The following is a 56,211-nucleotide window of genomic DNA, read 5'->3' as shown; positions in this document are numbered from 1 at the left end:
TTGTGCCGGCATAGGGGTCGAATCGGCCGTAGAACGTCTCGCCCTTTGCCGCCATATCCTTGAGCAGCGCGGTCGGCGCGAAGTGTGGTCCGTAAGAGGCGGCTAACCTCTCGCAGAGCGCCACGAAATTTTTCACGCCCATGCCATCGATGTATGACAGTACGCCGCCGGTGTAGGGCGCAAAGCCGAAGCCGAGGATGGAGCCGACATCGGCCTCACGCGGATCGGTTACGATGCCCTCTTCCATGGTGCGCGCGGCCTCGAGCGCGATGGTGGCGAGGAAGCGCTGTTTCAGCACCTCGACATCGATCTCGTCGGCCTTCTTCTGCGGATAGAAGGTCTTCAGCTCCGGCCAGAGCGACTTCTTCGCGGGCTTGGCCGGATAGTCGTAGAAGCCCTTGCCGTTCTTGCGGCCGCGGCGGTCGAGTTCGTCGACCATCTTGTTGATCAGCGCCAAATGCCTCGGATCGACGGCTGCTTCGCCGAGATCGGCGACGGTCGCCTTCAGGATCTTCTGGCTGAGATCGATCGCCACCTCGTCGTTGAGCGACAGCGGGCCAACCGGCATGCCGGCCATCTTGGCGGCGTTTTCGATCATTGCCGGCGGCACGCCTTCGATCAGCATGTCGTAGGCTTCGTGGATGTAGCGGAAGACGCAGCGGTTGACGAAGAAGCCGCGCGTGTCGTTGACCACGATCGGCGTCTTCCTGATGGCGGCGACGTAGTCCAGTGCTACGGCCAGCGCCTTGTCGCCGGTCTCCTTGCCGAGGATGACTTCTGTCAGCATCATCTTTTCGACCGGCGAGAAGAAGTGCACGCCGATGAAATCGACCGGCCGCTTCGAGTTCTTCGCGAGGCCAGAGATCGGCAGGGTCGAGGTGTTGGAGGCGAAGATCGCGCCTTCGGGCAGCACGGCTTCGACAGCCTCGATCACGGCCTTCTTGACGTCGCGATCCTCGAACACCGCCTCGATGACGAGGTTGACGTCCGCGAGGTCGGCATAATCCGCCGACGGCGTGATGCGCGCCAGAAGCGCCGCGCCCTCGTCCTGCGTCAGGCGGCCCTTACCGACTGAGTCCTTCACTAGGCCCTCGGAGACCGACTTGCCTTTGCTTGCGGCTTCGATGTCGCGATCAACAAGGGTGACGGGAATGCCGGCGGCGGCGGTCACGTAGGCGATCGACGCCCCCATGAAACCGGCGCCGACGACACCCACCTTCTTCAGCTCCGTCTTTGCGATGCCGGCGGGGCGGCGGGCCCCTTTGCCAAGCTCCTGCATGGAGATGAAGAGGGAACGGATCATCGAGAATGCTTCGGTGGTCTGCAGCACCTGCGTGAAATAGCGCTGCTCGATCTTGAGCGCCGTATCGAAGGGAACCTGCAGGCCCTCATAGACGGATTTCAGGATCGCGAGCGCGCCAGGATAGTTGCCCGCGGTTTCGCGGCGCAGGATCGCGGGTGCTGCCGGCCAGAGCTGGGCTGCCGCCGGCGTCCAGATGCCACCGCCGGGGGCCTTGAAGCCCTTTTCATCCCAGGGAGCGATCGGCTTCAGGCCGTCCTTGATCATCTGCTTGGCTGCTGAAATCAGCTGATCCGGCTCGACCACCTGGTGGATCAGGTTCATCGCCTTGGCGCGCGAAGCCGTTAGCGACTGGCCGGTCGTCATCATCTGCAGGGCGGATTGTGCATCCGCCAGACGCGCGACACGCTGCGTGCCGCCGGCGCCCGGGAAGATGCCGACCTTGACCTCGGGAAGCGCGATCTTGACCGACTTGGCATTGGAGGCGACGCGGCCGTGGCAGGCGAGCGACATCTCCAGCGCGCCGCCCATGCAGGTACCATTGATGGCCGAGACCCAGGGTTTGCCACAGGTTTCCAGCTTGCGGAACAGGCCGGTCATGCGACCGACGAGATCGAAGAGTTTTTGCGCGGCGGTCGACGGGTCCTTGACCTTCTCCTCGTTGTAGAAGGTGAACATGGCCTTGATCATCGAGAGATCAGCGCCGCCGGAGAAGCTCGACTTGCCCGAGGTGATGACCACGCCCTTGACGGCGCTATCGGCCACCGTCTGGTCGATGATCGCATTCAGTTCGTCCATCACCTCGGAGGTGAAGACGTTCATCGACTTGCCGGGCATATCCCAGGTGACAAGCGCGATGCCATCGGCGTCGGTCTCGACGGTGAAATTGGTGTAGGTGGTCATGATGGGATTCCTCTTCCCGTGGAATTCTCTGTTGTGCCAGACCGCCCCCTCACCCGGCCTCCGCTACGCTCGGCCACCCTCTCCCCGAGGGGAGAGGAGGATCGTCCACGTTGCGGCTCCTTCCCTTCTCCCCCACGGGGAGAAGGTGGCCCGAAGGGTCGGATGAGGGGGCTACACCCTCTCGATCACAGTCGCGGTGCCCATGCCGGCGCCGATGCAGAGCGTGACCAGCGCGGTGTTGAGATCGCGGCGTTCCAGCTCGTCCAGCACAGTGCCGAGGATCATCGCGCCGGTGGCGCCGAGCGGGTGGCCCATGGCGATCGCGCCGCCGTTGACGTTGATCTTGTCGTGGTCGATGTCGAAGGCCTGCATGTAGCGCAGCACGACGGCGGCGAAGGCTTCGTTGAGCTCGAAGAGATCGATATCGGCGAGCGCCATGCCCGAACGCTTCAAGAGCTTTTCGGTGACGTCGACGGGGCCGGTCAGCATCAGGGCCGGGTCGGAGCCGATATTGGCGAAGGCCTTGATACGGCCGCGCGGTTTCAGCCCCATGCTCTCGCCGCCGGCCTTCGAGCCGAGCAGCACAGCGGCGGCGCCATCGACGATGCCCGACGAATTGCCGGCGTGGTGGACATAGTTGATCCGCTCGATCTCCGGATGCGCCTGGATGCCGACAGCCTCGAAGCCGCCCATCTCGCCGGGCATCTGGAAGGATGGATTGAGCGAGGCCAGCGCCTGCATGTCGGTGCCGGGGCGCATGTGCTCGTCGCGGTCGAGGATCACGAGGCCGTTCTGGTCCTTCACCGGGATGACGGAGTTCTTGAAGTAACCCTTCTCCCAGGAATTGGCGGCGCGCTTCTGGCTTTCGACGGCATAGGCGTCGACGTCGTCGCGGCTGAAGCCGTATTTGGTGGCGATGAGATCGGCTGAGACGCCCTGCGGCATAAAATAAGCCGGGAAGTTGACCGACGGGTCCATGAACCACGCGCCGCCCGACATGCCGAGACCGACGCGCGACATGCTCTCGACGCCACCGGCGATGACGATGTCATCGGCGCCCTGCGCGATCTTGGCGGCGGCGAAATTGACGGCGTCGAGGCCGGACGCGCAAAAACGGGAGATCTGCATGCCCGGCGCCTTGATGGAATAGCCCGCCTCGAAGGCGGCACCGCGCGGAATGACCGCGCCCGCTTCCATGACAGGATCGACGCAGCCCATGATGATGTCATCGACCGTTTCGGTATTCAGCCCATTGCGGTCGCGCAGCGCTTCCAGCGTTTTCGCCGCAAGGCGCACCGACGGCACCTCGTGCAGCGAGCCATCCTTCTTGCCGCGGCCGCGCGGCGTGCGGACGTGATCGTAAATGAAAACTTCGGTCATCCTGTCTCGTCTCCCTGGCGGCTGTTGGCCGCGAACCTCAAAACGCCTCGGCGCTCAATGCCATCATCGTTTCCGCTCCGGTCTCGATGCGCGCCTTGCGCAGCGTCGTTTCCGGCATGATCCGCTCCATGAAGAAGCGGGCGGTGATCAGCTTGTTGCGCAGGAAAGCCTCGCGATCTGTCTCTCCCGCGGCCAGTCCGTCGTTTGCGGCCTTGGCCATTTTCGCCCACATATAGCCGAGAATGACGAGGCCGAAGAGATGCATGTAGTCGGTCGAGCCGGCGCCGGCATTGTCGGGCTTTGCCATCGCATGCTGCATGAACCACATGGTCGACGCCTGCACGTCGTTCAAGCCCTTCTTAAGGTTCTTGGTGAAGAAGGACATCTGCTCGTCGCTGCGGTTTTCCTCGCAGAAATCGCCGATCTCCTTGAACAGCGCCATGACCGCGCGGCCGCCATTCTGGCCGAGCTTGCGGCCGACGAGATCGAGCGCCTGGATGCCGTTTGCACCCTCGTAGATCATGGCGATACGGGCATCGCGGACATACTGGCTCATGCCCTGCTCTTCGATATAGCCGTGACCGCCGAAGACCTGCTGGGCCATGACCGCATGGTCGAAGCCCTTGTCGGTCATCACGCCCTTCAGGATCGGGGTGACGAGACCGAGAATATCGTCGGCGGTCTGCCGTTCCTTCTCATCCGTCGCGCGGTGGGCGATGTCAGATTTCAGCGCGGTCCATAGCAGGAAGGCGCGGCCGGCTTCGTTAAACGAGCGGATGGTCATCAGCGCGCGGCGGACATCGGGATGAACGATGATCGGATCGGCCTTTTTCTCCGGCGCTTTCGCGCCAGAGAGCGCCCGACCCTGGATGCGCTCGCGGGCATATTCGGCGGCATTCTGATAGGCGATCTCGGCGATCGCCAGCCCCTGCAGGCCGACGCTGAGGCGAGCCTCGTTCATCATCACGAACATGGCAGCCAAGCCCTTGTTCTCGGCGCCGATCAGGAAGCCGGTTGCCTCGTCGTAGTTCATGACGCAGGTAGCATTGCCATGGATGCCCATCTTGTGCTCGAGCGCGCCGCAGGAGACGCCATTGCGCTCTCCGGCCGCACCATCGGCACCGACCATGAACTTGGGCACGATGAAGAGCGATATGCCCTTGGTGCCCTCGGGCGCACCCTCGATGCGGGCGAGAACGAGGTGGACGATGTTGCCGGACATGTCGTGTTCGCCGGCGGAAATGAAGATCTTCTGGCCGGAGATCTTGTAGCTGCCATCGGCCTGCGGGACCGCCTTGGTGCGCAGCAGCCCGAGATCGGTGCCGCAATGCGGCTCGGTCAGGTTCATGGTGCCGGACCATTCGCCGGAGACCATCTTCGGCAGATAGGTCTGCTTCTGCTCATCGGAGCCGTGGACAATAATGGCGGCGATGGCGCCCTGGGTCAGACCCGGATACATCATCAGCGACATGTTGGCGGCCGACGTGTATTCGCCGACAGCGGCGTGCAGCGTGTAGGGAAGCCCCTGGCCACCAAACTCCTCCGGCACGGCAAGACCCGTCCAGCCGCCCTCGCAATAGGCGTCATAGGCCTGCTTGAAGCCCTTCGGCGTTTTAACCGAGCCGCCTTCCTTGCGCGTGCAGCCTTCCTGGTCGCCGGAATAGTTCAGCGGGAAAAGCACTTCCTCAGCCACCTTGGCGGATTCGCCGAGGATCGCCTCGATCATGTCGGGCGTGGCGTCGGCGAAGCCTGGCAGGTTGTTGTAGCGCTCCAGACCCAGCACATCGTTCAGCACGAAAAGCGTGTCGGTTACCGGGGCCTTGTAGACTGGCATCGTTCGAATTCCTCCAATTCGTCAGCCGGGCGGACCGGCCTATGCAACTGTCTTACAAAATATTGACGTTTGCGTAAACGTCAAATTTTATTGCATCGCAAATTTGTGAGCCGGGAGGGCCGCCACAAGAGGCCTGTGCGCCACGGGAACCGCCGCAGGAACACACTGTAAGGGTGCTATCTTTCGCACACAGCTGTGTGTACATGTCTAAAATCTGATCCAAACGGATGCCGCATGACCTCCACCGCCGCTTTCTTCCGCTCCAGCCTGATCATGCTTGCCGTGGGTGTCCTCATCCTGCTCGGCATCGTCGGCTCGTCGCTCTGGCTTGTCCAGGCGAACCGCGAATATTCCGACGAGACGGCATCGCTGCGCCGCGTGCGCAGCGCCATCGTCGGCGTTCTGACAACCGTGCAGGACGCGGAGACAGGCCAGCGCGGCTATCTGCTCGCAAACGACATCGTTTACCTCGCGCCCTATACATCAGCGCTGGAGAACCTGCCGAAGCGCCGCCAGACCTTGGCCGATAACGTCAAATCACTGCCGAGCTATGCGATGCAGCTCGACGCGCTGAACGAAGCGATCGACGGCAAGATGAACGAGCTCGCCAAGACAGTTGCGTTGACGAACGAAGGCAAGACGGCGGAAGCGGTGGCGATCGTTCGCGACGATGCCGGCCTCGTCTACATGGACAAGATCCGCGCGATCATCGGCGACTTCCTTGACCTGACCGACAACCGCCTGCGGGTTATCGTGGAGAAGCAGCTTTCAGCGGCCAATACCCTGCAGCTGGTGACGATCGGAGGCGCGGTCGCCATTCTGGTGGTTCTGGGTGGCGCGATCCTGATCATCGTGCAGCACGTGCGCGACCTGTCGCTCGCCACCAAGGAAGTGGAACTCTTGAACGTCGGGCTCGAGGCCCGCGTCGACGAGCGCACCGAGGACCTGATGCGCGCCAACCAGGAAATCCAGCGCTTCGCCTATATCGTCACCCACGATCTGAGGGCACCGCTGGTCAACATCATGGGCTTCCTCAGCGAGCTCGACACGGCGATGAAGTCGGTCTCGACCTATGTGCTCGCCGATAACAAGACGCTGAGCGAGCAGGATATCCAGGATGCGCGGCTGGCGGTCGAGGAAGACTTGCCGGAAGCGCTCGGTTTCATCCGCTCGTCCACCCGCAAGATGGATGCGCTGATCAACGCGATCCTGAAGATTTCGCGTGACGGGCGCCGCAAGCTGCAGCCTGAGAGAATTGACCTGAAGGCGATGATCGACACCGTCGCCGCCAACGTTCACCATCAGCTGGTGGAGACGGGCGGGACGACGGAAACCCGCGTTCGCATCGGCAACATCGTCAACGACCGCTTCTCGCTGGACCAGATCTTCGGCAACCTGTTCGACAATGCGGTGAAGTATCAAATGCCGGGACGGCCGCTTAAAATCGATGTGGACGCCTATCCCGACGGGCCCGGGCGTGTCAGGATCGACGTGAAGGACAATGGTCGCGGCATCGCCAGCAACGACCTCGAACGGGTTTTCGAGCTGTTTCGCCGGGCCGGCGATCAGGATCAGCGCGGCGAAGGTATCGGCCTTGCGCATGTGCGTTCGTTAATCCGAAATTTGGGCGGAGACATTACGGTCACATCCGAACTCGGGAAGGGCAGCACGTTCATTCTGACGCTGCCCGCGGACCTCACCAAAATCGTACGGAGTATGGAACTATGAAAGCGACCGGTCAGGAAGTCACGATCGTGATGATCGAGGATGACGAGGGCCATGCCCGTCTCATCGAAAAGAACGTGCGCCGCGCCGGCGTCAACAACGAGATCGTGCCGTTCACGCTCGGCAAGGGCGCGCTCGACTATATTCTCGGACCGGATCGCGACGGGCTGGTCAGCAAGGATCGCTATCTGCTGATCCTGCTCGATCTCAACCTGCCTGACATGTCCGGCCTCGACATTCTGGAAAAGATCAAGACCAACGAATACACGCGCCGCATGCCCGTCGTCGTCCTGACCACGACCGACGACGAGCGCGAGATCCAGAAGTGCTACGATCTGGGCGCCAACGTCTATATTACCAAGCCGGTGGACTATGACGGCTTCTCCACCGCGATCCGCAATCTCGGTCTGTTCTTCTCCGTCATCCAAGTCCCCTAACGAGTAGCCAAAATCTGTGCGCATCCTTTATGTCGATGATGATCCGGCCCTAGCCCGCCTCGCAACGCGGGTGCTTGCGCGCAGTGATTTCACGGTCGTCCATGCTCCGTCCATCGAGATCGGGCTTGAGCTTTTCGCGGCCGAGACCTTCGAGGCCGTGGTTCTCGACCACTATTTCGAGAACCAGACGGGCCTGAATTTTCTCGAGGCGATCGCCGAGATCGGCAAGCCGACGCCGGTGCTCTACGTCACCGGATCGAGCGACGCCGACGTCGCCATCCGGGCGCTGAAGGGCGGAGCGGCGGATTACGTCGTGAAGACGGCGACGGATGACTTCTTTCCGCTGCTGATCAGCGCGCTCAACCAGGCGATGGAGAACTCGCGGCTGCGCAGCGAAAAGGAAGAGGCCGACCGGCAGCTCGTCGTTGCCAAGGAACGCGCCGAACTGCTGCTGGCGGAGATGAACCACCGCATCGCCAACAGTCTGTCGCTGGTTTCGGCGATGATCCGCATGCAGATGCAGATCGCCGGCAGCGAAGAGACGAAGACGGCGCTCAACGAGACGCAGAACCGCATCACGGCGATCGCCGGCGTGCACCGCAGCCTCTACACCTCGGAGATCATCGGTGAGGTCGAGCTCGACGTCTATCTCGGGCCGCTGCTGGCCGAACTGCATGGCAGCAGCACGATCGCCCGCGGCATCACGCTGAAATCGCAGCTATGTCGGATTTCGACCACGGCCGACAAGGCGGTCGCGCTGGGTGTGATCCTGATCGAGCTCGTCACCAACGCCACGAAATACGCGTATACGGCTGGCACCGGCGAGGTGCGCGTCGTGCTTGAAGCCACCGACGATGGCTTCGCGGTGCTTTCCGTCGAGGACGATGGGATCGGCTATGATCGCAGCGTCGGCCCGAAGGGAACTGGCCTCGGGACACGGCTGATCAATGCCATGGGCACGACGCTCGGCGCCGAGATCAGCTACGGGCGCGACGGTAAGGCGGCGGGCACCTATGTCGCCGTGCGCTGGCAGCAGTAAGACATTCCAATCTTGAAACAGCCTGCGGCCGGCCGTCATTGAGACGCGCCGCAGGTATCGTTTGCTTCCTGCCGAAGACGCGCTAAACTTCGTTGGCTAACCGACGAAAAAGCTTAGGAGGAGCGATTTCATGAGACGGATGTGGCCCGAAGAGTTCAACTTCGTTCTGGACAACGCAGAAGAAGTAACACTCGATCTTCCCGCGATAGAACATGAGGACGGCTCGCGCAGCGAGGCAATCAGCCGGCAGGCGTTGAAAGTCCGCATTCCGATGGAGGATTACGAGCGCATCTGGCCGCTGGCGGAAGCGCGCTATCGGCTCGACGGCAGAAACCTCGGCAAGGCGGTGACGCTGATCACCACCAATCCGCATTACCACGCCTGGCACCCCGCCGATGGCGGCTCGGTCGACAACGTGACCGAAGGCGGACGCCATTTCACCACCAAATATGTCGTCGTGCACTTCCTGCTCGACGATGTCAGGGAAACGGCGGCGGCCTGAGCCGCCACCCTTCTCCACTCGCGGCGATCAGGCCGCGTCCAGCGCCTGGGTCAGATCGGCAATGAGATCGTCTGGATGCTCAATGCCGATCGACAGGCGAATGGTGGAATCCAGAACGCCGATCCTTTGACGCACATCGGCGGGAACGCCGGAGTGCGTCATCGTCGCCGGATGGCTGGCGAGCGATTCCGTGCCGCCCAGGCTGACGGCGAGCTTGAAAATCTGCAGCGCGTTGAGGAACTTGAACGAGGCCGGCTGGCCGCCTTCGATATCGAAGGAGAAGGTCGATCCGGCACCAGTGCACTGCGCGGCAAAGGTGCGGCCGAGCGGCGATGACGGCTCGTGATACGGAAGATAGTGGATCTTCTTGACCTTCGGATGCGCGCGCAGGAAGTCGGCCACCGCGAGTGCGTTGTTGTTGGCGCGCTCCATGCGGATTTGCAGCGTTTCGAGCGAGCGGCCGAGCATCCAGCAGGAGTGCGGATCGAGCTGCGTGCCGATCGCGCCTCTCAGTGCCTTGACCTGCTTCATCACTGCCTTGCTGCCCAACGCCGCGCCTGCGATCAGGTCGGAGTGGCCACCCACATATTTGGTCAGCGAATAGAGCGAGATATCGGCGCCGTGTTCGATCGGGCGCTGGAACACCGGGCCGAGCAGCGTGTTGTCGCAGGCGACGATCGGCGTGTGGCCCTGCTTTCGACCGATCTCATCGGCAATCCGGCGCATCATCGCGACATCGACGAGGCTGTTGGTCGGGTTCGCCGGCGTTTCCACCAGGATCATAGACACGCGGCCCTTGGCCATCGCCTGTTCGGCTGCGGCGCGCACCGAGTTCTCGTCGACACCATCGGCAAAGCCGACGGCCGCGACGCCGAGATTGAGGAAGGTCTTGGCAAGCAGGGTTTCGGTGCCGCCATAAAGCGGCTGCGAGTGCAGGACCGCATCCCCCGGTCGCACGAAGGCGAGCAGCGTCGTGGCGATGGCGGACATACCGGACGAGAACAGCGCGCAGCTTTCCGTGCGCTCGTAGACGGCGAGGCGGTCCTCGACGATCTCGCTGTTCGGATGATTGAAGCGCGAATAGACGAGGCCGGCGCCCTGCCCTGCCGGCGGCTCGCGACGGCCGGAGACATAATCGAAGAAATCGCGGCCATCCTCGGCGGACTTGAACACGAAGGTGGAGGTCAGGAACACCGGCGGCTTGACCGCGCCCTCCGACAGTTCGGGATCGTAGCCATAGTTCAGCATCTGGGCTTCGGGATGCAGGGCGTGATTGCCGATATGGGTCTTGGAGGGATGCGGCGCGGTCATGGTCGTCTCCTGCTTCAAAGATGGATTGATGGCGGCAAATTATATCGAAATGCGCTTGATGTTATTGCTATTTGGAGCGCGGCTGCGATGTTGGAAGCAACATCATGCGAGAACGGGGGAGATTTCGTGCAGAAAGTTGCGGATGAGATGGACCGGCGGATTCTCAAAGAGCTGGCCGGCGACGCACGGCTTGCCAATAACGAACTCGCCGAACGCGTCGGCCTCTCCGCCTCCGCCTGCCTGCGTCGCCTGCGGCGGCTGGAGGAGGCCGAGATCATTCAGGGATATACGGCGCTGATCGATCCCGCCGTCAACGGCTGGACGATGACGGCGCTGGCCTCGATCCGCCTCAGCCGGCAGCACGAAGACGAGATCCAGATGTTCGAGAACGCCGTGCGCGAGTGGGACGAGGTGCTGGAATGTCATCTCGTCACCGGATCGCGCGACTACGTGCTGAAGGTGATGAGCTCCGGGCTCGACGATTACGAGCGCTTCATCAAGGAGAAGATCGCGCGGCTGAAATGCGTCGACACGATCGAGACGAGCTTCGTGATGAACACAATCAAGGCGCGCCGGATCTGACGTTTCGCGTCGCCCTGCCGCTCGGCAGGCACCTCGCGGCAGCAGCGTTATCCACTTGCGCCCGCTTGTACATTAGAAGGCCGATTTCGGCACGAAATCCGTCTCGACAGCCACAAAAGTTAAAAAATCGCCACACCGGTTAACGGGTTGTTTACCACGTTCCGTGAAAGGTGACGTTTGAGCATTGGTGTCCTGCATTCCTTCTTTCAAGTCTCGCGTTTTATGGGATGCGCGCCACACGTACAGCTTGAGGAAAGCCTAATTGACTATCCTCTCATGGACGATGCTCTCTGATCCGCATTCGTTGCGGCTCTGACGGAAAAGCCAATGATCCGCCCTGACGAGGGTGCGAACAGATAAGCGAGCAAGAAGATGAACGGATCGCGATCACATTCTCCCCGGCCTTCCGACAGGGCGTCGCTTGACGCGCTGAACCGTACGATCGAGGGATTGGAAGCACGGATCGAAGGCCTGATCGGCAGCGGAGTGCGCGAGCAGCGCAATCGCCAGCCGGCGCCCGAGCGCGAACCCGCCCCCGCCACCTACACGCCGCGCGCGCCCTACGCCGCCGCCGAGCCGCGTCCCGATCCGCTCGCCGAGATCCGCCAGCGCCAGCGCATGCTCGACGCCAGCCGCGAACGCGCCGCCCGTGAAACCACCACCTACGCACCCCGCGAACAGGCGACGGCCTATGCGGCCCAGCCGGCACCTGCACACACGCCAGCGCCGCAGCCGCGCGCGGCCGTTCAGCAGCCACAAGCTCCCGCCGCCAATCCGCGTGGGCCCGAAGACACGATGACGGAAATCGCCCAGGCGCTCGTCAGCCTGCGCCAGGATCTGAAGCGCGACATTTCCGAGGGCGTCGCCCGGGAAATGGACGCACTGCGCGGCGAACTGCGCGAGATCAAGGCAACCGCCGCCGATCGTCCCTTCGCCGAAGACATTCATGCCGACATGAGCCGGCTTGCCGACAGCATCAACCATCTTGCCGCTCGCTCCGAAACGTCGGAGGCCCACGGCCTGCGCGGCGAATTCGAAGACCTGCGCTCGCTGATGGACGGGCTGGCGCGCGAGGATTCGCTGCGCCACATGGACCAGCGCTGGGATGGCTTCGAAAACCAGCTGCACGCGCTCGACACATCCGGCCTGCAGGAAGAGCTGGTGGCGCTTGCCTACCGCCTCGACGACATCAAGCGCCATATCGGCGGCATGGGCGAGAGCCCGGCCGTCAAGGCGCTCGAAGACAAGCTCATCTCCATCGCAACGGCGATGGAGCAGTTCGGCAGCATGATCCAGCCGCATGACCGGGCGATGTCCGAGCAGTTCGCATCGATGGACAGCCGTCTCGACGAGATCAGCCGCGCGATCGCCGCGACCGGCCGCGCCGCGACATCGGGCGATCCCGCTGCCATGCACCGCCTTGAGGGACGGTTGAGCGGCCTTGCCGACCAGATCGAGCTGATGGGCCAGAGCGTCGCAAGCCGCGCCAATCCGGCCGATGGGCTTGCCGAACGTCTGGAAGCGCTGACGGCTCGCGTCGAGGAAGTCGCCAATGCCGAGGCGACGTCGCGCCTCGACGAACGGCTCGAACATCTGGCCTTCCTGCTCGAAAAGAGCCAGCGGGCCGCACCGCAGCCGGAGCTGACCGGCGCGCTCGCCGATATCTCGCGCAAGATCGACGCACTTGAGAATGGCGCCGTCAATGACGCCCTGGCGCAGCGCCTCGACTATCTCGCCCGCCGCATCGACGAGATGGAATTCCAGCCGCAGCAGGCGATGCAGACCCCGGTCGACGACGCCGCATTCCTCCGCATCGAAGACCGGCTGAGCGATATCGCGGCCCGTCTGGACGAGAGCTCGGCGGCACCGGCGACCGACGCCAACGCGCTGCGCAATCTGGAAGACCAGATCGCCAATCTTTCCGCGCTGATGAGCGAGCCGCGCCCGAGCACCGAGATCGCCATCGATTTCGACCGCCGCATGGGCGCGATCGAAGATTACATGGCGACCAGCGACGAATATATCGTTGAAGCCGCCCGCCAGGCCGCCGAAGCGGTCGTCGAGGCCTATTCGCGCAACGGCGCCCTGCAGGGCGGTGGTGCCGGCGTCGACATGTCGGCGCTCAATGCGCTCGCCGCCGATCTTCGCCATCTCGAGGATCTGAGCCGCAGCGGCGAGGAGCGCACGCACAAGACCTTCCAGGCGCTGCACGAGACGCTGGTGCACATCGCCGACCGGCTCGACGACATGGAAAGCCGCACGGCCCGTCCGCCGGCACGGATGCCGACCGCCGACGTCGATTTCAACGTCGATCCTTACGCAATGGCTGATGCCGGCGCCGAGGAAGCCGAGAAGCCCGCCGTGTTCGGCACGCGCGTACCGGAAGCGGTGCGCAAGGCCGAGCCCGCGCCTGAGCCGGCGGCACCGGCAATCGCCGCATCCGAAACCAGCGCCATTGCCATCGAGGCCGCCAGCAAGCCTGCCGCGGCCGCCGCAAAGGGAAGCCTGCTCGTCAGCCTCGGCAAGCGCCTGCTGCCGTCGAAGAAGGCCAAGACCGGCGAACGCGCCGTCATCGACCCGTCGCCATCGATCGATCCTGTCGACGTGATGCCGCCGGAAGCCGCCAACGAGCCACTGGAGCCGGGCTCCGGTGCGCCTGACGTCAAGAAGATCCTGGAGCGCGTGCGCGCCAGCCAGAATGCGGCCCGCACCAACCCGAAGCCCGCAAGCGATACGGATCGCGCCGACTATATCGCGGCTGCCCGCCGCGCGGCACAGGCTGCAGCGCTCGAAGTCGATCCCAGCGGCAAGGCCGGGGCGGTGAAGGGCGAGAAGAAGGCGAAGAGCAAGGATGCGGCCAAGGACTCAGGCAAGGGCAGCGCATTCTCGCGTTTCCGCCGTCCGATCCTGCTTGCCGTCGGCGCCGTGCTTCTGGCGATCATGGCATTTCCGCTGGCCCGCACGCTGACATCGGGCGCGCCCGCGCCGACCGCCGAAGTGGCAGCGATCACCGATGGGCAGAACGCAACGCTGCCCGCAGACAGCGAAACCGCGCCCGAAACGTCCGCACCCGTAGCTGCGGCGCCTGAGGCACCCGCTGTCTCGACGCCAGCCCCGCCCGTGACGGCCAATGTCGCACCTGCGCCAACCGAGCCTGCCGCACCCGAGCGGCTGACCGAAGCCGCACCGCTTGGCGGCAATGGCGCGCTCGCACCTTCGGGCGCACCGCAGGATACGTCCGCCTTCACCGCAAACAACACGGCTCCGGCGGCAACCGAGACGGCTCCGGCCGCAGCGGCACCCGAGATCGCCGTCCCTGACACGATCCAGCCGAAGTCGCTTGCGGATGCCGCGAAATCCGGCGATGCGCTGGCGCTGTTTGAAATCGGCGCGCGCTACAGCGATGGACGTGCCGGCGTGACAGCCGACCCGAACCAGGCGCTCAACTGGTACCAGATGGCGGCCGACAAGGGCTTTGCGCCGGCGCAGTACCGCCTCGGCAGCATGTATGAGAAGGGCACCGGCGTTGCTCGCGACGCCAACAAGGCCAAGCAGTTCTACGAACAGGCCGCCAACCAGGGCAACGCCAACGCGATGCACAATCTTGCCGTGCTCTACGCTTCCGGCGCGCTTGGACAGCAGGATTACTCGGCAGCGGCCAACTGGTTCACCAAGGCCGCCAACCTCGGGATCACCGACAGCCAGTTCAACCTGGCGATCCTCTGCGCCCGTGGCAACGGCGTGCCGCAGGACCTGACGGAATCCTACAAGTGGTTCGCGATCGCGGCCAAGGGCGGCGACAAGGACGCTTCGCAGAAGCGTGACGAAGTCGCCAACGCCATGAAGCCTGATCAGCTCGAAAAGGCCCGCGCCAAGGCGGATCTCTGGAAGGCCGAGCCGCTCGACAACAAGTCGAACGGCATCGAGGTTCCTGACGAATGGGCCGGTACCGCCACCAAAACTTCGAGCGTCGACATGAAGCGGGCGATCCGCAACATTCAGGCGATCCTGAACAATAACGGTTTCGACGCCGGTCAGCCGGATGGCGAACTGGGCACCAAGACGGTTGCCGCGATCAAGAGCTTCCAGAAGTCGATCGGCCAGGAGCCGAGCGGCAAGATCAACGACGCGACCGTCAAGGCGCTGCTGGAACGCAACAAGGCGCCATCGACCAAGGCCTGATCGAGCGAAGGCTCACAAAAATCCCCCGCAAACCGGCGTTTGCGGGGGATTTTTGTTTGATGAAGGCGGTGCTTGCTAGTGGCCTCGCCGGAAGCGCGCTCAGTCCGGCATGATCAGCGAGCGATGCGCGGCGACGCCGGCCATGACGCCTGCAGCCGACGCCATGGTCGCATTGGCCATCGCGACGGCGGCATCGCCTGCGGCATAGACGCCCTTGACCGTGGTCTGCTGAAAATTGTCGACGCGGATGAAGGGGCCGGTGGGACCGGCCTCCAGCGCGCAGCCGAGTTGTTCGGCAAGCGGGCTCGTCAGATGCGTCTTCGGCGCGACGAACAGGCCGCCAAGCGGTAGGACGCGGCCATCCTCGAGACGAACGGCTTCCAGGTCGGTCCCCTCTCCCAGCAATTCGACGACCGGGCTGCGGACAATCACGACGCCGCGCGCATCGAGCAAGGCCGCCTGCTCTGGATCGGGCTCCCATTGGCCTTGCGTAAAATAGGTGGTCGGTCCCCAATCCGGGATCATCTGCGCCTGATGCACCGACATCGGATTGCCGGCGAGCACGCCGAGCGGCCGGTCGGCGACTTCGTAGCCATGGCAATAGGGGCAATGGATCACCGTCTTGCCCCAGCGCTGCTGCAGCCCCTCGATATCGGGCAGCTCGTCGCGGACACCGGTGGCGAGTACGATGCGGGCGGCGCGCTGCGTGGTGCCGTCGGCGAGCGTGAGGGCGAAGAGGTCCCCTTCCCTGCCGATCTCGGTTGCCTCGCCCTGCAGCTGCGTCACCGTCTTGTAAAGGCCGAGCTGGCGGGATGCCTCGGCGATGATCGCCGCTGGCGCCTTGCCGTCCTGGCCGAGGAAGCCGTGAGAGGCTTCAGCGAAGCGGTTGCGCGGCTTGTGCCCATCGATCACCAGCACCTTCCGGCGCGCGCGGGCAAGCTGCATGGCAGCGGACTGGCCGGCGAAGCTGCCGCCGACAATGATCACATCGTAGGTCATGACGCTCTCCTATCTCTCGCATCTTCATATGTTACATAAGAGCTTGCCGTCAAGATACGTAACCTATCTTGTTACAGATGAGCTCTGACGCTAGATTGATCGCAACAGGAGTAAGCGAATGAGACGCGACAGCCGCCTTTCGCGCATGCTGCACGTGCTGATCCATATGGACCGGCACTACAAGCGCGCGACATCGGAAACGATATCGAAAATGCTCGGCACCAATGCAGTGGTCGTGAGGCGCACCATGGCGGGGCTGCGCGACTTTGGCTATGTCCGCTCCGAACAGGGGCATGGCGGCGGCTGGGAATTGGCGCGCGATCTCGACCAGATCACGCTCCTCGACATCTATGAGGCGATCGGCAAGCCACCTCTCTTTGCGATCGGCCCTTCGGTCGATCAGCCGGAGTGCCTCGTGGAACAGGCCGTCGATGCCAAGCTCGGCGACGCGCTGAAGGAGGCAGAGGCGCTTCTGCTGGAACGCTTCCGCACTGTCACCATCGCCGACATCGCCGCCGATTTCGACCGGCGCATGCCCGAAGGACAGTGCAACATCCACGGTAACATTCACGCGGAACAATCGGCATCCGGCTGAATTTACGCGAAAGGCACGGATCTTTTGCCGAAGCTGGCCGACAGCACTTGATCCATTGCCGACCGATCCTTTAAGCCTTGGCGACGCCGGGGAGAGGCTTCGCGCAGCGCAGGGATAATTGCATCATGGAAATATTCACATCCGCCGGCTTGCTGGCGCTTCTGCAGGTCATTGTCATCGACCTGGTTCTGGCCGGCGACAATGCCGTCGTTATCGGGCTCGCGGCGGCGGGTCTTGCCCCCGACCAGCGCAAGAAGGCCATTCTGGTTGGTATTCTCGCCGCCACCGTGCTGCGCATCGCGCTTGCCAGCGTCACCGTGCAATTGCTCGAGATCATCGGCCTGCTTCTGGCAGGTGGCATCCTGCTGCTATGGGTCTGCTGGAAGATGTGGCGGGAAATCCGCGCCAATAATGCCCAGGACGGCGAAGGCGAGCATGCCGAGGGCGCGCAGGTGCCGCGCAAGACCTTTTTCCAGGCTGCCACGCAGATCGTCATCGCCGACGTGTCGATGTCGCTCGACAACGTGCTTGCCGTGGCGGGCGCCGCCCGCGAGCATCCGACCGTGCTGGTCATCGGCCTGATCCTGTCGATCGCGATGATGGGTATCGCCGCGAATTTCATCGCGCGCCTGCTCAACCGCTATCACTGGATCGCCTATATCGGCCTGGCGATCATCGTCTATGTCGCCCTGCACATGATCTACCGCGGCGGCCTGGAAGTCTGGCCGCATGTCGCGGCCGCAACCGGCGGCTGACCTCGAACGGACGGCCCCATCAGGGGCCGTTGACCAGCTTCAGGATGAGCGCCTGCACATTGCCGCCGTCGCTCATCTCCACCCGGTCGAAATCGCGACCGCGCTGGCGCTGCCTGCCGGATATCTCGCCGAGCCTTTCTGTGAGATTGGCGCGGATCTTGCGGCAATCGGGATCGTCGGGCGCGGAAAAGCCGAGGCTCAGTGTCTCGATCTCATGCACCATGTCGATGATGGTGTCGCCATGCACCCGCTCATGCGTGCGGATCGCCTCGATGAAGCTGTTCCAGCTGGCCTGAACGGATGGCGATAGCTTGGCGGACGGTTTGGGCAGCGTGTAGATGATCGTCAGCTTCGGCTTGGCGACCGTCAGCTTGCAGGCATTATCCGGCTGCCGCTCGTATTTGCGCGTCCATGTCAGCTTGAACGTGGTGTGGGCGATCACCCTAGACTGGCCGCCGCCTTCGGGGCCGCGCTCGCCGATCGAGCCGTAGAGTTCGGCACCGGTCGTGCCCGATATGGCGTAGTTGCGCACCTCCTCAGTCGGCTTCCACTGCGCAAGCGCCGCGACCGGCATCGATGCGAGCAGCGCCCCCAGCGTCAACATTCGAATGGCTGATCCCACATCGTTCCCCGTGCTTTGTTCCGCGCGGCCAATCTAGGGAGCCGCCGACGACCGTTCAATCGCACTGCCGGGCGTTTGCCTGCTTCCGCAGGCGAGTGTGCCGTGATTGTCACAAAACCTGAAAAAAGCCTGATTAATCAGAATTCTTCGCGTATTGAGGAGACGCGGTGTCGCTGATCGAAAGCCTATCGCAACGATTTCAAGCTACGGTGTCTCATTCGCATAAAACGTGGGGAACGCAACGGCCCGTCGGGTCGTCCGCAAATCGGGGTCGGCTGTGACAATCTATCTGCCCATCGCAGAATTGTCGGTGAACATTTTCATCATCCTCGGCATGGGTGCGGCCGTCGGCTTCCTGTCCGGCATGTTCGGCGTGGGCGGCGGCTTTCTGATCACGCCACTCCTCATCTTCTACAACATTCCGCCCGTCGTCGCTGTCGCCACCGGCGCAAACCAGGTCGTCGCCTCGTCGATCTCGGGCGCGCTGACCCACTTCAGGCGCGGGACGCTGGACGTGAAGCTCGGTTCGGTGCTTCTGGCGGGTGGCCTCGCGGGTGCCACTGTCGGCATCTGGGTGTTTTCGCTGCTGCGCCGGCTTGGCCAGCTCGATCTGATCATCTCCCTGATGTACGTGCTTTTCCTCGGCACGGTCGGCGGTCTGATGCTGCTTGAAAGCGTCAACGCGATGCGGCGCGCATCGAAGAACATTCCGGCCGCACCACGCCGGCCAGGGCACCACCACTGGGTTCACCGCCTGCCGCTGAAGATGCGATTCAAGAAATCGAAGATCTTCCTCAGCGTCATCCCGATCGTGGCACTCGGCTTCGGCATCGGCATCCTGACGTCGGTCATGGGCGTCGGCGGCGGCTTCATCATGGTGCCGGCGATGATCTATCTGCTGCGCATCCCGACCAACGTCGTTGTCGGGACGTCGCTGTTTCAGATCATCTTCGTCACCGCCTATACGACTGTCGTGCAGGCCGCGACCAACTTCTCGGTCGACATCGTGCTGGCCTTCATCCTGATGATCGCGGGCGTTATCGGCGCGCAGTACGGCGTTCGCGTCGGGCAGAAGCTGCGCGGCGAGCAGCTGCGCGCGCTGCTTGGGCTGCTCGTTCTCGCCGTCGGCCTTCGCCTTGCCGTGGCGCTGGTGGTCACGCCGAGCGATATCTATTCGGTCGTGATGGGTGCCAACTGATGCGTCACCTGCTCAGGACCCTGCTTGTCTCCCTCATGCTGCTGCCGATGGCGGCCGGCGCGCAGACGCTGCTGCCCGGCCAGGCGCCGCAGCCGGTTGCAGAGGGGCTGGAGATCGGCACCTCCACCAGCGAAATCGCCATCACCTCCGACTTTCACGGCGCGGATCTGACGATCTTCGGCGCCTTGACCAACACCGACAGCCTGCTGCTCGCGATCGGCCAATATGATGTGGTCGTGGTGCTGGAAGGCCCGCGCGACAACGCCACGGTGCGCAAGAAAGAGCGCGTGTTCGGCATCTGGATCAACACGCATTCGATGACCTTCGAGACTGTGCCGCATTCCTATTCGATGTCGAGCTCGCGCATGCTCGACGATGTGACGACGCCGCTCGATCTCACCGATCGCGGCATCGGCATCGACCATATTCCGCTGACGCCGATGGGCTTTCTTGGCAATGCCAGCAATGTCGGCGAGTTCCGCGCCGCCTATCGCCGACTGCAGGAGCGCAGCGGCCTCTATGTCCGCGATCCGAGCGGCGTGCGCTTCGTCAGCTCCAACCTGTTCAAGGCCAGCCTGCGGCTGCCCGCCAACATTCCGAACGGCGTGCATACGGTTCGCGCCTATCTGTTCAAGAGCGGCAAGTTCGTGACCGAGAAATCGGCCCCCTTGCGGGTGATCAAAACCGGCATCGAGCAGACGATCACCGATGCTGCGCACGAGCAGCCGATCATCTACGGCCTGTTTGCCGTGTTCCTGGCCGTCGTGACCGGCTGGGGCGCCAGCGTCGTGTTCCGCAAGGAGTGATCGATCGCGGCGTCGGCTGGATGGGCCTGCCCCGGTCTCGCCACGAGATGATCACGGCATCGTCATTGTCTAAAAACCGACCATTAACGTTTACCAGTTAGTAATCTCTCGGACGTCGAGAGGTTTAGTCATGCGTATCCGTACTCTCCTTGCCGTCGTGGTGCTGGTTGTTATCGCCGGCTGCGCGACTGCTCCCAAACAGACCCGAAACATCTGCGCGGTGTTCGACCAGCGCGACGGGATGTTCACCAGCTGGCAGCGCTCGGCGGAGAAGGCCGAGAAGAAATACGGCGTGCCGGTGCCGATCCTGATGGCGACGATGTATACGGAGTCGGGCTTCCAGCCGAATGCGCGACCGCCCCGCACCAAGCTTTTCGGCTTCATACCGTGGAAGCGGCAGTCTACAGCCTACGGCTATTCGCAGGCCCTCAATGGAACCTGGGATCACTACCAATCGGCAACCGGAAACTGGAGCGCGCGGCGCACCAACTTTTCCGACGCGATCGACTTCATCGGCTGGTATCACTGGCAGAACAGCCAGACGACGGGCATCCAGCTCAACGACGCCTACAGCCTCTACCTCGCCTATTATTCCGGTCCGAAGGGATACATGCGCGGCGACTGGCGCTCGAACGCGCAGTTGCAGAAAACGGCGCAGCGTTTCGCGGGGATGGCGGCGACCTATCAGCAGCAACTGCAGGGTGGCTGCAGCTGATTTGAATGAAGACGGGCCGGCGGTAGCGCCGCCAGCCCGGTCTAAAGTGCGCGATGCGATCAGGCGGCCTTGGCCGGCTTGTCGATCGGGTGCTGGGCGCGGAAGCCGACAGCCAGGCGGTTCCAGACATTGATGGCGCCGATCGCAACCGTGATGTTCATCATCTCGGCTTCGCTGAAATGGGCCTTGAGCGCCTCATAATCGGCATCGGGCGCGCCCGTCTGGGCGACCTTGGTGACGGCATCGACCCAACCGAGCAGCGCGCGCTCGCGTTCGTCATAGACGGGCGATTCATGCCAGACGCACATGAGGTTGATCCACTGCTCGCTCAACCCGTCGTGGCGGGCTTCCTTGACGTGCATGTCGACGCAATAGGCGCAGCCGTTGATCTGCGACGCGCGCAGCTTGATCAGGTGGATGAAGCGGCGTTCAAGGCCGGACTTCTGGACATAATCCTCAAGCGCCAGCACGGCCTTGTAGGCATCCGGTGCGGCCTTGGCGAAATTGAAACGCGGTTGCATGGCACTTTCTCCTTTGATGGCTCAGCGAGCCGTTCGACGTTCATGCAGTTCCAGGAACGCGCAGCTTCTGGCTGCGATCGTCCCGTCGTCGATCTCCGCCAGTTCGGCGCCGAGATCGGCAATGGTGGTCTTGGCAAGCTCAGCGCGATACACGCGCTCGGCCTTCAGCATCGCCGCCGAGATGTTGCAGGGCTTCAAAAAGAAACGATCCGGCGCCGGGTTCGGCCCGCGCTGGCGGATCTCGTTGCAGCGGAAGGCGGGCGCAGGTCCCTCGACGGCCAGCACGATGTCGAGCAGCGTGATCTTCTCCGCCGGCCTTGCGAGGCGATAGCCACCCTTCGGACCGGGCACGGTGTGAAGGATGCCGGCGCCCGACAGCGCCTGCAGATGCTTCAGAAGATAGCTTGTCGAAACCCCGTGAAACTCCGCGAGTGCTGCAGCCGACAGTACGCCACCCGCGGACAAACCCGAAAGCATTGCCACGCTGTGAATGGCCTGTTCGACACCGTCGCCGAGTTTCATGCGATCAACTCCTCAATTCATGGATAAAATATATCCATGATTATGACGCCTGTCAATCTTCTTTCCGAGACGCCGCGATTGCGCGCGGGGCGGTAGACTTTCGGCTTATTCAGCAAAGACTTGTGAAGCGATTGGGATCAGCTAAGGTTGCAGTGTCAAAACACTCCAAAAGGGAACATCAATGAAAAAGACGATCTTGCTGACGGCCGCGGCGCTTCTGGCCACGGCACATCTGGCCTCCGCCGAAGACACCATCCGGATCGCCACCGAGGGCGCCTATCCTCCCTTCAACTACGTGGAATCGGATGGCAGCCTGAAGGGGCTCGATGTCGATATGGCCAAGGCGTTGTGCGAAGAAATGAAGGCCAAGTGCACGATCGTCGCCCAGGATTGGGACGGCATCATCCCCGGCCTGCTCGCCAAGAAATACGACGCGATCATCGCCTCGATGAGCATCACCGAGGAGCGCAAGCAGCAGATCGACTTCACCAACAAATACTACACAACGCCACTTGCCGTCACCGTGCCCAAGGACAGCCCGATCAAGGGCGTTACTGTCGAGGACATGAAGGGCAAGGTGGTCGGCGCGCAGGCATCTACGACGCAGGCAAACTACACTAGCGACGTCTACGCCAAGGGCGGCGCCGAGGCGAAGCTTTATCCGACGCAGGACGAGGCCGTGGCCGACCTGCAGAACGGCCGCACCGACGCGGTGGTCTCCGACAAGTTCGTGGTCGTCGACTGGCTGAACAAGGCCGGCAAGGATTGCTGCAAGCTGCTCGGCGATATCCCGGGAAGCGAGACGCAAGCCGGTATCGGCATCCGCCAGGGTGAGACGGAACTGAAGGAACGCTTCAACAAGGCGATCGACGCGCTGGTTGCCAACGGCACCTACCAGAAGATCACCAAGCAGTACTTCCCCTTCGATATCTACTGACCTGATGATAGCAGGATCGGCCGGTTGATGCGTGCCAGCCATGGCGCAAAGTCATCCGGCCAATCCGCCGACGCCTTGCCGCTTCGCCCCATGCCGAAGCCGTGGCCGCCATCTTGCAATTGATGCAGCTCCACAGGCACGCCGGCTTTCAGGCAGGCCTGCTGCATGATGACGGTGTTTTCAGGATCGGAGATCGGATCGTCCTTTGCCTGCACCAGAAACATTGGCGGGCATCGGGCCTCCACATGATCATCCACCGACCATTCGGCGCTAAGAGCCGCGCTCGGATGTTTGCCGACCAGCATTCGTCGGGTCCAGGTGTTGTCGTAGGGCGGCTTCAGCGTGATGACGGGATAGATGAGCGCCGCGAAATCCGGTCGCGCCGATTGCTTGTCCGCTTGATCGACTTCTCGATAGGAAGCGAATGCAGAGCGGGTCGCCGCAAGGCCGAGCAGGTGGCCGCCAGCCGAAAAGCCCAGCACGCCGAGATGGCCAGGATCGATGCCGAAGTGCGCGGCATTGGCCCGGATCATCCGGATCGCTCGCTGCGCGTCCTGCAACGGCGCCAACGGACCGGCCGCCCAACCCTCTCCGGGCAATCGATAGGACAGCACAAAGGCGGTGATGCCGTGACTGTTCAGCCAGCGCGCCGCGGGCCGCGCCTCGTTGCGCATCGAGATCCGCCGGTATCCACCACCGCCGGCGATCAGCACGGCAATGCCATTTGGTTTCGCCGGTGCGTAAACCGCGATGTCGGGCATGGCGATGTTGCTGATCGCGCCTCTGGCATTTTCGACGATCGCGCCGGATGGGCCGCCTCCACCCGGCGGCTCTCCTTGCCACAGCGGCAGGATTTCGCTCGGCGCATCCGCCGGGTTATCGGTGGCCTGGGCTCCGCCCGGCAGCAACATGTTCGGCATCACGGTTGCGGCGCTCAGGGCGGTCAGCACGGATCGGCGCGTCAGCATCTGTCGTTCCATCGGTTTGCCTTGATTGCTGCAAGGCGCACCAGCAATGCGGCGGAATTACCGGCCGCTTCGACGATCGCCTGATGGGACGCCTTCTCATCGGCGCGGTTTGAACTACATTCAGGCGGTGGACCAGATCGATAGCGAGCGCCTGATATCCCTGCCTGCCCCCTTTACCCGCTGGTTCGCGGAGAAGGGCTGGCAGCCGCGCAGGCATCAGCTGGAGCTTCTGGCGCGCGCAGAGGCCGGTGAAAGCACGCTCCTGATCGCGCCCACCGGTGCCGGCAAGACATTGGCCGGCTTTTTGCCGTCGCTCACCGATCTCACCCGTCGCGGCAAGATACCACCCGGTTCGGCCTTCACCGGCATCCACACGCTCTATGTCTCGCCGCTGAAGGCGCTGGCCGTCGATATCGAGCGCAATCTGATGAAGCCGGTGCTGGAGATGGGGCTTCCCGTTACCGTCGAGAACCGCACCGGCGACACCCCCGTTTCGAAGCGCCAACGCCAGAAGCTCAGCCCGCCCGACATCCTCTTGACGACGCCGGAGCAGGTGGCGCTTCTGCTTGCCAATGGCGAGGCCGAGCGCTTCTTCAAGGACCTGAGATACATCATCTTCGACGAACTGCATTCGCTGGTCACCTCGAAGCGCGGGCACATGCTGTCGCTGGGGCTGGCGCGGCTGCGGCGGCTTGCGCCGAAGCTGCAGACGATTGGACTTTCGGCCACTGTCGCCGAGCCGCTGGAGCTGCAGAAGTGGCTGGTGGCGCAGCCGGAAGGTGACGAACGGCATGCCGGGATCGTCACGGTGGAAGGTGGGGCCAAGCCCGATATCTCGATCCTTTCCACGGAAGAGCGCATTCCCTGGTCCGGGCATTCGGCGAAATACGCGATCCCTGATGTCTACAAGCAGCTGCTCGAGCACCAGACGACGCTGCTCTTCGTCAACACCCGCAGCCAGGCGGAGATGCTGTTTCAGGAGCTCTGGACCGCCAACGAGGACAATCTGCCGATTGCGCTGCATCACGGCTCGCTCGATGTCGGTCAGCGGCGCAAGGTGGAGGCGGCGATGGCGGCGAACCGGCTGCGCGCCGTGGTCGCCACCTCGACGCTCGATCTCGGTATCGACTGGGGCGACGTCGATCTCGTCATCCATGTCGGCGCGCCGAAGGGGGCCTCGCGGCTGGCGCAGCGCATCGGCCGCGCCAACCACCGGATGGACGAGCCATCGAAAGCGATCCTGGTTCCCGCCAACCGCTTCGAGGTTATGGAGTGCCAGGCAGCACTCGACGCCAACTATATCGGCGCGCAGGACACGCCGCCGGTCGGACGCGGCGCGCTCGACGTGCTCGCCCAGCATGTTCTCGGCATGGCCTGCGCCGAGCCATTCGACATGCTGGAGCTCTACGACGAGATCATCAGCGCCTCGCCCTATGCGGATCTTTCCTGGGAGACCTTCGAGCGGATCGTGGATTTCGTCGCCACCGGCGGCTATGCGCTGCGCACCTATGAGCGCTATGCCCGTATCCGCAAGACGAAGGAGGGGCGCTGGCGCGTCTCCAACCCGCAGGTGGCGCAGCAATACAGGTTGAACCTCGGCACCATCGTCGAGAGCCCGATGCTGAACCTGAAGATGGTGAAGCGCGGCGAAGGCGGCCGCATCGGGCGCGGCGGGGCGACGCTCGGCAAGATGGAGGAATATTTCTTCGAGCAGCTTTCGCCCGGCGACACCTTCATCTTCTCCGGCAAGGTGCTGCGCTTCGAGGGGATACGCGAGAACGAGGCGCTGGCGAGCCAGGCCTATTCCAACGATCCGAAGATTCCGTCCTATGCCGGGGGCAAGTTTCCGCTCTCCACCTATCTCGCCGATCAGGTGCGCTCGATGCTCGACGATCCCGACCGCTGGCACCGGCTGCCCGACCAGGTGCGCGACTGGCTGGCGATCCAGAAGGAGAAGTCGATCCTGCCGAAGCGTGACGAGCTGCTGATCGAGACCTTCCCGCGCGGCAGCCGCTGCTACATGGTGGCCTATCCGTTCGAGGGGCGGCTGGCGCACCAGACGCTCGGCATGCTTTTGACCCGCCGGCTGGAACGCGCTGGCGCCAAGCCGCTCGGCTTCGTCGCCACGGACTATTCGCTCGGCATCTGGGGGCTGGAAGATATGGGCCGGATGATCTCGACCGGCCGGCTCAGCCTCGCCGAACTCTTTGACGAGGACATGCTGGGCGACGATCTCGAAAGCTGGCTCGACGAATCCTTCCTTTTGAAGCGCACCTTCCGCAATTGCGCCGTGATTGCAGGCTTGATCGAGCGCCGGCACCCGGGCAAGGAAAAGAGCGGCCGGCAGGTGACGGTTTCGGCCGATCTGATCTACGACGTGCTCCGAACCCACGAGCCCGACCATATCCTGCTGCAGGCGACGCGGCAGGATGCGGCGACCGGGCTTTTGGACATCGGCCGTCTTGGCGATATGCTGAAGCGAATCAAGGGGCACATCACCCACCGCCCGCTGGAGCATATCTCGCCGCTCGCCGTGCCCGTGATGCTGGAGATCGGCAAGGAGCATGTGCATGGCGAGGCGCAGGATGTTCTGCTGGCGGAGGCCGCGGACGATCTGATTGCCGAGGCTTTGGAATAAAGTCCCCTCCCCAACCCCTCCCCACAAGGGGGAGGGGCTTACCCGCCCCACCGCCGAGGTCATGATCGAGGCAGAGCGGCGCCACAAGTTTTCTCCCCCCTTGTGGGGGAGATGCCCGGCAGGGCAGAGAGGGCCTTTTTGGCCTTCCTCCCCGCCTAGATACTGGAAAGAAACGAACGTGATGAACCGGCTGGCGCTGGCGCGGGAATTGAACGGGATTGCGGCGATGCCGGGCGTGGAAACGTCCGTGCATGGCGTCGCGGCCGTCTGCGATCCGCTGGGCGGGCTCTATCTGCCCGACACCAGTGTTCTTGTCGTCTCCGACCTGCATCTGGAAAAGGGTGCTGCCTTTGCCCGGCGCGGCATGATGCTGCCGCCTTATGATACGCTGGCAACGCTGACGGTGCTCTCCGCCGTCATCACCCGCTACGATCCGAAGCTGGTGATTTCGCTCGGCGACAATTTTCACGACCGGATCGGCTCGGCGCATATGCCGGAGACATTCCGCACGCTGATTGCTGATATGGCGCGCGGCCGAGAGTGGATCTGGATCAACGGCAACCACGATCCCGATGGCACCGTCGATCTGCCCGGTGCCTGCGCCGACGAACTGCAATATGGTGGCCTTACCTTCCGGCACGAGCCGAAGGAAGGGTTGCAGAGCGGCGAGATCGCGGGGCACCTGCATCCTTCCGCCACCGTGCGCCGGCGCGAGAAATCCATCCGCCGACCGTGCTTTGCGACCGATGGCGCAAGGCTGCTGATGCCGGCTTTCGGGGTGATGAGCGGCGGGCTCGACCTGCGCCATAAGGCGATGAAGGGGCTGTTCGACCAGCCGTCGCTGATCGCGCACTTACTCGGACGCGACCGGATTTATTCGGTGCGGTTCGGCAATCTGCTCGGCTAACTATTACAGCGCGACGTAGCGGTCGGCGCGGTGGTTGATCGTGAGAAAGAGATTCAGCACCACGGCGCCGAGCACGGAGTAAAACACGACGGGCGGCGTGGTGACGAAGAAGGCAGCCGCCAGCACGCAGAGATCGACGGCCATCTGCACGAGGCCGGCGCGAATGCCGAAGCGCTCCTGCATGTAGATGCCGAGAATGCCGACGCCGCCGAGGCTGGCGCGGTGGCGATAGAGCGCCAATAGGCCGAAGCCGAGCAGAAGGCCGCCCAGAAGGGCTGCCCAGGCCGGATGGATCGTCGCGATGCTCATCACATTCGGCTGCAGGCTGGTCAGCAGCGAGGTCAGGCCGATGGCGATGAAGGTCTTGATGGTGAAGGACACACCGAGGCGCTTCCACGAGAGATAGAAGAACGGCAGGTTGAGCAGGAAGAATGCGAGGCCGAAATTGATGCCGAAGGCATAGTGCACGAGGAAGGCGATGCCCGCCGTGCTGCCGGTCAACAGGCCGGCGCTTGCGAGCACGTAAAGGCCAAGGGCGGCGACGAGGCTGCCGGAGAAGATGCCCTGCACGTCTTCGACAGGCGTGTGGCGCGTGGCGCTCGTGTTCCAGAAGCCAAGGGCATTGATGAGCTGAGTCATGTCGCTAATCTCCAACGGCAGACGAGTTCAAGAACGCCCGGGCAGGCCCCAGGCGGCAGGGGATGTGAATGATTGGTCGCCGGGCGGCATTCGCGCTCTTCGGCTTCTGAGCGGAATTATCCGGTTCATTCGCCACGTTTTCAAGCGAAATACGTAAGCAATGCTGACCTATTAAAACTTCGCAAGAATCGTTCCGTCAGGCTTGCTTGCGTGCAAGGAACAGAATGCCGGGAATGATATTGGCGCCATCTTTGCGAATGGTGGTTCGGCTCATCGCGATAACCTCGAAGCCATGGCGGGCGCAGAGCGAGCGGACGTAGGCTTCCGAGTGGGCATAGCGCAGGGAATGGGCGAGGTGAACGCCCTCCTCGTCCTCGGTTTCCTCTACAGAAAAGCCGAAATCGGCGCCATCGACACAAAGGGCCGCGACCGACGCAAAGGCGATCTCGAGATTGCCGAGATAGATCAGCACATCGGCGGCGGTGACGAGATCGGCGCGATGTGCGCCGCTATCCGCAAACAGGCCGGACTCGTCTGCGGGCAGCGACAAGTCGGCCTGGGCGAGATGGTCGTAGACCTGCTTTTCCTCCGCCTTCGCCAGCATGTTTTGCGAGAGATCGAAGCCTTCGAGCCGGCCGGCCATGGCGCGGATTTCCGGGCCCATCAGCCCGGTGCCGCAGCCGAGATCCGCCGCCAGCGCGTAATGCCGGCCGGTCGCGGCGATCATGCGGGCTAGCTTTGCCGGCACGTCGTAGCCGAGCTTGTCCACCAGCGAGGTCTCGAAGCGGGCGGCGTAATCATCGAACAGGCGCTCGACATAGATGCTCGGCGGCTGATCGGGCACGGCAATATCGCCGAGGAAGGCGAGCTTCAGCGTGGCGCCGAAGATATCGTCCTCGGTGAGCTCGCGGGTTCGCCGGTAGGCCTCGATCGCGCCGGCGACATTGCCTGATTTTTCGCGGTAGGTGGCAAGCCAGTACCAGCCGACCGCCCAATCCGGCACCAGCTCCAGCGCCTGCTCCATCAGCTCGGCGGCGGCATCCGGCTCGCCACCCTTGTCCAGCATCCTGGCATAGTCGGCACGGCGGTCGGCGATGGCATCGCCTGATGTCTGGAGATAGGGCGGCATGATGGTGACCTGTTGCGCGGCCCGCATTTGGCGATGGCCACAAAAAAACTCAAGTCCTATTTCAGAGGCTGACGCGACAGCCCTGAAAAAGCTTGCGGGCAACGATTCGCGCCCGTATCTCAGGGGTGAACAGGAGATGATGCATGTCCGATCAGGTGAACAAGTTTCTGGGCGACTCGCTCGGCCGTACATTGATCAAGCTTTTGGTGGTGTCGCTGATCGTCGGCTTCATCATGGCCGTCTTCGGGCTGGCGCCGCTGGATTTCATCTACGGCATCCGCAATTTCATCCTTGAGGTCTGGCATCGCGGCTTCTCCGCGCTCGGCCGCGTCGGCGACTATCTGATGCTCGGCGCCACCATCGTCATTCCGATCTTCCTCATCATCCGTCTCTTCAGCTATCGCCGGTAACATGACCTCCATCGATCTCTCTCGGCGCAGCCTGCTGCGCTTTTCCGCGCTTGCGCTTGCAGCCGGCGTCGCCAGCTGCGCCACCGGGCCGAAAGAGCCCTCGACACCCTCCAACGGCGAAGACCAGACGGCGGCCTCGCTGCCGCTCGTCAACCAGCTGCGCGCCAAGAACGGCCTGCCGCCGCTGAGGGTGGATCCCGCCGCGACGGCGGCTGCCCTCTTCCAGGCCAAACGCATGGCGGCGGCCGGCAAGATGAAGCACGTGATGGGCATCGCCGACGGTTTCGGCCCGCGCGTGAAGGCGAGCGGCGTGCAGCTGCCGGCGGCGGAAAACATCGCGACCGGGCAGCAGACGGTTCCCGCCGTCGTCACCGCCTGGATCAACTCGCCGCATCATCTGGAAAACATGCTCGGCCGCTATAGCGGGCTTGGCGTCGCGGTGGCCTATAATCCCGCTTCCCGCAACGTACCCTATTGGGCCATGGTGCTTTCCAACTGAGGTGATTCCGCCTCTTTGTGAGGAGCAGACCTTGGAAGCGAGCGTACACAACAGCGGCAGCGGCCTCGCCTTCGAGGTCACGCACCGGATGGTGCTGTCGATCGCCATACCGATGACGCTCGGCTTCATCACCACGCCGCTGCTCGGCCTTGTCGGCACCGGCGTCGTCGGCCATATGGGCGATCCCGATGCGCTGGCGGGCCTGGCGATCGGGGCGATGCTCTTCGATCTCATTCTCGGCAGCTTCAACTTCCTGCGCGCATCGACCACTGGATTGACGGCGCAGGCCTATGGCCGCCGCGACCGGCATGCCGAACAGGGCGTGTTCTGGCGGGCGATCATTTCGGCATTCGGCTGCGGTGTGGCGCTGCTCTGTCTGTCACCGCTGCTTCTGGCGGCGGGTTTGACGCTGATGGGGCCTGACAACGCGGTGGCGCAGGCGACCAGCACCTATTTCTCGATCCGCATCCTCGCCGGGCCGGCAGCGCTCGCCAATTACGCGATCCTCGGCTTCGTGCTCGGGCGCGGCCAGGGAAGCATCGGCCTGCTGCTGCAGACGATCATCAACGGCATCAACATCGTGCTGGCGATCGTGCTTGGTCTCTGGCTCGATTGGGGGATATCTGGCGTTGCCTGGGCGACGACCGTCGGCGAGACCATCGGGGCACTCGCCGGCCTGTTCATCGTGCTGAGAAGCTTCGACCGCGCCGACCGGCCGACGCGCGCCGAAATCTTTGCGCGGAAGCCTCTGGCGGAACTCTTCACGCTCAACCGCGACATCCTGATCCGTACTTTCGTGCTGCTTGGCGCCTTCGCCCTGATGACGCGGATCGGCACCAGCTTCGGTGCTGTGACGCTGGCGGCGAACGCCGTGCTGATGAACTTCCTGATGCTGTCGAGCTTCTATCTCGACGGGCTGGCCAACGCCTCCGAGCAGATCACCGGCCGCGCCGTCGGGGCGCGCTATCGCCCGGCCTTCGATCGCGGCTTGAAGCTAACGACGATCTGGTCGTTCGGGCTTGCCGGCGTCATCTCGCTGTTCTTCCTGGTGGCCGGCGAGCGGCTGATCGCGGCGCTGACGACATCACCTGATGTGCGTGAAGCCGCAAACCTCTATCTGCCCTGGGCGGCGATAACAGGACTGACGGGAGCGCTCGCATTCCTGATGGATGGCGTCTTCATCGGCGCCACATGGTCGAGCGACATGCGCAACCGCATGCTGATGTCGTTCGTCGTCTATCTGGCGGCACTCGCGATCTTCGTGCCGTTCTTCGCCAACCACGGCCTGTGGCTGGCGATCAACCTGTTCCTGCTTTCGCGCGGCGTCTTCCTGGTGCTCAGGGTCAGAGAGCGGGCCGATCAGACATTCCGGCCGGCCCAATAGTCCATCTTGCTGTCACGCAGCTCGCGGATGGAGGCCACCTTCTCGCGGTCCATCAGCTTCGACAGGCCGCGAACGATGTCGCCCGCAAGGCCCGGGCCTTCATAGACCATGCAGGAATAGAGCTGCACGAGATCGGCGCCCGCCTTGATCTTTTCCAGCGCGGTCTCGGCCGAGGAGACACCGCCGGCGCCGATGATCGGCAGGTCGGGGCCGACGCGCTTGCGCATCTTCGCGAGAACCACGGTCGACTTTTCGAAGAGAGGCCTGCCGGAGAGGCCGCCCTGCTCTTTCGCCTGGCGCTGATCCTTCAGACCATCGCGCGACAGCGTGGTGTTGGAGACGATCAGGCCATCGAGCGCATGCGAGAGCGCTTCGGCGGCGATGTCGTCGATGCCCTCTTCCGTCAGATCCGGCGCGACCTTGAGGAAGACGGGGATCTTGCGGCCGGATTTTGCGGCTTCCTCGTCGCGCGCGGTGAGCACGGCCGCCAGCAGCGCCGACAGGCTCTCGCGCGCCTGCAGATCGCGCAGGCCCGGCGTGTTGGGCGAGGAGATGTTGGCGGTGAAATAGCCCGCCAGCGAATAGAAGCGGCGGATACCCTTCACGTAGTCGTCGATGCGATCGGCGCTATCCTTGTTGGCGCCGATATTGACGCCAATGATGCCCTTGCTCCTGACGGATGACAGGCGCGCAAAGGCCGCGTCGTGGCCCTCATTGTTGAAGCCGAGGCGGTTGATCACGCCTTCGTCCTCGACAAGACGGAAGATGCGCGGGCGCGGATTGCCGGATTGCGGCTTGGGTGTCACCGTGCCGATCTCGGTGAAGCCGAAGCCGATCTTCAGCAGCGCCTCCGGCACCTCGGCGTTCTTGTCGTAGCCGGCGGCCATGCCGATCGGATTGGCGAACTCAAGCCCGGCGACCGTCTGGCGAAGGCGCGCATCTGCAGGTGCAGCACAGGCCGGAACGAGGCCGGACTTCAGCGCCGCGATCGACATGCCGTGCGCCGTTTCCGGATCGAAGAGGAATAGACCCTTGCGGGCGGCGTGCTTGAAGAGATCGATCATGGCTGAAGGTCCGGAAAGATGTGTTTGCCTTCGGCATCAAGCGGCAATGGCTTTTCCCAAAGCACTGCCGAAAGCGGGAGGTCCGCATAGAGATGCGGGAAGAGATCGCCGCCGCGTGACGGCTCGAAGATCAGCTTGTCACCAAGCGCTGAAGCATCGACGGCGACCAGCAGCAGGCCGGTCTGGCCGGAGAAATGCAAGGCCGCGGTCTGCACCGCCTGGTTTGCCGTCGAGAAGTGGATGAATCCATCAGTCAGATCGATAGCAGCGCCGCGGAAAACGCCGGTCGCCCGGGCGTCCTGCCAGAGCGTTTCCGTCACGATCTTGTAAAGCGTGGGTGTCAGGGTCATGATGGCCTCATGAATGGCTGGTCTTTCCCGGGCTTTGCCGCAGTTGAGCGGCGATGTCCACGCGCTCACCGCAAAAAATGCGGTGGCCATCGAGATTTCCGGAGGAAACCATGAAAAATATCACGCTCAGCCTCGTCGCCATCCTCATTCCGCTGGCCGCTTCCGCCGCAGAGCCGGACGCAAGCCGCTTCCAACTGGAGCGCAGCGGCGACCATTTCGTGCGGCTCGATCGCCAGACCGGCGCCATGTCGCTCTGCGAGGAGAAGGACGGAGCGCTCGTCTGCCGCATGGCTGCCGACGAACGCGCCGCTTACGAAAGCGAACTCGACCGGCTGTCGGACCGGGTGACCGCGCTGGAGAACAAGAGCGTCGTCAACAAGGCGCTGCCATCGGATGCCGAGATCGACCGCTCGATCGGCATCATGGAGCGCTGGATGCGCAGCTTCATGGGGATCGTCAAGGAATTCCAGAGCGAGGACCAGGGCAACGCCCTTCCGCAAAAGACATGATTTGTTATAGTCTGCTTTAGCAGGAAGGCATGAACCGTGGAGGAAGGCGGTGCATGGACTTCATGATCGGGCTCTTGGGAGGGAGTTTTCGATGCATGAGCAGACAATCATTATTGCCGACGATCATCCGCTGTTTCGCGATGCGTTGCGTCAGGCCGTGACCGGAATGGAGGGGCATCCCGATATCGTCGAAGCCGGCGATTTCGCCGCCGCGCGAAAGTCGGTCGGCGATCATCCGGATGCCGATCTGATGCTGCTCGACCTCGCTATGCCTGGGGTGAGCGGCTTTTCCGGGCTAATGGCGTTGCGCTCGGAATTTGCAGGCCTGCCGATCGTGATCGTTTCGGCGTCCGACGATGCGACGACGATCCGTCGCTCGCTGGAGCTCGGCGCCTCCGGCTTCATCTCGAAATCCGCCGGGATCGACGATATCCGCCTCGGCATACAGACGGTGCTTGCGGGCGACATCGCAACGCCTGAGAGCTATCGCGATGGGCAGGAACAGGACCCCGATGTGGCCGACATCATCCACCGGCTACACACGCTGACGCCGCAGCAGAGCCGGGTGCTGACGATGCTCGCCGAGGGCCTGCTCAACAAGCAGATCGCCTATGAGCTCGGCGTCTCCGAGGCGACGATCAAGGCGCATGTCTCGGCCATTCTCCTCAAGCTCAATGTCGACAGCCGCACCCAGGCGGTGATCCAGCTCGGCAAGATCAACATGGCGATGGTCGCTTGACGGGAGAGAGGATTTTATTCCTCTTATCTCTTTACTCCTGCCCGCCTTGCGGTTAATCTTTCAGCCGATTAAGGAGCGCCGTTGCGCGCACGGGATCAGGCGACATGCTGTCACACGAGCAGATCTGGGGAGCGCTCGACAGGCTTGCCGAACGGCACGACCTGACACCCTCGGGGCTTGCCCGCCGCGCCGGCCTCGACCCGACCTCGTTCAACAAATCCAAACGTCTTTCCGCCGATGGGCGCTTGCGCTGGCCATCGACGGAATCGATCGCCAAGGTGCTGGAAGCGACCCGGTCCAGCATGGAGGAATTCCTGTCCTTCATGCGGCCGCAGGGCAGTTTCTCGACGCTGCCTGACGGTGCGTTTCCGCCGCAAGGGAGCTCCATCCCGCTGCTCGGCTTCGCGCAGGCGGGCGCTGGCGGGTTTTTCGACGATGGCGGCTTTCCGGCCGGACAGGGCTGGGATGTGGTGGAATTTCCGGCCGCACCGTCTCAGAAGGCGGGCGTCTATGCGCTCGAGGTGCAGGGCGAAAGCATGATGCCGCTCTATCGCGACGGCGACGTTCTGATCGTCGAGCCGGGCGCGCAGGTGCGCCGCAACGACCGCGTCGTGGTGAAGACCCGCGAGGGCGAGGTGATGGCCAAGGTGCTGATGCGCCAGAGCCCGCGTTCCATCGAACTCATGTCACTCAATCCCGAACATCCGAACCGCACGATCGAACTCACCGACGTGGATTGGATCGCCCGGATCATCTGGGCCAGCCAGTAGGAAAATCTTCCATGAGACCTGCGGCACTTCTGACAGCGACTGCGGGAATAGCGATCGTTATCGGCCTGATCGCCGCAGGCGAGCATCGGTTGAGCGGTGCGTCTGATGCGGGCGAGATCGCGGCATCGGCGCAAGGGGCGGCCGCGCAGCAAACGCCCTCGCCCGCGCAGCCGACAACGAACCCAGATGCGAGCATGATGGCCCGGCCGGTGGATGACGCCAGCCAGTTCTACCCGGCCTCGGTCGACGGCAAGCCATTGGAGCGTGAACAGGCGCCGGAGCCCGAGAAAAAGCCTGTCGTGGTGACCGACAAAGGGATCGACCTGCCGCGCCCCGTGGCCGAAAGCGCCGGTGTTCTCGGCTTCGGCGAAAGGCGGCTGCAACTGGCCGGGCTGACGCCGACACCGGTCGACAAGAGCTGCGCCGGCGCCGGGGGCACTGAATGGCCATGCGGGATGCTGGCGAAGACCAATTTCCGGCTTTTCCTGCGGCTTCGTACCGTTAACTGCGATCTCAGTGATCCCAACTGGAGCGGCACCGCGACAGCAAGTTGCAAGATCGGTGCGCAGGATCTTTCCGAGTGGCTGGTCGAGAATGGCTGGGCAGAGGCGGCGGCGGGGTCCGCCTTCGCGGACGCCGGTGCCAAGGCAAAGCAAGATGGAAACGGTATCTACGGGCAGGATCCTCGTCAGGCCGGCGCAACTGATGCACCCGACCTGACCCAGCCTCAAGATATGAGCGATCCCTTGTAATGGGCGTGGCCAGTTCCTAAACTCTGCAGACATCGCAGAGGAACCATGCAGACATGAACAAGCCGCTTTCCGCCCACGACGCGTTGATCTACGTGATGGTCATGGCATCCGCCGTCGACAGCACGATGAATGATCGGGAGCTGGAACGTATCGGACAGCTGATCGGCTTTTTGCCGGTTTTCCGCGGCTTCGACGACGACAAGCTGATCTCGGTTGCCCGCGATTGCGCGGCACTTCTGTCCGGTCCCGAGGGGCTCGATGTCGTTCTCGAGACGGTCAAGGACACGCTGTCGCCGAAGCTTTACGACACAGCCTATGCCCTGGCGGTCGAAGTCGCGTCGGCCGACCTTTCCGTGAAGGCCGAGGAACTGCGCCTGCTCAGCCTGCTGCGCGACCGGCTCGGCCTCGACAAGCTGACCTGCGCCGCGATCGAGCGCAGCGCCATTGCTCGTTTCCGCAAGGCTTAACCCGCCTAGTATAGTCCGTAGGGGAAGTAGCGCAGGTAGATTTCCTGCAGGCGACCGCTGCGCGAAAGCGCAGCCAGCGCGTGGTCGAAGGCCGAGCGCAGGACTTCGTCCTTTTGCCGCAGCATGATCGTCATGCCCTCGCCCAGAAACTCTTCCGACATATAGGGACCGTCGAACAGGGCGCAGCACTTCTCCGACGCCTGCGACGACACCCAGAATGAGAGCTGCAGCGAATCGGCGAAGACAGCGTCGACCTTTCCATCCTTTAATGCTGCGAGCAGCGCCTCCTTGCTGTCGAACGGCACCGCCTTGACCCTGGGGAAATAGGCGGCGAGCATGGCGGCGTGGGCGGTTTCCTTGACGACGCCGACGGAGCGATCGGCAAGGCTTGCGGCGTTCTCGCCCTTGATCGGCGCCTTCAGATTGCGGGCAAAGCGGGCGGGCAGCATCAGATAAGGGCGCGAAAAGGAGAACTGCCGGCGCAGCTCGCTGCCGACGGCCAGCCCCGCGATCACGGCATCGCCCTGCGAGGCGGCCAGCGCATCCTTGAGATCGCCGAAGGGCAAGGCCTGGATCTGGCACTTGTCGGATATCTCCAGCTCGGCGCAGATTTCGCGGGCGAGATCGACATTGAAGCCCGAGAGCTTGCCGTTCTGATCCATGAAATTGAACGGCGGAAAATCAACCGAAGTCAGGAAACGCAGACGCACGAGGCTTGTCAGATCAGGCTTGGCGAGGCGCTCGCGGCTATCGAACAACAGCGGCAAAGAGGGCGCTGCCTGCTGTGCCGCAGCCGAAAGAGGTAGCCAAAACGCGGCCAGAAACAGCCAGAGGCTGCAAAACCCCTTAGGATTGAGAGATGCCAGCTTAAATCGCACCATTATGATCTGCCCCGGGGACTGCACTGCCAATTCAACGACGGTGTATCAGAGTCATGCGTATCGGGGAATATGCGTCGGGCGGGATCAGCACCCGTCAAACAACGCTTCAGGAGCGACCGAAACCTCCGCTCTCGCCGGTCGTGCCGGCGAGCGTGGTCAATGATGTCAGGCAGATCGAGATCGAAGCGCTGCTCCGCCTCGGCATCGGCAAGCCGACGATCGCGCGCGCGGCGACCATGGCCCGCCATAATGGCACGTCGATCGAGCGCGAACTGCTGGCCAACCGATGGGTGGACGCCGAGAGCTATTATGCCGGCCTTGCCCGTGCGCTTCGCCTGCCATTCCTGTCGCAGCTCGATCCGGCGCTGATCCATGACGACCAGGCGCTCGACACGCAGCTGGCGGACACGCGATCCGTGCGGCTGAACTATGCCGACAAGGCGATGATCGCCATTATTCCCGAGGCTGGCCGCCTGCTGGCGCTGGCACGGACGATTGAGGCGCGGCCGGGGCTTGCCGAGCGGATCATCATCACCACGCCCACCGCGATGCGCGACGCCATCTGGCAGGTCGGCGCCAAGCGACGGGTGAAGGAGAGCATCGGGACGTTATTCGAGGACAAGGGGCGGTTCAGCGCCCGCATCGTGCTCTCGGGCAAGCAAGGGTTCATCGCCGGCGCGGCCCTTTGCGCGCTTATCTTCGCGGCGTTTTCCGAGCTGCCGCTGATCGCGATCGTTCATCTCGCTCTGTCGCTCATCTACATGGCGGCGATCCTGCTCAGAGCCTGCGCGCTCAGCCACCGCCGCGGCCCGCAACCGACGCCGCAACCAACGGAGCGGCTGCCGGTCTATTCCGTGTTCGTCGCGCTCTACAAGGAGGCCGAGGTCGCCGGCCAGCTTGTCGCGGCGCTGAAGCAGCTCAACTGGCCGATCGCCAAGCTCGACATCAAGCTGATCTGCGAGGCCGACGACCACGCGACGATCGCGGCACTCGAGAAACAGGACCTCGGCCCGCAATTCGAAATCGTCGCGGTGCCGGTCTCCCATCCGAGAACGAAACCAAAGGCGCTGAACTATGCGCTGAGCGCCGCGCGCGGCGAGTTCCTCGTGATCTACGACGCAGAGGACAGGCCGCATCCGGACCAGCTGCGCGCGGCCTATGCGAGTTTCTGCGCCAGCCGCGATGACGTTGCCTGCCTGCAGGCGCCGTTGATCATCTCCAATGTCGGCATTTCATGGATCAGCGCCGCCTTCGCGCTCGAATACGCGGCGCTGTTTCGGCTGTTGCTGCCGATGCTGGCAAAGCATCAATTGCCGATGCCGCTCGGCGGCACGTCCAACCATCTGCGCGTCGCCGATCTCAAGGCGTGCGGCGGGTGGGATCCCTATAATGTGACCGAGGATGCCGATCTCGGCTTGCGGCTCTACAGGCTCGGCTATCGCTGCGGCGTGATCGACTGCCCGACCTATGAGGATGCGCCGACGACGCGCGATGTCTGGCTGAACCAGCGAACACGGTGGTTCAAGGGCTGGCTGCAAACGTGGCTGGTGATGATGCGCGCACCCGGCAAGCTCGTGCGTGAGATGGGGATCTGGCCGCTCCTCGTTTTTCAGATATTGATCGGCGGCATGCTCGTCGCCTCGCTGACGCATCCGTGGATGGTCATGCTGATCCTCACCACCGCCAGCTACATGATGCTCGGTTTCCCAGCACCCGGCACCGGCGAGGCGCTGCTGTTTCTGATCGATGTCGCCAACATGCTGGGAAGCTATATCATCCTGCTGGTGCTTGGCCGGCGCGCCATGCTGCGCGACGAGAAGCGCAAGGTCGGCTGGCGCTGGGTCGCCCTGCCCCTCTACTGGATGATGATATCGGGCGCCGCATGGCGCGCGGTCTTCCAGCTGCATTTCAAGCCGTTCTTCTGGGACAAGACCCCGCACCTGCCAACCTCGCAACCGGTGCGCGCGGCCTCCATGCCCTTACAATGAGCCGATCCACTTAAATTCTGTGGACCTCTGGATGTGTTAGTTTCGTCTTAAGCAATATGGATTCTAGTCGCGTTCGACGACACCGGTTCCCGACCGAATGCATGATGCGCCTGTCGAGCCTTAGCGGGCATCTCCCCACGGCGCCACAAGCGCCAGCTCTGCCTTCGAAACGCCTGTCCTTGAAAACGATCGTATCCGGCCATCCCCCTGGCCGCAGCCCATGGGCCCATTCATGCTGAAAAACTTCAAAATCCGCACCAAGATCATCTCGGTCGTTGCGCTTCTCGGCGTCATCGCGATCGGCGGTCTCGTCTATGTCATCGAGGAATTCCGCGGCGCCGATGCCGCCTATAGCGCCTTCATCGACCATGAAGCGCTTGCGGCGATGCAGGCTTCGCGCGCCAGCGCGTCTGCTACCGCAGCCGTTCTGCAGGCAACCGTCGTCTCCGACCTCACCCCCGGCACGCCCGACTTCGATGCGGCGATCGCGAGCCCCAGCAAGATGCCGCAAGCGCGCGAGCGTCTGCAGCAGGCAGCCGGTCTCGTGCCGAACCGCAAGCCCGCGATCGACGAGATCATTGCCGGCATCGACGAGATGGACGCGCTTTCGAAAAAGGTGTTCGATCAGGCCAAGGCCGGCGACCGCGCAGGTGCACAGGCCACGGCAGCCGAGCTCAACGCCAAGCTCTCGATCGTCACGCCGAAGATGATCGCCAACAATGATGCCCTGATGGCGCAGCTCAACGATGGCGGCGATGCGCTTTCGGCCACGGTCAACAGCCGCATCCTTTATTGTTTCGTGCTGATCGGGCTCGCCGTGCTTGCCGCGATCGGGCTCAGCATCTGGATCGCGCAGGCCGGCATCGCGGCACCGATGGCCCGGCTTCGCCAGCGCATGACGCGGCTTGCCGAGGGCGAGACGGCAAGCGCCGTCGACGGCATGGACCGGCAGGACGAAGTGGGCGAGATGGCTGCTGCCGTCTCGATCTTCCGCGACAACGCCATCGAGCGCGTGCGTCTCGAGCGCGAGGCGGAGCGCAACCGCAATCTCACCGATAGCGAGCGGCGCGAAATCGAAGCGCAGCGCGCCACCGAGGCGGCCGATCTCTCGCGCACCGTCAGCGCGCTCGGCGACGGCCTGCGCAAGCTTGCGGCCGGCGACCTGATCTCGCAGATCAACACGCCGTTTGAAGGCAGCCTGGACAGCCTGCGCCAGGACTTCAACAACTCGATCTTCAAGCTCAACGAAACGATGCAGACCGTGGGCGATAATGCCCGCGCGATCACAGCCGGCGCCGGCGAGATCCGCGCGTCTGCCGACCAGCTCTCGCGTCGCACCGAGCAGCAGGCAGCCTCCGTCGAAGAGACGGCAGCCGCGCTGGAAGAGATCACGACCACGGTGAAGGATGCCGCGCGCCGGGCGGAAGAAGCACGCACGCTGGTGTCGAAAACCCGCCACAGCGCCGAGCGATCCGGCGAAGTCGTGCGCAAGGCGGTCAACGCCATGCAGCAGATCGAACAGTCCTCGGCATCGATCGGCAACATCATCGGCGTGATCGACGACATTGCCTTCCAAACCAACCTGCTGGCGCTGAACGCCGGCGTGGAAGCGGCGCGCGCCGGGGAAGCGGGCAAGGGCTTCGCTGTTGTCGCGCAAGAAGTGCGCGAACTCGCGCAGCGTTCCGCCAATGCCGCACGCGAAATCCAGTCGCTGATCCTGACTTCTGGCAACCAGGTGAAATCGGGCGTATCGCTGGTCGGCGAGACCGGCAAGGCGCTCGAAGAGATCGTGCATGAGGTGCAGGAGATCAACCAGCACGTCAACGCGATCGCCGAAGCCGCACGCGAGCAATCGATCGGGCTGCAGGAGATCAACACGGCGGTCAACACGATGGACCAGGGCACGCAGCAGAACGCCGCGATGGTGGAAGAAAGCACCGCCGCTAGCCACAAGCTCGCGACCGAGGCTGCGGCGCTCAACACCCTGCTCGACCAGTTCAAGCTGACCGGCACCGGCGGCAGCACCGTGGCGTTCACGCCACGGGTGGTTCCAGACGCCAACGAGCCCCTGCCGCCGCGCCCGGCCAAGCCTGTCTTGACCCGTAAGGCCCCGGTGCGGATCGCCACCTCAGGCGTTACGCGACCGACCTCCTCGCCGGCGCTCGCCCTCGGGCAGAAGCTCGCCAACGCCTTCGGCGGCACGTCTTCCGCCGACAAGAAGGATGACGACTGGACGGAGTTCTGAGCCGCGACAAGGCTCTCGCAAACATGAAATGGGCGGCTCAAGGCCGCCCATTTTCATTTCGGCAGATGCCGACTTTATCCGCTATGTGATCGATCTTTCAGACGAGACCGAGCGAAATTTCTTCAACCTTGCGACCACGACCATAGTCGCGCTCGTAGGAGGAGCGGCGGTCGCTGCGCTTGTATGCGGCAACGTCGAGTTCCGGCATATGGTAGCCATCCGCGTAGGTGCCGGTGTCATCGGCGTCGACGACATCGCGCTTTGCGGTGAAAATCTTCAAGAGCATTTCGCTATTCCTCCTCGTGTGCGCCAGTAACGGCCAGAGCGCCGTCCAAGTTCCATGTACCGGAGAATAGTTAAAAATTAACCACGTTCGTTAGGGATTCGTCAAGTACACGGAAAGCGTTAGGGTGTGGGATGTCGAGCGTTGATGCGGGTCTTGACGCACGGGTGCCGGACGCGAATAAGCGCCGAAGATCACGTATTTTTTGACGGGAATGGAGCGCGTGAAAGGGAATCGAACCCTCGTATTCAGCTTGGGAAGCTTCGAGAACCCTGAGCAAATTCAACGCAGCGTTTCACTCAAACATCACCTCGCCGGACACAATCCGGCGAGGTTTTTGAAACGGGCATTACTCGGAAATATCACTTGAGAGTATTCTTCACATCAGGGATACAACTCATCGCTGACGCACAGTATTTTGATTAAGCTTAGGCAATGGAGGATTGCAGCGTGGGTTTAGAGAGACTGACTGTCGAAGGCTACCGTGGCTTTACGACAGAAAAATCAATGGAATTCGCGCAGCCAACCGGTCAAGTTGGGAGTGGCCTGACCGTCATTACAGGCTCCAATAATTCTGGAAAATCGTCGATCATCGAATGCCTGCGGGCGAGAGCCGGACATAACACGCCAAGCTTCACGACCGGCATGAGGAATGCCGAGCTAGATAAGGTCACCATTAAGATGACCATCAACGGTGTGATAGAGACGTTATCGTCAATTCGGGCCGGCTCAAGCGAAACCTCCCGAAGTCCACGAGATGACGAGTTTCAGGCATTTATCCTGCAGTCACGCCGCGCGTTCAATTCGCACTTTGGCAAAGGCCAGATGTCGCGAACCAACTATATTAACAACACGCCCCTGCCAACGAGTAGGTCTAGCCAACTGGATAGCTTCTCATCGCGTCTCTTCGAGATCGAACGTAATCAAGCCGCTTTCAATGACGAGCTTAAGAAGGTGCTTGGATTTGAGCCAAAATGGTCAATCGACCTCAATGACACAGGCGCCTATTTCCTGAAGTTTGTTAGCGGAAAGCACTCCCACACGAGTGATGGCCTTGGAGAAGGTATCGTCAGTGTTTTCGCCATTGTAGATGCACTTTATGACAGCGATCCCGGCAGCATGGTGGTGATCGACGAACCTGAACTGTCGCTCCATCCAAGCTTGCAAAAGAGAGTCGCGCGAATGCTGGCGGAATACGCCAAGGATCGCCAGATTGTTATTTCCACCCACTCGCCTTATTTCGTCGATCTCGCCGCACTGGGCAATGGTGCGCATCTCGTCCGAGTCGCCACCAAGGAGGCTGAAGGGACGTTGATCCATGAGCTTTCAAATGCTTCCAAAACGGCTATCGCGAAGCTTATAAGAGACATAAACAATCCTCATGTACTCGGGCTGAGCGCGCGAGAGCTATTCTTCCAAGAAGACGGCGTCATTCTCACCGAGGGCCAGGAGGACGCGGTTCTCTATCCCGAAGTATTTGGCCAGTTGTCTGTCGCCATGAGTGGAGCGATCTTCGGATGGGGTGTCGGCGGCGCTGATAAAATGGAAAAGATCGCCTCAATCCTAGATGATTTAGGCTTCGAGAAAGTCGTTGGCATCTTGGATGGAGATAAGGAAGATCTGGTGCCGAAGCTTGCCGATCGCTTCCCCAGATTTCACTTTATGGCAATTCCGGCTAAAGATGTGCGAACAAAGCCGGCCCGCGAGGCCACCAACTCCGTCAAAGGGCTGCTTGATGAGAAAAGGGTTATAAGAGGCGAGTACTACGAGCCTATGAAGCAGATGGCGTTGAAAATTTCCGACTTGCTGAAATGAATATGGGACTCCATGCCGGAATGCCACGATCCAGCGCTACCAATGGCTTGAAGCCGGGTGAGGCGACAATCGACGTCTGGCGATCGTTCTGCTTTTCGGGCGTAGAGTCACACGCTAAGCTGTTGCGATGAGCAGCGACCCCTACGAACCTCTCTACCAATGGCGCCGCACGACTGGCCCGCGAGTGTTCCTCTCCCGGTTTGCGCCGAGGAGGCCGCATGAGCGTTTTCTCCCAGGCGCGCGGTGTTCATCATCGCGCCAACTCGCGCCGGTTCCAGAGATCGGCCCTGTCGTGATCGACGAGGACTATGGCAAGCCATACTGGGAAAGCCGTTATGCTGCCAAGTTTCGGATAGTGAGAGACGCAGCTGGCGTCCCTGCTACCGTCTGGTCAATGGATACCCGAGCTGGCGCCGTTTCCGAGACGGTGCAAGCAACGGGCTCTATCGAAATGGCTAGCGATCTCGCTACCCACACGACGACGAAGATGACAAAAAAGTACGTCCAAGGCGACGGTCCTGAGGCCAGCCGCAAGGCTGCCGACGCACTCATCGCCAAGTGCAAGTGACACGGCGGTGAAACGCCGATATACCTAAGCTATTGAAATCGCTGGAGCGGGTGAAGGGAATCGAACCCTCGTATTCAGCTTGGGAAGCTGCTGCTCTACCATTGAGCTACACCCGCGTTACGCGCAGATTTCCAACAGATGACGATCGGTGTCAAGCGGCCTTGAAGCACTTGCGGGTGAGGCTGCTCAGATCCGGAAGTGCTTGGAGAGCTTGAGGCCCTGGGCCTGGTAGTTGGAGCCGAGGCCGGTGCCGTAGAGGCTTTCGGGGTGTTCCTGCATGTGCTCGTAGACCAGGCGGCCGACGATCTGGCCGTCTTCGAGGATGAAGGGGACCTCGTGGCTGCGGACTTCGAGGACGGCGCGGCTTCCGCGGCCGCCGGCGGGCGCGTGGCCGAAGCCGGGGTCGAAGAAGCCGGCGTAGTGGACGCGGAATTCGCCGACCAGCGGATCGAATGGCGTCATTTCGGCGGCGTAATGCGGGGGCACGTGGACGGCTTCGCGCGATACGAGGATGTAGAACTCATCGGGATCGAGGATCAGTTCGTTGCGACCACGGCTGTAGATCGGCTCCCAGAAATCGAAGATGTCGTGCTGGGCCTTCTTGTCGACATCGACGACAGCCGTGTGGTGCTTGCCGCGATAGCCGATCAGGCCATCCTTGTCGCCGGCGAGATCGATCGACAGCGCAATGCCGCCGCCCGAGACGTTCGGCTTTGTGCTTGCGACCAGCGTTTCGGCATCGTGCAGCGCCAGCAGTTCCGGTTCGCCGAGCAGCGACTGGCCGATGCGGAAGCGGATCTGCGACAGGCGCGAGCCGCGACGCACGACGATCGGGAAGGTGCGCGGCGAGATTTCGAGATAGAGCGGGCCAGAATAGCCGGCCGGGATCTTGTCGAATTCCTGCGCGTAATCGGTGATGACGCGGGTGAAGATATCGAGGCGGCCGGTCGAGCTTTTCGGGTTGGCCGAGGCCGACATGTCGGCCGGCAGATCGAGACGCTCCATGAGGGGCACGATGTAGACGCAGCCGGTTTCGAGCACCGCGCCTTCCGAGAGGTCGACGACATGCAGCTTCAGACGGTCGAGCTTGTCGGACACGAGGCTGTTCGGACCCGGCATGAAGCTGGCGCGGACGCGGAAGGCCTTGGCGCCGAGACGCAGATCAAGGCTCGCCGGCTGGATCTGGTCGCTGTCGAGCTCGCGCTCCGCGACGAGGCGTCCCGTCTCGAACAACGCGGCAATCGCGCGGTCTGCCAATATTCCTGTTTCGCGAGCCATCATGCCCCATCCATAATTTGCCGCAGACAAAACCAAAATCGAGGAATTGACGCAAGCGCGCAACAGCAGTATTGCAGCTTTATCCCGTGGTGATTTGGCCGGTCGGCTTGCAGCCACGTTAAACAAGTGGCTAAATAGACCGGGTTGAAACCGGTCTGCATTCGCGGCCGGTTTTTTTGTGTTTGAAAGTGGTGATGGCATGAGCAAGACTTGGCGCCCGGCAACCCAACTGGTCCACGGCGGAACGCTGCGCTCGCAGTATAGCGAGACCTCCGAGGCGATCTATCTCACGCAAGGGTTTGTCTACGACAGCGCGGAAGCCGCCGAGGCGCGCTTCAAGGGCGAGACCGAGGGCTATATCTACGCCCGCTACGGCAGCCCGACCAATGACATGTTCGAAAAGCGCATGTGCGCCATGGAAGGTGCGGAAGAAGCCCGCGCCACCGCATCGGGCATGGCAGCCGTTGCCGCCGCCATCCTCTGCCAGGTGAAGGCCGGCGATCACATCGTTGCCGCCCGCGCGCTCTTCGGTTCCTGCCGCTGGGTTGTCGAAACGCTGGCGCCGAAATACGGCATCGAGTGCACACTGGTCGACGGCCGCCATCTGGAGAACTGGGAAAAGGCGATCCGCCCGAATACCAAGGTGTTCTTCCTGGAAAGCCCAACCAACCCAACCCTCGAAGTGGTCGATATCGCCGGCGTTGCCAAGCTCGCCAACCAGGTCGGCGCCAAGGTTGTGGTCGACAACGTTTTCGCGACGCCGATCTTCCAGAAGCCGCTGGAACTCGGCGCCCATATCGTCGTCTATTCCGCGACCAAGCATATCGACGGCCAGGGCCGCAGCCTCGGCGGCGTGATCCTCTCGGATACGGAGTGGGTCAACGAGCATCTGCAGGACTATTATCGCCACACCGGTCCGGCCATGTCGCCGTTCACGGCGTGGACGCTGCTCAAGGGTCTCGAGACGCTGCCGCTGCGCGTCAAGCAGCAGACCGAGAACGCCGGCAAGATCGCCGACTTCCTGGCCGAGCAGAAGCAGGTCGCCAAGGTGATCTATCCCGGCCGCAAGGACCATCCGCAGGCCGATATCGTCGCTAGCCAAATGAAGGGCGGCTCGACGCTGGTGGCGATCGAACTCAAGGGCGGAAAGGAAGCGGCGTTCGCGCTGCAGAACGCGCTTGAGATCGTCAAGATCTCCAACAATCTCGGCGACGCGAAGAGCCTGATCACGCATCCGGCGACGACCACGCACAAGAACCTGACGGACGAGGCCCGCGCCGAACTCGGCATCTCGCCCGGCACCGTGCGCCTGTCTGCTGGTATCGAGGATACCGACGACCTGATCGAGGATTTCGCGCAGGCGCTCTCCAAGATCAAGGCCTGATCAAGAATAGCCGGTCGGGTCGACATGGCCCGACCGGCATTTAAACGCGCATTCCTGCAATTTACTCGCGCTGAGCGGGAGTTGCATTAGTCTTAACGCGCGAATTTTTCGCGCTTACAGCCAATTGATTGCGGATTCCGGCCTGGTTTATTGACCTGCCGCACCTCTTATAAGATACCAGTAAGGTATTCTTATTATGGTGTAGGCATGTACCGCGCCCTGACACGAGATATTGAAGTGGTGGTCGAGCCCTTTTACCTGGAGGAGCAATCCGACCCGGACGACGACCGCTATGTGTGGGGCTACCGCATCGTCATCAGCAATAATTCCGACCTCACTGTACGCCTCGTCAACCGCTACTGGAACATCACCGATCAGAACGGCGTCGTCGATGAAGTGAGCGGCGCGGGCGTCGTCGGCGAACAGCCGACGCTTAGCCCCGGTGATACCTACGAATATTCATCGGGCTGCCCGCTCGATACGCCATCGGGCCTGATGTTCGGCCACTACCAGATGGAAACCGACAAAGGCGAGGTCTTCCAGGTGGAAATCCCCGCCTTCTCTCTCGATTCACCCGGCCTGCTCAGAGTGCTGAACTAACCTTTGTCTTGTCGCATGTCGGTGCCGCAAAACCGCTGCGCCCTTTTGCGCGACATGCTTCAGGTTACTCAGCCGCCTGCGCGAGCTCTTCGGCCTCGAAACGATAGGTCGTCGAGCAGAATTCGCAGGTGACCGCGATCTTGCCCTCTTCCTGGCTCGCCTCGATCTCCTCGGCGGAGAAGCCCTTCAGCACGCCCTTGATCTTCTCGCGCGAGCAAGAGCAGCGATCGAACACCTCGCGCGGCTCGTAAACGCGCACGCCGCGCTCGTGGAACAGCCGGAACAGCAGGCGCTCGACGCCGACCTGCGGATCCGTCAGCTCATCGGCGTCGATGGTCTCCACCAGCGAACGCGCTTCGGCCCAGGCATCGTCTTCCGCATGCTGGACGGTACCTTCATCGCCATCGCCGCCGTGCAGGTCGGCCTGGCGCATGCGCTCGGGCGCTTCCGGCAGGAACTGGGCAACGAGGCCCCCTGCCCGCCAGCGATGACGCGGCTTACCCGCTTCGTCGCGATCCAGCAGTTCGGCGGCAGCGAGGCGCACGCGCGTCGGGATCTGCTCCGACTGGCGGAAGTAGGTGCCGGCAATGTCTTCCAGCGTGGCGCCGTCGAGCGCGACGATGCCCTGGTAAGGCTGGCTGAACTTGCCCTGGTCGATGGTGAACGCCAGCATGCCCTTGCCGAGCAGCTGCTCGGGCTCGGCGCGGCCAGCGGCGACCGCCTCGTCCAGAAGCGTCTGGTCGAAGCGGGCATAGGCGCGCACGTTCTCTGGCGTCGAGAAGTCGGCGACAAGCAGATCGACCGGGCCGTCGCTCTTGGTCTGGACCGTGAACTTGCCTTCGAACTTCAGCGACGTGCCAAGCAGCACCGTCAGCGCGATGACCTCGGCCAGCAGGCGGGCGACGGGTGCGGGATAATTGTGGCGATCGAGGATCGCATCCAGCATCGGGCCGAGCTGGACGGCGCGACCGCGCACATCCAGGCCTTCCACCTGAAACGGAACGACATGATCATCACCGGCGAAATCGAATTCGCCGAGGGTGGCTGCAGCTTCTGCCATGGTCTTCTCCTAGTCTGAGGGCAGCGGACGAGCCCGTCCATCCGCCAGCGCGGCCACGGGCCTGTCCGGCCCGATGTGGCCTCCAGTATGGTTCAGATCGCGCCCAGGCACCAAGCAAGAATCGACTTCTGCGCATGAAGACGGTTTTCCGCTTCATCGAAGACCACGGATTGCGGGCCGTCGATCACTTCGTCGGTAACTTCCTCACCACGATGGGCCGGCAGGCAATGCATGAACAATGCATCCTTGTCGGCCTGTGCCATCAAAGCCGAATTGACCTGATAAGGCTGGAAGACGTTGTGACCCCGGGCCCGATGTTCCTGATTCATGGAGACCCAGGTATCGGTCACCACGCAATCGGCGCCGGCGACCGCACGGTCTGCATCATGGCTGAGCATGATCTCGGCGCCCTCATTGCGGGCCCAGTTCAGATAGTGATCCTTCGGCTCGGAACCAAGGGGTACCGCCATGTTCATGCGATAGCCGAAACGGGCAGCGCCCTCGACCAGCGAATGCAGCACGTTGTTGCCATCGCCCATCCAGGCGATCGTCTTGCCCTTGATCGGGCCGCGATGCTCTTCGAAGGTCATGATATCGGCCATGATCTGGCAGGGATGGGTGTCATCCGTCAGGGCGTTGATGACGGGAACCGTCGCGTGTTCGGCGAGCTCCAGCATGCGCGCATGGTCGGTGGTGCGGATCATGATCGCATCGACATAGCGCGACAGGACCTTGGCGGTGTCGCCGATGGTCTCGGCGCGGCCGAGCTGCATTTCGGTGCCCGAAAGGAACAGCGTCTCGCCGCCGAGCTGGCGCATACCGACGTCGAAGGAGACGCGGGTGCGGGTCGAGGGCTTTTCGAAGATCATCGCCAGCATCTTGCCTGCCAGCGGCTTGTCGCCCTGGCCGGCCTTGAAGGCCTGCTTGCGGGTCTTGGCGTCGTCCATGATGACCCTGAGGTCAGAGGAGGTTACCGCGGAGAGATCGAGAAAGTGTTTTGGGGAAGCCATCTGTCTTTAACCTGTTACGCCCGCCATCCGGCAGGGCATTCATCCATTCAAGCCGTCTTCTTTGCCTTGGCGCGCACGCCCTCGGCGGCGCGCTCGAGGCGCGCGAGGCCTTCGCGGGCTTCGTCAGCGGTGACGACGAGCGGGGGCAACAAACGGATGACATTGTCGCCGGCCGGAATGGCCAGCAGGTTGGCAGCGCGGATGGCCTGCAACAGCTCAGTTGACGGAACCGCCGCCTTGACGCCGAGCATCAGGCCTTCGCCGCGGATGTCCTCGATCACATCGGGGAAGCGATCCTTCAGCGATGCAAGGCCCTGACGGAAGACGAGCGCGACGTCGTTGACGTGGCGCAGGAAGCCTTCCTCCAGGATGACATCGAGCACGGCATTGCCGACGGCCATGGCGAGCGGGTTGCCGCCATAGGTCGAACCATGGGTGCCGGCCTTCATGCCGGAAGCCGCTTCAGCCGTTGCCAGGCAGGCGCCGAGCGGGAAGCCGCCGCCGATGCCCTTGGCGACAGCCATGATGTCGGGCGTCACGCCGGACCATTCATGCGCGAAGAGCTTGCCGGTGCGGCCGACGCCGGACTGAACCTCATCGAGGATAAGAAGCAGGCCGTTTTCGTCGCAGAGCTCGCGCAGCGCCTTCATGAATTCCGTGGTTGCCGGGCGGATACCGCCCTCGCCCTGTACCGGCTCAAGCAAGATACCGGCCGTGGCATCGGTGATGGCGGCACGGACGGCTTCGATATCGCCGAAGGGAACCTGGTCAAAACCGGGCATCTTGGGGCCGAAGCCTTCGAGATACTTTTCCTGGCCGCCGGCGGCGATCGTCGCCAACGTGCGGCCGTGGAAGGCGCCTTCGAAGGTGATGATGTGGAAGCGCTCGGGATGGCCCTTCGAATACTGGTAGCGGCGCGCGGTCTTGATCGCGCATTCCAGCGCCTCGGCGCCGGAATTGGTGAAGAACACCTTATCCGCGAAGGTTGCATCGGTCAGCCGCTTGGCGAAGCGCTCCTGGCCGGGGATCTCGTAAATGTTGGAAAGGTGCCAAACCTTCTCGGCCTGATCCTTCAGCGCGCCGACGACGTGCGGGTGGCTATGGCCAACGGAGGTCACGGCAACGCCCGCGCCGAAATCGAGATATCGCTCGCCAGTTTCGGTGATCAGCCACACGCCCTCTCCTCGCTCGAACCGCAGCGGGGCACGAGAGTAGGTATCATAAAGCGGCGCGGCTTCAGCCATGGCGCGATCTCCTGTCATTCGCTCAACAAAGGCCCGGACTCCGGCTAAAAAGCGGGTGCCCGGAAATGAAAAATGCCGCCTTTCGGCGGCGAGGGGCACTATTGTCTTTTCGCAGTGCGATGTCAACAAAACTGAGCTTTTGTCGCATGCGTCAAGCAAGCATCGGGGCGCCGGCGAGCTATCAACAGCTAATGTTGCAGAAATGACTCTACCACCCAGCAAGTTGGGGAAAACCGAGAAATCGATTCGCCGCGATTCAACCGACTCTTGTCACGGAGTCGCCCTCACTCTAGGTTAAAACTCAATTACTAGACTGCATGCGGCGGAACTAGTCACCAAAATCGAGCAAGCGTTTCTTGGTCCGGACACGTCCGTGCCATGGGTGAAGGATTCTGCCTACACCAACGCAATAAGGCGGAGACAGGGCATGAACTGGACAGACGAGCGCGTTGAAAGACTGAAGAAGCTTTGGGCTGAGGGCCTGAGCGCCAGCCAGATTGCGGCACAACTTGGCGGTGTAAGCCGCAACGCTGTCATCGGCAAGGTCCACCGTCTGAACCTGCCTGGCCGCGCCAAGGCCGGCGGCACGACGACGGCGACCAGAGCGCCGAAGCGCCCGGCGGTTTCGACGCCCCGCCCCGCCAGCAACTTCAATTCCGCACGCATCTCGCCAAGCCGCGCCGTTGCCCGCCCGCAGGGCGCAGTGGCTCTCAAGGAAGAGATGGATATCGATGCGATCGAGGAAGTCCGTTACCGTCCGGCCTCCAACGTTGTCGTTCCGATCTCGCGCCGCCTCGGCCTCACGGAACTGACCGAGCGTACGTGCAAGTGGCCGGTCGGCGATCCGCTGACTGACGATTTCCACTTCTGCGGCTGCGAGTCCCCCGACAACTCGCCATATTGCACCTACCACCAGCGCATGGCCTACCAGCCGGTCAACGAGCGCCGCAAGGCAGCCAACCGGGTCGCATGACCCGGAAAGCCGGATAAGGAACACAAGAAAACGGGCCCTCGCGGGGCCCGTTTTTCGTTGGATCAGATGAAATGGAAGCGCCTTACGCTTCCATCGAATAACCAGCGCCGCGAACGGTGCGGATGACATCCTGCATGTTCGAGAAGTTGAGCGCCTTGCGCAGGCGGCCAACGTGCACGTCGACCGTGCGCTCGTCGACATAGATGTCATGGCCCCAGACGCCATCGAGCAGCTGCGAGCGGGAGAAGACACGGCCTGGCGACGACATCAGGAACTCCAGGAGGCGGAATTCGGTCGGTCCGAGGCGCACTTCGCGGCTCTTGCGGTGAACGCGGTGGGTTTCGCGATCGAGCTCGATATCGCCGCACTTCAGCAGCGAGGAGAGAACTTCCGGCTTGGCACGACGCAGCATCGCCTTGACGCGGGCAACGAGCTCAGGCGTCGAGAACGGCTTGACGACATAATCGTCGGCGCCGGTCGACAGGCCGCGAACGCGTTCACTTTCCTCGCCACGGGCGGTCAGCATGATGATCGGCAGGCGCTCCGTCTCCGGGCGCATGCGCAGGCGACGGCACAGCTCGATGCCGGATACGCCGGGCAGCATCCAATCGAGGATCAACAGGTCCGGCGTGCGTTCCTGCAGCCGGATTTCGGCCTCGTCACCGCGAAGGATGGTATCGACTTCGAAGCCTTCGGCCTCGAGGTTATAGCGAAGAAGCACGCTCAGTGCTTCTTCGTCTTCAACGACTGCTACTCTTGGGATCATTCGTCTCGGTCTCCTGGGGGCGTGGGTCCGGAACGCTTATTCCGTGACCGCGCCGACGGTGTTGGCGGTGTCGTCCTTCGGACGCTCGCCTTCCGGCTGGGCGCCGGTAGCCATGTAGTAGATGGTCTCTGCGATGTTGGTGGCGTGGTCGCCGATGCGCTCGATGTTCTTGGCGCAGAACAGGAGATGCGTGCAGCTGGTGATGTTGCGCGGATCTTCCATCATGTAGGTCAGCATCTCGCGGAACAGCGAGGTGTACATCGCGTCGATTTCCTCGTCGCGCTCGCGGATCGACTTGGCGCGGTCGGCAACGCGGCTGGTGTAGACGTCGAGAACTTCCTTGAGCTGGACGAGCGCCAGTTCGGAGAGATGCTCGAGGCCACGGGCGAGCTTGCGCGGAACGCCAGTGCTCTGAACGGCGATGACGCGCTTGGCGGTGTTCTTGCCGAGATCGCCGACGCGCTCGAGATCGGCCGCGATGCGGATCGAGCCCATGATTTCGCGAAGGTCGGCGGCCATCGGCTGACGGCGGGCGATGGTGATGATCGCCTTTTCGCCAATCTCGCGCTCAGCGTGATCGAGGATCACGTCGTCGGAGATGACCTTCTGGGCGAGCGAAGTGTCGCCGTTGACGAGCGCGCGAACAGCGTCGCCGACCATCTGTTCCGCGAGGCCGCCCATTTCGGAAATGCGGCGCGTCAGGAACTTGAGATCATCGTCATAGGCGGAATAGATATGTGTCGATGCCATGGGGCTTATCCTTGAATGTCCTGAGGTTTACCGGTTTCGGAGATCAACCGAAGCGGCCCATGATGTAATCCTGGGTGCGCGGATCATCCGGGTTGGTGAACATCTTGTCGGTATCGTTCTCCTCGACGAGGTTGCCAAGGTGGAACATGGCGGTGCGCTGCGAAACGCGGGCTGCCTGCTGCATCGAGTGCGTGACGATGACGATCGTGTAGGCTTCGCGCAGCTCGTGGATGAGCTCCTCGACCTTGGCGGTCGCGATCGGGTCGAGCGCCGAGCAGGGTTCGTCCATGAGGATGACTTCGGGGCTGACGGCAATCGCGCGGGCGATGCACAGACGCTGCTGCTGACCACCCGAGAGGCCGGTGCCGCCTTCGTGCACGCGGTCCTTGACCTCGTTCCACAGGCCGGCGCGCTGCAGGCTCTGCTCGACGATGACGTCCATGTCGGCCTTCGCCTTGGCGAGACCGTGGATGCGCGGACCGTAGGCGACGTTTTCGTAGATCGACTTCGGGAACGGGTTCGGCTTCTGGAACACCATGCCGACGCGGGCGCGCAGTTCAACGACGTCGATATCCGGATCGTAGATATCATCGCCATCGAGCGTGATCTTGCCGGTGACGCGGCAATTGTCGATCGTGTCGTTCATGCGGTTCAGGCTGCGCAGGAAGGTGGACTTGCCGCAGCCCGACGGACCGATGAGAGCCGTCACGGTGTTTTCGCGGATGTTCAGCTTCACGTCGAAAAGCGCACGCTTCTCGCCGTAGTAAACCGAGACGTCCTGGCCGATCATTTTATACGGAATGGTATTCATCTTCTGGTCTAGCGCCTTCTCAACTGCTGCTTCCGTCAACATGTTCATGATGTTTACTCCGTTTACCAGCGGCGCTCAAAGCGACGACGCAAGAGGATGGCTCCGAGGTTCATGACGATCAGGAACAGGAGCAGGACGATGATGGCGCCGGACGTGCGCTCGACAAAGGCGCGTTCGGCTTCGTTTGCCCACATGTAAACCTGCACCGGCAGAGCCGTGGAGGGATCCATCGGGGTGGCAGGCGCATTGGCGACGAAGGCGACCATGCCGATCAGGAGCAGCGGCGCGGTTTCACCGAGCGCGTGCGCCAGACCGATGATGGTGCCGGTCAGGATGCCAGGCATTGCCAGCGGCAGAACGTGGTGGAACACCATCTGCATCTTCGAAGCGCCGAGGCCGAGAGCGGCCGCGCGGATCGAGGGAGGCACGGCGCGCAGTGCCGCGCGGGTGGCGATGATGATCGTCGGCAGCGTCATCAGCGTCAGCACCAGACCGCCGACCAGCGACGCGGAGCGCGGCAGGCCTGCGAAGTTGATGAAGACGGCGAGACCGAGCAGACCGTAGACGATCGAGGGAACGGCCGCGAGGTTGTTGATGTTGACCTCGATCAGGTCGGTCAGCTTGTTCTTCGGCGCGAACTCTTCGAGGTAGATCGAAGCGGCGACACCGATCGGCAGCGACAGGGCGAGAACGATCAGCATCAGGTAGAGCGAGCCGATGAGGGCGACGCCGAGACCTGCGGCTTCCGGACGGCTGGAGTTGCCGTTGACGAAGAGGCCGGTGTTGAACTCCTTGTGGAGCGTGCCGCTGGCGGCCATCTGCTGCATCCAGCCGACCTGGCGGTCGTTGACCTTACGGTTCTTCTCGTCAACCGTCAGGTCGATCTGGCCCTTGTTGGCCGAGTCGACGTTGGCGTCTGCGAGGAGCGTGACGTTGACCGTCTTGCCGATCAGCGACGGATCGGCAACGACCATGTCGCGGAGCACGATCGGCGCGCCCTTGGAGATCATCGCGGTGGCGTCGCGGACTTCAGGACGGCTCTGAGCATTGATGCCGAGCGTCTTGACCATGGCGTCGCGGATGAGCACCGGATAGTTGGCGGCGATCAGCACCGACGGGTCGGTGGCGCGCTTGTTGTTGGGGTCGAGCACCTTTTCGGAAAACTCGATCGGCAGGGTGATCGAGGTCTGCGCGAAGGCCGTGTAGCCCTGACGGATGACCGTCGTGAGCAGGATGGCCAGGAAGATCAGACCGAAGGAGATGGCAGCGATGCCATAGGCCTGGAAGCGGCGTTCGGCGGCGTAGCGACGCTTGATGCCGATGTCGCGGCGGGCCGGCGCCTTGGAGACGACGACGCCCTGTCCGGAGGATACAACGTCCGTCATTCGTACTGCTCCCGGTATTTGCGCACAATGAAGAGCGCGTAGATGTTAAGGCAAAGCGTGATGAAGAACAGCGTGATGCCAAGCGCGAAGGCAACCAGCGTCTGCGGCGAGGTGAACTCAAGGTCACCCGTCAACTGGTTGACGATCTTGACCGTCACCGTCGTCATCGGCTCGAAGGGGTTGATCTGGATGCGGGCTGCAACACCGGCCGCAAGCACGACGATCATGGTCTCGCCGATGGCGCGCGAGGCGGTCATCAGCAGAGCGCCGACGATGCCCGGCAGGGCGGCGGGGAGAACGACCTTCTTGATCGTTTCCGAACGCGTGGCACCAAGACCGAGCGAACCGTCACGCAGAGCGCGTGGCACGGCGGTGATGATGTCGTCGGACAGCGAGGAGACGTATGGGATCAGCATGATGCCCATGACGATACCGGCGGTCAGAACGCTCTGTGCCTGGATGAAGTTGCTGTAATCGCCGGTCAGAAGGCCGTTCACCTGGGACGAGAGGTCGCGCAGGAAGGGGCCGACGGTGACGAGGGCGAAGAAGCCGTAGACGATGGTCGGGATACCGGCCAGGACTTCGAGCAGCGGCTTGGCGATGCCGCGAACCTTGGGAGCCGCGTATTCCGCCATGTAGATGGCCGCGAAGAGACCGACCGGAACGGCGACCAGCATGGCGACGAAGCCGATGTAGAGCGTGCCGAGCAGCAGCGGGATCAGGCCGAACTGGCCGAAGGACGAGCTGCCGGCGCCGGCAAAGCGCGGATCCCAGACGGTGCCGAAGAAGAAGTCGGCGGCCGGAACTTCAGCGAAGAAGTGCGCGGCCTCCGTCAACATCGACATGACGATGCCGACGGTGGTCAGGATAGCGATGGAGGATGCGAGCAGCAGACCCCAGAGCATGACGCGCTCGACGCGGTTGCGGGCCCGGAAACGGGGAGCGACTTCGCGCAGCGCATAGAAGCCACCGGCGACGCCGAGCGCGATAACGACCAGCGTCATGATCAAGCGGCTGATACCGCTTTCGGTGTTCAGCTTCTGAGCGCCTTCGATCATGTAAGGCTGCGGTACGCCGGCG

General features: G+C 62.7%; 53 protein-coding genes, 2 tRNA genes and 1 riboswitch (2 of these 56 running past the window's edge). Of the genes, 29 read left to right on the top strand and 26 right to left on the bottom strand.

Translation table 11 applies throughout. The features are described 5' to 3' along the window. From D460_RS0109735 to D460_RS0109725, 3 genes are all read right to left on the bottom strand, one after another. A protein-coding gene (locus D460_RS0109735) for a 3-hydroxyacyl-CoA dehydrogenase NAD-binding domain-containing protein (RefSeq protein WP_018898355.1) crosses the window boundary here: on the bottom strand, positions 1–2,203 show its 5' portion. 14 nt of this gene lie to the left of the window's left edge; 2,203 of the gene's 2,217 nt are visible here — the first part of the coding sequence; it begins with the start codon at positions 2,201–2,203; its stop codon lies beyond the left edge, outside the window. A 171-nt stretch (positions 2,204–2,374) separates the two neighbouring features. Next, entirely contained in the window at positions 2,375–3,583 is a 1,209-nt protein-coding gene (locus D460_RS0109730) for an acetyl-CoA C-acetyltransferase (protein ID WP_018898354.1), read from the bottom strand. A 37-nt stretch (positions 3,584–3,620) separates the two neighbouring features. After that, positions 3,621–5,417 carry an acyl-CoA dehydrogenase C-terminal domain-containing protein gene (locus D460_RS0109725; RefSeq protein ID WP_018898353.1) on the bottom strand — a complete coding sequence of 599 codons (1,797 nt, stop codon included), beginning with the start codon at positions 5,415–5,417 and terminating at the stop codon, positions 3,621–3,623. Positions 5,418–5,651: 234 nt separating this feature from the next. Between D460_RS0109725 and D460_RS0109720 the strand changes: the two genes are divergently transcribed. The 4 genes from D460_RS0109720 to D460_RS0109705 all read left to right on the top strand — a co-directional run bounded on the left by D460_RS0109720 (position 5,652) and on the right by D460_RS0109705 (position 9,120). After that, on the top strand, positions 5,652–7,145 hold the full coding sequence (locus D460_RS0109720) for a CHASE3 domain-containing protein (RefSeq protein ID WP_018898352.1): 1,494 nt from the start codon (positions 5,652–5,654) through the stop codon (positions 7,143–7,145). Then, positions 7,142–7,579 (top strand): response regulator, encoded by a 438-nt coding sequence (locus tag D460_RS0109715; protein ID WP_018898351.1) that lies wholly within the window; start codon positions 7,142–7,144, stop codon positions 7,577–7,579. Before D460_RS0109720 ends, D460_RS0109715 begins: the two co-directional genes overlap by 4 nt. Before the next feature lie 16 nt (positions 7,580–7,595). Beyond that, a complete protein-coding gene (locus D460_RS0109710) occupies positions 7,596–8,618 on the top strand; it encodes a histidine kinase dimerization/phosphoacceptor domain -containing protein (protein ID WP_018898350.1) in 1,023 nt (340 codons plus the stop codon). Positions 8,619–8,748: 130 nt separating this feature from the next. Next, complete coding sequence (locus D460_RS0109705) at positions 8,749–9,120, top strand: hypothetical protein (protein WP_081619891.1); 372 nt, start codon at positions 8,749–8,751, stop codon at positions 9,118–9,120. 27 nt (positions 9,121–9,147) lie between these two features. Here the strand turns inward: D460_RS0109705 and D460_RS0109700 are convergent, their stop codons facing one another. Next, positions 9,148–10,431, bottom strand: a complete 1,284-nt coding sequence (locus D460_RS0109700) for a cystathionine gamma-synthase family protein (protein WP_018898348.1) — start codon at positions 10,429–10,431, stop codon at positions 9,148–9,150. 147 nt (positions 10,432–10,578) lie between these two features. On the opposite strand from D460_RS0109700, the gene D460_RS0109695 reads away from it, so the two are divergent. Together D460_RS0109695 and D460_RS0109690 are read left to right on the top strand one after the other, a co-directional pair. After that, positions 10,579–11,013, top strand: a complete 435-nt coding sequence (locus D460_RS0109695; RefSeq protein WP_018898347.1) for an Lrp/AsnC family transcriptional regulator — start codon at positions 10,579–10,581, stop codon at positions 11,011–11,013. 372 nt (positions 11,014–11,385) lie between these two features. Then, a complete protein-coding gene (locus D460_RS0109690) occupies positions 11,386–15,195 on the top strand; it encodes a peptidoglycan-binding protein (RefSeq protein ID WP_026282978.1) in 3,810 nt (1,269 codons plus the stop codon). A gap of 99 nt (positions 15,196–15,294) precedes the next feature. On the opposite strand, the gene D460_RS0109685 is transcribed toward D460_RS0109690, so the two are convergent. Next, positions 15,295–16,194: an NAD(P)/FAD-dependent oxidoreductase gene (locus D460_RS0109685; protein WP_018898345.1), complete on the bottom strand. Its 900-nt coding sequence runs from the start codon at positions 16,192–16,194 to the stop codon at positions 15,295–15,297. A 118-nt stretch (positions 16,195–16,312) separates the two neighbouring features. Between D460_RS0109685 and D460_RS0109680 the strand changes: the two genes are divergently transcribed. Together D460_RS0109680 and D460_RS0109675 are read left to right on the top strand one after the other, a co-directional pair. Further along, positions 16,313–16,789, top strand: coding sequence for an Rrf2 family transcriptional regulator (locus tag D460_RS0109680; protein ID WP_018898344.1), 477 nt, complete (start codon positions 16,313–16,315; stop codon positions 16,787–16,789). A 125-nt stretch (positions 16,790–16,914) separates the two neighbouring features. Continuing rightward, entirely contained in the window at positions 16,915–17,544 is a 630-nt protein-coding gene (locus D460_RS0109675; protein WP_018898343.1) for a TerC family protein, read from the top strand. 19 nt (positions 17,545–17,563) lie between these two features. Here D460_RS0109675 and D460_RS0109670 read toward each other — a convergent pair whose 3' ends face one another. After that, positions 17,564–18,148 (bottom strand): DUF922 domain-containing protein, encoded by a 585-nt coding sequence (locus D460_RS0109670; protein ID WP_018898342.1) that lies wholly within the window; start codon positions 18,146–18,148, stop codon positions 17,564–17,566. Between the two features lie 295 nt (positions 18,149–18,443). Between D460_RS0109670 and D460_RS0109665 the strand changes: the two genes are divergently transcribed. The 3 genes from D460_RS0109665 to D460_RS0109655 all read left to right on the top strand — a co-directional run bounded on the left by D460_RS0109665 (position 18,444) and on the right by D460_RS0109655 (position 20,885). Then, positions 18,444–19,364: a sulfite exporter TauE/SafE family protein gene (locus D460_RS0109665; RefSeq protein ID WP_018898341.1), complete on the top strand. Its 921-nt coding sequence runs from the start codon at positions 18,444–18,446 to the stop codon at positions 19,362–19,364. Continuing rightward, positions 19,364–20,170 carry a TIGR02186 family protein gene (locus D460_RS0109660; protein ID WP_018898340.1) on the top strand — a complete coding sequence of 269 codons (807 nt, stop codon included), beginning with the start codon at positions 19,364–19,366 and terminating at the stop codon, positions 20,168–20,170. Before D460_RS0109665 ends, D460_RS0109660 begins: the two co-directional genes overlap by 1 nt. Positions 20,171–20,300: 130 nt before the next feature. Further along, a complete protein-coding gene (locus D460_RS0109655; protein WP_018898339.1) occupies positions 20,301–20,885 on the top strand; it encodes a transglycosylase SLT domain-containing protein in 585 nt (194 codons plus the stop codon). Between the two features lie 59 nt (positions 20,886–20,944). Here D460_RS0109655 and D460_RS0109650 read toward each other — a convergent pair whose 3' ends face one another. Together D460_RS0109650 and D460_RS0109645 are read right to left on the bottom strand one after the other, a co-directional pair. Further along, on the bottom strand, positions 20,945–21,406 hold the full coding sequence (locus D460_RS0109650) for a carboxymuconolactone decarboxylase family protein (protein ID WP_018898338.1): 462 nt from the start codon (positions 21,404–21,406) through the stop codon (positions 20,945–20,947). A gap of 21 nt (positions 21,407–21,427) precedes the next feature. Next, a complete protein-coding gene (locus D460_RS0109645; RefSeq protein WP_018898337.1) occupies positions 21,428–21,928 on the bottom strand; it encodes an Rrf2 family transcriptional regulator in 501 nt (166 codons plus the stop codon). Between the two features lie 181 nt (positions 21,929–22,109). Between D460_RS0109645 and D460_RS0109640 the strand changes: the two genes are divergently transcribed. After that, positions 22,110–22,865 carry an ABC transporter substrate-binding protein gene (locus D460_RS0109640; protein WP_018898336.1) on the top strand — a complete coding sequence of 252 codons (756 nt, stop codon included), beginning with the start codon at positions 22,110–22,112 and terminating at the stop codon, positions 22,863–22,865. On the opposite strand, the gene D460_RS0109635 is transcribed toward D460_RS0109640, so the two are convergent. Further along, the gene (locus D460_RS0109635) at positions 22,859–23,833 is read right to left on the bottom strand and encodes an alpha/beta hydrolase (RefSeq protein WP_026282977.1); all 975 of its coding nucleotides are present in this window, start codon (positions 23,831–23,833) and stop codon (positions 22,859–22,861) included. The genes D460_RS0109640 and D460_RS0109635 overlap by 7 nt on opposite strands. Positions 23,834–23,960: 127 nt before the next feature. Here D460_RS0109635 and D460_RS0109630 point away from each other — a divergent pair, with 127 nt between their 5' ends. Then, entirely contained in the window at positions 23,961–26,471 is a 2,511-nt protein-coding gene (locus D460_RS0109630; protein WP_026282976.1) for a ligase-associated DNA damage response DEXH box helicase, read from the top strand. A 181-nt stretch (positions 26,472–26,652) separates the two neighbouring features. After that, positions 26,653–27,378 carry a ligase-associated DNA damage response endonuclease PdeM gene (pdeM, locus tag D460_RS0109625; RefSeq protein WP_018898333.1) on the top strand — a complete coding sequence of 242 codons (726 nt, stop codon included), beginning with the start codon at positions 26,653–26,655 and terminating at the stop codon, positions 27,376–27,378. 3 nt (positions 27,379–27,381) lie between these two features. Here pdeM and D460_RS0109620 read toward each other — a convergent pair whose 3' ends face one another. Together D460_RS0109620 and D460_RS0109615 are read right to left on the bottom strand one after the other, a co-directional pair. Next, complete coding sequence (locus D460_RS0109620; RefSeq protein ID WP_018898332.1) at positions 27,382–28,017, bottom strand: YitT family protein; 636 nt, start codon at positions 28,015–28,017, stop codon at positions 27,382–27,384. A 196-nt stretch (positions 28,018–28,213) separates the two neighbouring features. Further along, entirely contained in the window at positions 28,214–29,146 is a 933-nt protein-coding gene (locus D460_RS0109615) for a methyltransferase (RefSeq protein ID WP_026282974.1), read from the bottom strand. 143 nt (positions 29,147–29,289) lie between these two features. Here D460_RS0109615 and D460_RS0109610 point away from each other — a divergent pair, with 143 nt between their 5' ends. The 3 genes from D460_RS0109610 to D460_RS0109600 all read left to right on the top strand — a co-directional run bounded on the left by D460_RS0109610 (position 29,290) and on the right by D460_RS0109600 (position 31,439). Continuing rightward, complete coding sequence (locus D460_RS0109610) at positions 29,290–29,556, top strand: DUF6460 domain-containing protein (protein WP_018898330.1); 267 nt, start codon at positions 29,290–29,292, stop codon at positions 29,554–29,556. Between the two features lies 1 nt (position 29,557). Then, positions 29,558–30,055 carry a CAP domain-containing protein gene (locus tag D460_RS0109605; RefSeq protein WP_018898329.1) on the top strand — a complete coding sequence of 166 codons (498 nt, stop codon included), beginning with the start codon at positions 29,558–29,560 and terminating at the stop codon, positions 30,053–30,055. 88 nt (positions 30,056–30,143) lie between these two features. Beyond that, positions 30,144–31,439, top strand: coding sequence for an MATE family efflux transporter (locus D460_RS0109600; protein WP_051110785.1), 1,296 nt, complete (start codon positions 30,144–30,146; stop codon positions 31,437–31,439). Here D460_RS0109600 and D460_RS0109595 read toward each other — a convergent pair. Both D460_RS0109595 and D460_RS0109590 read right to left on the bottom strand, forming a co-directional pair. After that, positions 31,415–32,503, bottom strand: a complete 1,089-nt coding sequence (locus tag D460_RS0109595; RefSeq protein WP_018898327.1) for a quinone-dependent dihydroorotate dehydrogenase — start codon at positions 32,501–32,503, stop codon at positions 31,415–31,417. The two genes, D460_RS0109600 and D460_RS0109595, sit on opposite strands and share 25 nt — an antisense overlap. After that, the gene (locus D460_RS0109590; protein WP_026282973.1) at positions 32,500–32,853 is read right to left on the bottom strand and encodes a DUF952 domain-containing protein; all 354 of its coding nucleotides are present in this window, start codon (positions 32,851–32,853) and stop codon (positions 32,500–32,502) included. Before D460_RS0109590 ends, D460_RS0109595 begins: the two co-directional genes overlap by 4 nt. 110 nt (positions 32,854–32,963) lie before the next feature. Here D460_RS0109590 and D460_RS0109585 point away from each other — a divergent pair, with 110 nt between their 5' ends. The 5 genes from D460_RS0109585 to D460_RS0109565 all read left to right on the top strand — a co-directional run bounded on the left by D460_RS0109585 (position 32,964) and on the right by D460_RS0109565 (position 36,090). After that, positions 32,964–33,362, top strand: coding sequence for a hypothetical protein (locus tag D460_RS0109585; protein ID WP_018898325.1), 399 nt, complete (start codon positions 32,964–32,966; stop codon positions 33,360–33,362). A gap of 91 nt (positions 33,363–33,453) precedes the next feature. Continuing rightward, positions 33,454–34,101, top strand: a complete 648-nt coding sequence (locus tag D460_RS0109580) for a response regulator transcription factor (RefSeq protein WP_018898324.1) — start codon at positions 33,454–33,456, stop codon at positions 34,099–34,101. Positions 34,102–34,205: 104 nt separating this feature from the next. Further along, positions 34,206–34,871, top strand: a complete 666-nt coding sequence (locus D460_RS0109575) for a helix-turn-helix transcriptional regulator (RefSeq protein WP_018898323.1) — start codon at positions 34,206–34,208, stop codon at positions 34,869–34,871. A gap of 11 nt (positions 34,872–34,882) precedes the next feature. After that, entirely contained in the window at positions 34,883–35,623 is a 741-nt protein-coding gene (locus tag D460_RS0109570) for a hypothetical protein (protein ID WP_018898322.1), read from the top strand. 53 nt (positions 35,624–35,676) lie between these two features. Beyond that, positions 35,677–36,090, top strand: coding sequence for a tellurite resistance TerB family protein (locus D460_RS0109565; RefSeq protein WP_018898321.1), 414 nt, complete (start codon positions 35,677–35,679; stop codon positions 36,088–36,090). Between the two features lie 5 nt (positions 36,091–36,095). Here D460_RS0109565 and D460_RS0109560 read toward each other — a convergent pair whose 3' ends face one another. Then, a complete protein-coding gene (locus D460_RS0109560) occupies positions 36,096–36,971 on the bottom strand; it encodes a transporter substrate-binding domain-containing protein (RefSeq protein WP_026282972.1) in 876 nt (291 codons plus the stop codon). Positions 36,972–37,024: 53 nt separating this feature from the next. Here D460_RS0109560 and D460_RS0109555 point away from each other — a divergent pair, with 53 nt between their 5' ends. Both D460_RS0109555 and D460_RS0109550 read left to right on the top strand, forming a co-directional pair. Beyond that, positions 37,025–38,959, top strand: a complete 1,935-nt coding sequence (locus D460_RS0109555; RefSeq protein ID WP_081619890.1) for a glycosyltransferase family 2 protein — start codon at positions 37,025–37,027, stop codon at positions 38,957–38,959. A gap of 232 nt (positions 38,960–39,191) precedes the next feature. After that, positions 39,192–41,204 carry a methyl-accepting chemotaxis protein gene (locus D460_RS0109550; protein WP_026282971.1) on the top strand — a complete coding sequence of 671 codons (2,013 nt, stop codon included), beginning with the start codon at positions 39,192–39,194 and terminating at the stop codon, positions 41,202–41,204. Positions 41,205–41,301: 97 nt separating this feature from the next. On the opposite strand, the gene D460_RS0109545 is transcribed toward D460_RS0109550, so the two are convergent. Together D460_RS0109545 and D460_RS35895 are read right to left on the bottom strand one after the other, a co-directional pair. Next, positions 41,302–41,490 (bottom strand): hypothetical protein, encoded by a 189-nt coding sequence (locus D460_RS0109545; protein ID WP_018898317.1) that lies wholly within the window; start codon positions 41,488–41,490, stop codon positions 41,302–41,304. Positions 41,491–41,702: 212 nt separating this feature from the next. Further along, a tRNA-Gly gene (locus D460_RS35895) sits at positions 41,703–41,802 on the bottom strand. 135 nt (positions 41,803–41,937) lie between these two features. Here D460_RS35895 and D460_RS0109540 point away from each other — a divergent pair. After that, a complete protein-coding gene (locus D460_RS0109540; protein ID WP_037111154.1) occupies positions 41,938–43,302 on the top strand; it encodes an ATP-binding protein in 1,365 nt (454 codons plus the stop codon). Between the two features lie 292 nt (positions 43,303–43,594). Then, positions 43,595–43,870, top strand: a complete 276-nt coding sequence (locus D460_RS35890) for a hypothetical protein (protein ID WP_155947724.1) — start codon at positions 43,595–43,597, stop codon at positions 43,868–43,870. A gap of 42 nt (positions 43,871–43,912) precedes the next feature. On the opposite strand, the gene D460_RS0109530 is transcribed toward D460_RS35890, so the two are convergent. Together D460_RS0109530 and D460_RS0109525 are read right to left on the bottom strand one after the other, a co-directional pair. Next, positions 43,913–43,986: transfer RNA gene (locus tag D460_RS0109530), tRNA-Gly, on the bottom strand. A 70-nt stretch (positions 43,987–44,056) separates the two neighbouring features. Beyond that, on the bottom strand, positions 44,057–45,151 hold the full coding sequence (locus D460_RS0109525; RefSeq protein WP_026282969.1) for a 2'-deoxycytidine 5'-triphosphate deaminase: 1,095 nt from the start codon (positions 45,149–45,151) through the stop codon (positions 44,057–44,059). A gap of 73 nt (positions 45,152–45,224) precedes the next feature. After that, a riboswitch (SAM riboswitch) is annotated at positions 45,225–45,303 on the top strand. A gap of 44 nt (positions 45,304–45,347) precedes the next feature. Between D460_RS0109525 and D460_RS0109520 the strand changes: the two genes are divergently transcribed. Next, complete coding sequence (locus D460_RS0109520) at positions 45,348–46,532, top strand: O-succinylhomoserine sulfhydrylase (RefSeq protein ID WP_018898313.1); 1,185 nt, start codon at positions 45,348–45,350, stop codon at positions 46,530–46,532. A 207-nt stretch (positions 46,533–46,739) separates the two neighbouring features. Continuing rightward, positions 46,740–47,132, top strand: a complete 393-nt coding sequence (gene apaG, locus D460_RS0109515) for a Co2+/Mg2+ efflux protein ApaG (protein ID WP_026282968.1) — start codon at positions 46,740–46,742, stop codon at positions 47,130–47,132. A gap of 64 nt (positions 47,133–47,196) precedes the next feature. On the opposite strand, the gene D460_RS0109510 is transcribed toward apaG, so the two are convergent. The 3 genes from D460_RS0109510 to D460_RS0109500 all read right to left on the bottom strand — a co-directional run bounded on the left by D460_RS0109510 (position 47,197) and on the right by D460_RS0109500 (position 50,446). Next, a complete protein-coding gene (locus D460_RS0109510) occupies positions 47,197–48,192 on the bottom strand; it encodes an Hsp33 family molecular chaperone (RefSeq protein WP_018898311.1) in 996 nt (331 codons plus the stop codon). Between the two features lie 92 nt (positions 48,193–48,284). After that, entirely contained in the window at positions 48,285–49,202 is a 918-nt protein-coding gene (gene argF / locus D460_RS0109505; RefSeq protein ID WP_026282967.1) for an ornithine carbamoyltransferase, read from the bottom strand. Between the two features lie 47 nt (positions 49,203–49,249). Next, on the bottom strand, positions 49,250–50,446 hold the full coding sequence (locus D460_RS0109500; protein ID WP_018898309.1) for an aspartate aminotransferase family protein: 1,197 nt from the start codon (positions 50,444–50,446) through the stop codon (positions 49,250–49,252). 427 nt (positions 50,447–50,873) lie between these two features. Between D460_RS0109500 and D460_RS0109495 the strand changes: the two genes are divergently transcribed. Next, the gene (locus D460_RS0109495; protein WP_018898308.1) at positions 50,874–51,419 is read left to right on the top strand and encodes a GcrA family cell cycle regulator; all 546 of its coding nucleotides are present in this window, start codon (positions 50,874–50,876) and stop codon (positions 51,417–51,419) included. Positions 51,420–51,501: 82 nt separating this feature from the next. On the opposite strand, the gene phoB is transcribed toward D460_RS0109495, so the two are convergent. The 5 genes in view from phoB to pstC are tightly spaced (at most 43 nt apart) and all read right to left on the bottom strand, a layout consistent with a single transcriptional unit that may run on beyond the window. Then, complete coding sequence (gene phoB, locus D460_RS0109490) at positions 51,502–52,185, bottom strand: phosphate regulon transcriptional regulator PhoB (RefSeq protein ID WP_018898307.1); 684 nt, start codon at positions 52,183–52,185, stop codon at positions 51,502–51,504. 36 nt (positions 52,186–52,221) lie between these two features. Next, positions 52,222–52,935: a phosphate signaling complex protein PhoU gene (gene phoU, locus D460_RS0109485; RefSeq protein ID WP_018898306.1), complete on the bottom strand. Its 714-nt coding sequence runs from the start codon at positions 52,933–52,935 to the stop codon at positions 52,222–52,224. Positions 52,936–52,978: 43 nt separating this feature from the next. Further along, entirely contained in the window at positions 52,979–53,794 is an 816-nt protein-coding gene (pstB, locus tag D460_RS0109480) for a phosphate ABC transporter ATP-binding protein PstB (RefSeq protein WP_018898305.1), read from the bottom strand. Between the two features lie 14 nt (positions 53,795–53,808). Continuing rightward, positions 53,809–55,131: a phosphate ABC transporter permease PstA gene (pstA, locus tag D460_RS0109475; protein ID WP_018898304.1), complete on the bottom strand. Its 1,323-nt coding sequence runs from the start codon at positions 55,129–55,131 to the stop codon at positions 53,809–53,811. Further along, on the bottom strand, positions 55,128–56,211 hold the 3' portion of the coding sequence (gene pstC, locus D460_RS0109470) for a phosphate ABC transporter permease subunit PstC (protein ID WP_026282966.1). Its footprint extends 398 nt past the window's final position; only the last 1,084 of its 1,482 coding nucleotides appear in the window; the start codon falls outside the window, past its right edge; it ends in the stop codon at positions 55,128–55,130. The genes pstA and pstC overlap by 4 nt, the downstream gene beginning before the upstream one ends.

Source organism: Rhizobium sp. 2MFCol3.1 (assembly GCF_000377565.1).
Taxonomy (GTDB): Bacteria; Pseudomonadota; Alphaproteobacteria; order Rhizobiales; family Rhizobiaceae; genus Rhizobium.
Note: the sequence above shows the minus strand (reverse complement) of the source record. Positions and strands in the feature narration are given on the sequence as shown.

Bases quoted from the DNA above. Each gene is read 5' to 3' on its own strand.
- D460_RS0109730 (WP_018898354.1), bottom strand. From the start codon at position 3,583: ATGACCGAAGTTTTCATTTACGATCACGTCCGCACGCCGCGCGGCCGC.
- D460_RS0109725 (WP_018898353.1), bottom strand. From the start codon at position 5,417: ATGCCAGTCTACAAGGCCCCGGTAACCGACACGCTTTTCGTGCTGAAC.
- D460_RS0109720 (WP_018898352.1), top strand. From the start codon at position 5,652: ATGACCTCCACCGCCGCTTTCTTCCGCTCCAGCCTGATCATGCTTGCC.
- D460_RS0109715 (WP_018898351.1), top strand. From the start codon at position 7,142: ATGAAAGCGACCGGTCAGGAAGTCACGATCGTGATGATCGAGGATGAC.
- D460_RS0109705 (WP_081619891.1), top strand. From the start codon at position 8,749: ATGAGACGGATGTGGCCCGAAGAGTTCAACTTCGTTCTGGACAACGCA.
- D460_RS0109700 (WP_018898348.1), bottom strand. From the start codon at position 10,431: ATGACCGCGCCGCATCCCTCCAAGACCCATATCGGCAATCACGCCCTG.
- D460_RS0109695 (WP_018898347.1), top strand. From the start codon at position 10,579: ATGGACCGGCGGATTCTCAAAGAGCTGGCCGGCGACGCACGGCTTGCC.
- D460_RS0109690 (WP_026282978.1), top strand. From the start codon at position 11,386: ATGAACGGATCGCGATCACATTCTCCCCGGCCTTCCGACAGGGCGTCG.
- D460_RS0109685 (WP_018898345.1), bottom strand. From the start codon at position 16,194: ATGACCTACGATGTGATCATTGTCGGCGGCAGCTTCGCCGGCCAGTCC.
- D460_RS0109680 (WP_018898344.1), top strand. From the start codon at position 16,313: ATGAGACGCGACAGCCGCCTTTCGCGCATGCTGCACGTGCTGATCCAT.
- D460_RS0109675 (WP_018898343.1), top strand. From the start codon at position 16,915: ATGGAAATATTCACATCCGCCGGCTTGCTGGCGCTTCTGCAGGTCATT.
- D460_RS0109670 (WP_018898342.1), bottom strand. From the start codon at position 18,148: ATGTTGACGCTGGGGGCGCTGCTCGCATCGATGCCGGTCGCGGCGCTT.
- D460_RS0109660 (WP_018898340.1), top strand. From the start codon at position 19,364: ATGCGTCACCTGCTCAGGACCCTGCTTGTCTCCCTCATGCTGCTGCCG.
- D460_RS0109655 (WP_018898339.1), top strand. From the start codon at position 20,301: ATGCGTATCCGTACTCTCCTTGCCGTCGTGGTGCTGGTTGTTATCGCC.
- D460_RS0109650 (WP_018898338.1), bottom strand. From the start codon at position 21,406: ATGCAACCGCGTTTCAATTTCGCCAAGGCCGCACCGGATGCCTACAAG.
- D460_RS0109645 (WP_018898337.1), bottom strand. From the start codon at position 21,928: ATGAAACTCGGCGACGGTGTCGAACAGGCCATTCACAGCGTGGCAATG.
- D460_RS0109640 (WP_018898336.1), top strand. From the start codon at position 22,110: ATGAAAAAGACGATCTTGCTGACGGCCGCGGCGCTTCTGGCCACGGCA.
- D460_RS0109635 (WP_026282977.1), bottom strand. From the start codon at position 23,833: ATGCTGACGCGCCGATCCGTGCTGACCGCCCTGAGCGCCGCAACCGTG.
- pdeM (WP_018898333.1), top strand. From the start codon at position 26,653: ATGAACCGGCTGGCGCTGGCGCGGGAATTGAACGGGATTGCGGCGATG.
- D460_RS0109620 (WP_018898332.1), bottom strand. From the start codon at position 28,017: ATGACTCAGCTCATCAATGCCCTTGGCTTCTGGAACACGAGCGCCACG.
- D460_RS0109615 (WP_026282974.1), bottom strand. From the start codon at position 29,146: ATGCCGCCCTATCTCCAGACATCAGGCGATGCCATCGCCGACCGCCGT.
- D460_RS0109610 (WP_018898330.1), top strand. From the start codon at position 29,290: ATGTCCGATCAGGTGAACAAGTTTCTGGGCGACTCGCTCGGCCGTACA.
- D460_RS0109605 (WP_018898329.1), top strand. From the start codon at position 29,558: ATGACCTCCATCGATCTCTCTCGGCGCAGCCTGCTGCGCTTTTCCGCG.
- D460_RS0109600 (WP_051110785.1), top strand. From the start codon at position 30,144: ATGGTGCTGTCGATCGCCATACCGATGACGCTCGGCTTCATCACCACG.
- D460_RS0109595 (WP_018898327.1), bottom strand. From the start codon at position 32,503: ATGATCGATCTCTTCAAGCACGCCGCCCGCAAGGGTCTATTCCTCTTC.
- D460_RS0109590 (WP_026282973.1), bottom strand. From the start codon at position 32,853: ATGACCCTGACACCCACGCTTTACAAGATCGTGACGGAAACGCTCTGG.
- D460_RS0109585 (WP_018898325.1), top strand. From the start codon at position 32,964: ATGAAAAATATCACGCTCAGCCTCGTCGCCATCCTCATTCCGCTGGCC.
- D460_RS0109580 (WP_018898324.1), top strand. From the start codon at position 33,454: ATGCATGAGCAGACAATCATTATTGCCGACGATCATCCGCTGTTTCGC.
- D460_RS0109575 (WP_018898323.1), top strand. From the start codon at position 34,206: ATGCTGTCACACGAGCAGATCTGGGGAGCGCTCGACAGGCTTGCCGAA.
- D460_RS0109570 (WP_018898322.1), top strand. From the start codon at position 34,883: ATGAGACCTGCGGCACTTCTGACAGCGACTGCGGGAATAGCGATCGTT.
- D460_RS0109565 (WP_018898321.1), top strand. From the start codon at position 35,677: ATGAACAAGCCGCTTTCCGCCCACGACGCGTTGATCTACGTGATGGTC.
- D460_RS0109560 (WP_026282972.1), bottom strand. From the start codon at position 36,971: ATGGTGCGATTTAAGCTGGCATCTCTCAATCCTAAGGGGTTTTGCAGC.
- D460_RS0109555 (WP_081619890.1), top strand. From the start codon at position 37,025: ATGCGTATCGGGGAATATGCGTCGGGCGGGATCAGCACCCGTCAAACA.
- D460_RS0109550 (WP_026282971.1), top strand. From the start codon at position 39,192: ATGCTGAAAAACTTCAAAATCCGCACCAAGATCATCTCGGTCGTTGCG.
- D460_RS0109545 (WP_018898317.1), bottom strand. From the start codon at position 41,490: ATGCTCTTGAAGATTTTCACCGCAAAGCGCGATGTCGTCGACGCCGAT.
- D460_RS0109525 (WP_026282969.1), bottom strand. From the start codon at position 45,151: ATGATGGCTCGCGAAACAGGAATATTGGCAGACCGCGCGATTGCCGCG.
- D460_RS0109520 (WP_018898313.1), top strand. From the start codon at position 45,348: ATGAGCAAGACTTGGCGCCCGGCAACCCAACTGGTCCACGGCGGAACG.
- apaG (WP_026282968.1), top strand. From the start codon at position 46,740: ATGTACCGCGCCCTGACACGAGATATTGAAGTGGTGGTCGAGCCCTTT.
- D460_RS0109510 (WP_018898311.1), bottom strand. From the start codon at position 48,192: ATGGCAGAAGCTGCAGCCACCCTCGGCGAATTCGATTTCGCCGGTGAT.
- argF (WP_026282967.1), bottom strand. From the start codon at position 49,202: ATGGCTTCCCCAAAACACTTTCTCGATCTCTCCGCGGTAACCTCCTCT.
- D460_RS0109500 (WP_018898309.1), bottom strand. From the start codon at position 50,446: ATGGCTGAAGCCGCGCCGCTTTATGATACCTACTCTCGTGCCCCGCTG.
- D460_RS0109495 (WP_018898308.1), top strand. From the start codon at position 50,874: ATGAACTGGACAGACGAGCGCGTTGAAAGACTGAAGAAGCTTTGGGCT.
- phoB (WP_018898307.1), bottom strand. From the start codon at position 52,185: ATGATCCCAAGAGTAGCAGTCGTTGAAGACGAAGAAGCACTGAGCGTG.
- phoU (WP_018898306.1), bottom strand. From the start codon at position 52,935: ATGGCATCGACACATATCTATTCCGCCTATGACGATGATCTCAAGTTC.
- pstB (WP_018898305.1), bottom strand. From the start codon at position 53,794: ATGAACATGTTGACGGAAGCAGCAGTTGAGAAGGCGCTAGACCAGAAG.
- pstA (WP_018898304.1), bottom strand. From the start codon at position 55,131: ATGACGGACGTTGTATCCTCCGGACAGGGCGTCGTCGTCTCCAAGGCG.